The following is a 45,275-nucleotide window of genomic DNA, read 5'->3' on the forward strand; positions in this document are numbered from 1 at the left end:
ATGACCTCCCGGATGTGCGAAAATCGCACAGATATTCGTCGTTACGCACAGAGTGGCGAGCGGTGCGCTGCACTGTCAAGGGCGAAAAATGCTTGTATCGTGCGATGATCGCCCATATTGCGGCGCAACATGAGGATTGCTTTGTCGATGCGACCGGAATGAAAGAGAAAAAATATATTTATCAGATACTTGAATTGATGACTGATTTTGTGCGATTATAGAACATAACATCAAATATCGCACTTGACGGTTCGGTCCTCCCTCAGTACGGTGGACGGAACAGTCAATGACCGGAATAGCGAATTCCGGCGCCGGCATATGGTCACATGTGGGAGGGACGATGACGAGGACTCTGCGCAACGCGCTGTTGGGCAACGCGCTGCTGGGTGCGGCGTTCGGTCTGGCGCTGGCGGCCGGTCCGGCCGGTGCCGCCACCATCAAGGTCGGCGTCGTGGCCCCCTTCTCCGGGCCGTTCGGCGTGGTGGGCAAGAGCTTCAAGGAAGCCATCGAGGTCTATCAGGCCGAGCACGGCAAGACCGTCGGCAACGACACGGTGGAGTTCATCTACAAGGACCTCGACCAGGCGAACCCGGCGCAGAGCAAGGCGCTGTCGCAGGAGCTGATCGTCAAAGAGAAGGTGTCGTTCCTCGCCGGCTATTTCTTCACGCCGGATGCGCTGGCCGTCGCCCCGCTGATCGACGAGGCGAACATCCCCTGCGTGATCTTCAACGCCGCGACCTCCGCCATCACGGAGAAGTCGCCGCGCTATGTCCGCACCTCCTTCACGCTGTGGCAGAACACGGTGCCGCTGGCCGAACACATGGCCAAGCAGGGTATCAAGAAGGCGATCTCGGCGGTCAGCGACTATGGTCCCGGCATCGACGGCGAGGCCGCCTTCAAAACCACCTTCGAGAAGAACGGCGGCACGGTGGTGGACACCATCCGCATGCCGCTGAAGTCCACCGACTTCGCCCCCTTCATGCAGCGGATCAAGGATTCGGGCGCCGAGGCGGTTTATGCCTTCCTGCCCGCCGGCCCGACGACGCTGGCCTTCGCCAAGGCCTTCAACGACACCGGGCTGAAGGCGGCGGGCATCAAGTTCTTCGGCCCCGGCGACCTGACCCAGGAACCGGACCTGCCGGCGCTGGGCGACGCGGTGATGGGCATCACCACCACCTTCAACTACAGCCGGGCGCACGACTCGGCGATGAACAAGGCCTTCGTCGCCAAGCACAAGGAGATGTTCGGCTCCTACGACAGCGTCACCTTCACCTCGGTCGGCGCCTATGACGGCACGCATGTCATCTATCAGATGATCAAGAACAGCGGCGGCAAGATCGACGGCGCCAAGGCGGTGGAGTCGGTGAAGGGCATGAGCTGGGAAAGCCCGCGCGGTCCCCTGACCATCGATCCCGACAGCCGCCACGTCACCCAGACGATCTATCTGCGCACTGTCGAGATGGTCGACGGCCGATTGGAGAATGTCGAGAAGCAGTCGTTCCCGAAGCAGCCGGACTATGGGTACAAGCTGGCGAAGTGAGGGGGTGGTCTCCCTCTCCCGTCCCGGTAAGAATGCCCTCTCCCCCCTGCTTTCGCGCAAACTTCGTTTGCGCTGACGCGACAGGCGGACCAAAGGTCCGCCGAAAGCGGGGAGAGGGTTAGGGTGAGGGGGACGCGCGGCAGGATTTACGGGTAAGGCACGCAGTGCTTCCCCCTCACCCCGACCCTCTCCCCGGGGGGGAGAGGGGGAGGGGCGGGTGGAGAGACATCATGGAAACCATGTTCGGGATCGCCGTCGACGGGGTCGCCTACGGCATGATCCTCTTCATCATCTCCGTCGGGCTGTCGGTGACGCTGGGGCTGATGCGGGTGGTCAATCTGGCGCATGGCGCCTTCGCCATGGTCGGCGGCTATGTCGCCTCCTATGCAGCACAGAGCGCCGGGCTGCCCTATGGGCTGGCGCTGGTGGTGGCGGTGGCGCTGACCGTGCTGGCGACGCTGCCGCTGGAACGGCTGTTGTACCGGCGCATCTACGGCTCGGCCAACGAACTGGCGCAGGTGCTGCTGACCATCGGGCTGACCTTCGTCATCGTCGCCGGCATCAATTACCTGTTCGGTCCGACGCTGAAGCGCATCCCGCTGCCCGATCTGCTGACCGGCACGGTGCAGCTGGGGCCGAAATCGATCCCGACCCACCGCGCCTTCGTGATCGGCGCCGGGGCGGCCACCCTGCTGGGGCTGTGGTGGCTGTTGGAGCGCACCGATTTCGGCATCCGGCTGCGCGCGGCGGTGGATGACCCCGCCATGGCGGCGGCGCTGGGCATCCGGACCGAGCGGCTCTATCTGGCGACCTTCGCGCTCGGCACCGGGCTGGCGGCGCTGGGCGGCGTGCTGGGGGCGGAACTGCTGCCGCTGGAGCCCTATTACGCCATCCGCTACATCGTGCTGTTCCTGGCGGTGGTGGCGGTCGGCGGGGCGGGCAGCATCTTCGGCTCGGCGGCGGCGGCGCTGGCGCTCGGCATCGTCGACACCGCCGGCAAATATTTGATCCCCAATTTCGGCGAGTTCTTCTTCTACGCCGCCCTGATCCTGATCCTGTTCCGCTGGCCCCACGGCTTCTTCAAAGGGAGGACGGCATGACGAGCGTCGCCGAGCGCGACGGAAAGGCCGGCGCGGTGACCCGCCCCGCTCCGCTCGGGCGGCGCCGCGATCTCGGCTGGATCGGCATTCCGCTGGTCGCATTGGCCGGGCTGGCCGCCTATTGGCTGCTGCCGGACGATCTGGCGCTGCTGACCCGCATCGCCGCCTCGGCGCTGTTCGTGCTGTCGCTCGACCTCGTGCTCGGCTATGGCGGGATCGCCACGCTGGGGCAGGCGGCGATGTTCGGCACCGGCGCCTATGCCGCCGGCATCGTCGCGGTCAACTGGAACAACGACCCCTTCGTCATGCTGGCGGCCGGCGGGCTTGCCGGCGGACTGATCGCGCTGGCGACCGGTGCGCTGATCCTGCATGCGCGCGGGCTGACCCTGCTGATGCTGACCATCGCGGTCGGGCAGATCGTGCAGGAGGTCGCCAACAAGGCGCGCGACTGGACCGGCGGCAGCGACGGGCTGTCGGGCATCGACCCGGCTCCGGTGCTGGGGCTGTTCCGCTTCGACATGTTCGGCCGCACCTCCTACCTGTTCGCGCTGGCGGTGCTGGTGGCCGGGCTTTTGGTGGCGCGGCGGATCGTGCGCTCGCCCTTCGGGCTGGCCTGCCGTGGCGTGAAGGAGGATCCCTTGCGGATCTCCGCCATCGGCGGCTCGCCGAAATCCTATCTGGTGGCGCTCTATGGCGTGGCCGGGGTGTTCGCCGGGGTGGCCGGGGGGCTGACCGCGGTCACCAGCGGCATCGTCGGGCTGGACAGCGCCGGCTTCCCCTGGTCGGCGGAGGCGCTGGTGATGCTGGTGCTGGGCGGCACCGGGCGGCTCTATGGTGCCGTGATCGGCACGGCGGCCTTCATGGGCATCCACCACATCCTGGCCGCCAGCGATCCCTTCCACTGGATGGGCTTCATCGGCCTGTTCCTGATCGGCATCGTCCTGTTCCTGCCCGGCGGCATCGCCTCGGGTCTGGAGCGGCTGGGCGGGCTGTTGCGCCGGCCGGCTGGACAGGGGGAGGGTGGGGCATGACCAAGCTTCTTGAGGTCGAGGGGCTGTCCAAGAATTTCGGCGGTTTGCAGGTGTCGTCCGACATCACCATGACGCTGAGTGCCGGCGACCGCTGTGCCCTGATCGGGCCGAACGGGGCCGGCAAGACGACCTTCGTCAACCTCGTCACCGGGGTGATCCCGCCCAGCGCCGGCACCATCCGGCTGGACGGCCGCGATATCACGAGGCTGCCGGCGGCGGAACGGGTGCGGCTGGGGCTGATCCGCAGCTTCCAGGTGGCGCGGCTGTTCAAGTCGATGACGGTGCGCGAGCATCTGGAACTGGCCGTCCTCCAGCGCGACCGCCGCACCTTCCGCCCGTTCGCCAATGTCGCGAAGGTGGCCGGGCTGGCCGACGAGGTGGCGGGGCTGCTCGATGCCATGGGGTTGACCCATGCGGCGCACACGGCGGTCGGCTCGCTGGCCTACGGGCAGCAGCGGCTGCTGGAGATCGCGCTGGCGCTCGCCATGAAGCCGAAGGTGCTGATCCTCGACGAGCCGGCGGCCGGCGTGCCCCATTCGGAAAGCCAGCGCATCCTCGACGCCATCGACCGGCTGCCCAAGGATCTGGCGGTGCTGATGATCGAGCACGACATGGATCTGGTGTTCCGCTTCGCGAAGACCATCGTCGTGCTGGCGCAGGGGCGGTTGCTGTGCAGCGGCACCGCCAGGGAGATCGTCGCCGACCCGCGCGTGCGCGAGGTCTATCTGGGGAGCCGTGCCGATGCACACTGAGCCGCGTGGGGCTTTCGAGGTCGGGGATCTGCGCGCCGGCTACGGCAAGACGCTGATCCTCGACGGCGTGTCGCTGGCCGTGCCGGCGGGCGGGCGGCTGGCCCTGCTAGGCCGCAACGGGGTGGGCAAGACGACGATTCTGGCGACGCTGGTCGGCCAGACCACCCGCCATGGCGGCAGCATCCGGCTGGACGGGGTGGATCTCAGCGCGATGAGCAGTTCGGCACGGGCGGCGGCCGGGCTCGGCTATGTGCCGCAGACGCGCGACATCTTCAAATCGCTGACGGTGGAGGAGAACCTCGTCACCGGGCTGAAGGGGCGGCCGCGTTCGGCGCTGGAGGAGGCGTACGAGCTGTTCCCGCGGCTGGGCGAGCGGCGGCGCAACGGCGGCGGCGAACTGTCGGGCGGCGAGCAGCAGATGCTGTCGGTCGCCCGCGCCCTGCTGGGCAAGCCGACGGTGCTGCTGCTGGACGAGCCGCTGGAAGGGCTGGCGCCGGTGATCTGCGACACGCTGATGGCGGCGCTGTCCAGGCTCGACATGACCATCCTGCTGGTGGAGCAGCAGGTCGACCGCGCGCTGGACTTCGCCGACCGCGTGGTCTTCCTCGACCGCGGCCGGGTGGTGCATGCCGGGCCGGCGGCGCAGGCAAAGGCCGATCCGGCGCTGCTGGAGCGCCATCTGGGCGTGGCGCTGGCGGCGTAGGGGGGACTCCTACCGGAACGGCGGCGCGTAGAGCAGGCCGCCCTGGGTCCAGGGCTTGTTCAGGCCGCGGTCCATGCCGTAGGGGGTGCCGAGGTTGCGGTCGAAGATCTCGCCGTAGTTCCCCACCTGGGCCAGCACCTGCAAGGCCCAGTCGTCGGGCAGTCCGAGGGTGCGGGAGACGCTGCCGGCGTGGCCCAGCATGCGGTGCAGTTCGGGATCGTCGGGGATGCGGCCAGCCTGGACGTCGGCCGAGGTGACGCCCTTGGCGTCGGCCAGCACGATGGCGTGGAGCACCCAGCGGGTGATGTCGTACCAGTTGCGGTCGCCGCGCGCGATGTAGGGCGTCAGCGGCTCGCGCGAGATCACGTCGGGATAGATGTAGATGCCCATCCCCGCCTGGCGGTAGCCGGCCAGCGAAGTCACCAGCACCGTGCGGTCGGTGGTCAGCAGGTCGCATTCATGGGCGAGGAACGCCTGCAACGCCTCGTCCAGCGTCTGGAAGGTGCGGATCGTCCAGGGCAGGTCGGACTTGCGGATATGGTCCTCCAGATTGCGGACCGTGGTGGTGGCGGTCTTGACGCAGACGGTGCGCACACCCAGCCGGTCGAGCGGCGGCGGCGGGGTGCCGTCCGAGTGGATGGCGAAGCCCTGGCCGTCATGCAGAAGCGGCATCAGGAACTCGATGTCGTGCGACAGCTCGCGGCTGAAGGTCCAGGTCGTGGTGGTCAGCGCCACGTCGACCTCGTGCTTCTCCACCGCCTGGAATTCCTGCGGCTTCTCCGGCAGGCGGACGACGCGGATCGCCTGGGCGTTGCCGAGCGTCGCCGCGGCGAAGACCCGGCAGACATCGACCAGGAAACCGTCGAGATGCCCCTGCGGGTCGGAGAAGGAGATGCCGCTGACGCCGCTGCGCAGGCCGCAGATCAGGAAGCCGCGGCCGTGGATGCGCTCCAGCGTGTCGCCGTCCTCGGCCCAGGCCGGTAAGGCCGAAACCATCGCCAGCAGCACAAGCAACACCAGCCGCATTCCGACACCCATTCCCCTGACCCGCCTCTTCCACCGCGTGCCGGCGGCGGGCGGGGTCAGGCCGCCTGCCCGGCGCGCAGCGTGCCGAGCAGACTATGCAGCGAAGCCGCTTCCTCGGCCAGCGTGTTCGCCGTTTCGGTCAGCGAGGCGGCGATGTCGCCGGTGCGGGCGGCCTGGGCGCTGACGCCGTCGATCAGGCTCGCCACCTCGCCGGTGTTGCCGGCGATCACGCCGACGCGGCGGCGGATGTCGGTGGAGGAGTCGGTCTGGCGGGCCACGGCACCGCCGATCAGCTCCTGCACCTCGCTGATGCGCTCGACCGAGCCGGAGATGCGGGCGAAGGTGCCGACGGTGTTCTGGATGCTGCCGTTGATGGCGCTGACCGACGTGGCGATCTGCACGGTGGCGTTGGCAGTCTCCTCCGCCAGCTTCTTCACCTCCGCCGCCACCACGGCGAAGCCGCGGCCCGCCACGCCGGCCGCCGCCGCCTCGATGGTGGCGTTCAGCGCCAAGAGCTTGGTCTGGTGGGCGATGCCGGTGATGACGTCGACGATGCGGCGGATCTGCTCGGTGTTGTCGCCCAGCTGGCCGACCACCTCGCGGGCGGCGGTCAGCTCGCCCAGCGTTGCGCCGACCACGCCGGCCGCCTCGCTCGTCAGGCTGGAGACGGTGCCGATGGTGTCCATCAGCGTGCCGGCGCTGTCGTTGCAGGTGTTGGCGTTGCGGTTGCTCTCGGCGACGAAGCTGCCGGCGCTGACCGTGCTGTCGATGGTGCCGGAGGATTCACGGCGCAGCGCGTCGGCCAGCTCGCGCAGCTGGCCCGACTGGGTGGCGACGCCCGACGCCACCTGATGCACGTCCTCCATCAGCTGGCGGGCCAGCGCTGCCGAGCGCATCTGCTCGGTCACGTCGGTCCAGGACAGCGTCTTGCCCAGCACATTGCCCTGGTCGTCGAACACGGTGTCGACATGGGCCTCCACCGTCGTCTCGTCCACCGTCAGGGTGCGGCGCGGGATCTGCGGACGGGCGGGGTCGGTGCAGGCGGCGGTGAAGTCCGGCCCCTGGGCCAGCAGGTCGGGGCCGGCCGGGTCGATGCCGTGCGCCTCGCAGAAGGTCCGGGCGGCGGGATTGATGAAGCCGACCTGCCCTTCGCCATTTGGGCCGTCGGTGCGCAGGAGGGCGGTCGGCACCGGGCTGCTGTCGACCATCCGCTTCATCAGCAGCACCTGCTCGACGCTGCCGCGCAGGCGGCGCAGCGCGGCGGCCATCACCGCCAGCTCGTCGCGGCCGGTGCGGGGAACCTCGATGGACAGGTCGCCGGCGGCGATCTGCTCCATGGCGCGGGCGAACTTGCGCAGGTTGGCGATGACGGCGACGCGCAGGAGCAGGGCGGCGGCGATGGCGACGGCCAGCGCGAAGGCGGCGACCATCTTGAGGGCGTCGTTGCGCAGGGCCTCCGTCGCGCCGACGAATTCCGACACGTCGCGCGAGATCTCCGCCGTCGCCCAAGGCAGCCCGCCATCGCCGCCGAGCGCCACGGTGGTGGTGGAGAGCTGCGCATGGGCCGACGGCTCGCCGCCCTTCGCCTCGAACAGAACGCCGCCCTTGGCGTCGGTGATGCGGATGTCGGCGTCGAGCACGGCGCCCAGGTTGGACAGGGCGGGCAGGGGATCGGTCACCACCTCCAGGAAGCCCAGGACGCGGAAGCCGCCGATGGGGACGATCATGCTGAACAGCGGCCGACCCTGGCCGTCGCGCCACAGCAGGCTGGCCGGACGGCGCTTGTCGGCGATGTCGCGGGTCTTCAGCGCCTCGAACAGCGGGGCGACGGTGGCGACGCTGTCCTGCTCCCCGCCGGTGGCGGCGATGCGCGCCATGTCGGCGTCGAACACGGCGACCGAGACCAGCCGCACCTCGCGGTCGACCACCACGGGCCGCGCGTTGATGTTCTTCAGCGCCAGCATCGTCTTGGCCGGGTCCTTCTGGTTGATGCTGTCGACCAGGAAGGCGTCGCGGCTCCATTCGTTGGCATGGCCCTGGAGCCAGTCCGTGTAGTTCTTGCGGATGCGGTCGTTGGCGAGAACCCGCAGGGTGGCCGCGGCACTGCTGTTGAAGGTGGTCAGCGCGAAGTCGGTGTAACGCTGCGACACCCAGGCCTGGCTGGCGATCAGCGCCGCCACCAGCACGCCCACCACCGACACCATGGCGCGGCGCAGGGTCCAGAAGCGGTGGCGCGCACCGCCATCGTCCAGGGTGCTGCCCGCATTCGTCGAGATCGCCGTCATGCCCAAACCCCCGCCGCCAGTGAACGGTTTCAACGGATTGCTACACGCATATCGTCGCAGGGCCCTTTGAACGGTTTAGCGTTCATTTGTGAACAGTTCGTGTCTTTTCGTTTGCATTTGAGGCAAGCGGGGATGAAGGCGCCAAGGAAACAGGTGGTCTTTTGGGCGGATATGCGGTCTATGACTTTCCCAGGGGGGAATCCGACAAGAAGAAAAGCAACCGGATGTGGTGGATTGACTTCGGAGCAGGCTGTCTGCCCGCGTTAACGCATAAAAAATGGGCCACGGAAGCGCGCAAAAAATTTTCGCGATTTCCGTGGCCCAGGTTGCCGAGCGCGTGGCCGCCGCGAGACTGAAGCGACGGGGGAGTTTGCTCGGGGTTAGGTGGATGGGCGCCCTATACCCCCTCTCCCCCCTGGGGAGAGGGTCGGGGTGAGGGGGATGCAGGGAGTGGATTCGGTGGCGAATGGGGGAGTGTGCGACTCTATGAAGATCCTCGCCGCGCGACCCCCTCACCCTAACCCTCTCCCCGGGGGGAGAGGGGATTCCGGCCGGTTCGAAGAACTCCTTACCCATCCTGCGTGACGTCGCCGGCGAACAGGTAGCCTGTGCCGTGGACGGTGACGATCAGCCTCGGGTCCGCCGGATCGGTCTCGATCAGGCGGCGCAGGCGGCGGACCAGGCTGTCGATGGTGCGGTCGGTGGCGTCGGTCTTGCGCCGCGTCGTCGCCGTCAGCAGATAGTCGCGGTTCATCACCCGGCCGGGGTTGCAGACGAAGGTCGACAGCAGCTCGAACTCGGCACCGGTCAGCCGCACCGGGTTGCCCTGCGGGTCGGTCAGGCGCATGCGGTCGAGCCACAGCGTCCAGCCGGAGAAGCAGCGCCGGCGGTCGTCGCGCTGGTCGCCCGGCGCCTTCAGCCTGCGCAGCAGGTTCCGCACCCGGGCCAGGATCTCGCGCGGCTCGAAGGGCTTCGCGATGTAGTCGTCGGCCCCCATCTCCAGCCCGATGATGCGGTCCAGCTTCTCCGCCCGGCTGCTGACCAGGATGATGCCGATTTCCGACACCGCGCGAAGCTCGCGGGTCAGGGTCAGCCCATCCTGGCGCGGCAGCCGGATGTCGAGCAGCACCACGTCCACCGACGCCGCCGCCAGCAGATCCTTCAGCTCCTCGGCACTTCGGGCCAGCAGGACGTCGAAGCCCTCATCCGTCAGATAGGACTTCAGCGTCTCGCGCGTCACCGCGTCGTCGTCGGTGATGGCAATGGTCGCCGCCATGACCCTCTTGTCCGCCTCTCAGCGCGCCTTTTGCCTCAATGCTCCAGGATCTGGCCCAGGAACTGGCGGGTGCGCTCGCTTTTCGGGTTTTCGAAGAATTCGGCCGGCGACCCGCTCTCGATGATCGAGCCTTCGGCCATGAAGACAATAGAGTCGGCGACCTGCCGGGCGAAGCCCATTTCGTGGGTGACGCAGACCATGGTCATGCCCTCGCCCGCCAGCTCGGTCATGACGTCCAGCACCTCCTTGACCATTTCGGGGTCGAGTGCGGAGGTCGGCTCGTCGAACAGCATGATCTCGGGGCGCATGCACAGCGCGCGGGCGATGGCGACGCGCTGCTGCTGGCCGCCGGACAACTGGCCGGGGAACTTGTGCGCCTGGTCGGGGATGCGCACCCGCTTCAAGTACATCATGGCGATTTCCTCGATCTCGGACTTCGCCATGCCGCGGACCCAGATCGGGGCCAGCGTCAGGTTCTGGAGCACCGTCAGGTGCGGGAACAGGTTGAAGTTCTGGAACACCATGCCGACCTTGCGGCGGATCTTCTCCACCGCCTTGACGTCGTCGGTCAGCTCGATGCCGTCGACGATGATGTGGCCGGTCTGGTGCGCCTCGAGCCGGTTGATGCAGCGGATCATCGTCGACTTGCCCGACCCGGAGGGGCCGCAGACGACGACCTTCTCACCCTTGCCGATGGTGATGCTGACGTCGCGCAGCGCGTGGTAGCTGTTGTACCACTTGCCGACCTTGCGGAGTTCGATGATGGCGTTGGCGGTCATTGGTCGTTCTCCAGGGCCGGTCAGCGGCGGGTGTAGCGGTTGGCCAGACGCTCCAGCCACTGGCTGTAGCGCGACATGCTGAAGCAGAAGATCCAGAACATCAGCCCGGCGAAGACATAGACCTCGGCAAAGTAGGGGCGCCATTCGGGGTCGGTCGTCGCCACGGTGGCGGCGGTCAGCAGGTCGTACAGGCCGACGATGGTGACCAGCGAGGTGTCCTTGAAGGCGCTGATGAACTGGTTGACGATGGGCGGGATGACGATGCGCAGCGCCTGCGGCAGGACGATCAGCATCGTCTTCTGCCAGTAGCTGAGGCCAAGGGCGTCGGCGGCCTCGTACTGGCCCTTGGGGATCGCCTGCAGGCCACCGCGCACGGCCTCGGCCAGATAGGCGGCGGTGAAGAGCGTCATGCCGGCGAGTGCCCGCAGCAGCTTGTCGACCGTGACGCCTTCCGGCAGGAACAGCGGGAACATCACCGACGCCATGAACAGCACGCTGACCAGCGGCACGCCGCGCATCGTCTCGATGAAGCCGATGCAGAAGGTACGGATGGCGGGCAGCGAGGATTGGCGGCCCAGCGCCAGCAGGATCGACAGCGGGAAGGCGAGAGCGATGGAGAAGACCGACAGCATCAGCGTGATCGGCAGCCCGCCCCAGCGGTCGTTCGGCACATAGGTGAGGCCGGCGATGCCGCCCCACATCAGCACGCCCATGCCGACCAGGGTCAGCGCCCAGGCGACGGCCAGCCAGGGCCGCCAGAAGGCGCGGACGCCGCTGGCCCCCAGCATCGCCACGAACAGGGCGCAGGCCAGGAAGGGGCGCCACTGCTCGTCATAGGGGTAGGTGCCGAAGAAGATCAGCCGGTGCTTGACCACGATCACCGACCAGCAGGCGCCGGCCGCCTCGCGGCAGGCCTCCGACGACCCGGACCAGCTGGCGTTCAGCAGCAGCCAGTTCGCCATCGGCGGCACCACCAGCCACAGCAGGAACAGGCAGGCCAGCGTCAGCGCGGTGTTCAGCGGCGTGTTGAAGAGGTTGTCCTTCGCCCAGCCGAAGGGCTTCAGCGCCGTCATGCCGTTGGCCTGCGGCGGGGCGGAGGCCTGGGTCGGCTCCTCCTCGTAGGACGCGGCCCAATGGGCGGGGGGGACGGGAGCGGTGGGAATCGGGGCCGGATCGGCCGGGAACTGTTTGCTCATCGGGTCACCAGAGCCACGCGGCGGTTGTACCAGTTCATGAAGCCGGAGATCGCGAGGCTGATGATGAGATAGACGAGCATCATCATCGCCACTGCCTCCACCACCTGGCCGGTCTGGTTGGCCGAGGTGTTGGAGACGCTGACCAGGTCCGGATAGCCGATGGCGACGGCCAGCGAGCTGTTCTTGGTCAGGTTCAGATACTGGCTGGTCAGCGGCGGCACGATGACGCGCAGCGCCTGCGGCAGGATGACGAGGCGCAGGATCTTGCCCGGCGACAGGCCCAGCGCCAGCCCGGCCTCGGTCTGGCCGTGCGGCACGGCGAGGATGCCGGAGCGCACGATCTCGGCGATGAAGCCGGCGGTGTAGACCGACAGGCCGATCAGCAGTGCTGTGAATTCCGGGGTGACCGATCCGCCGCCCTCGAAATTGAAGCCGGCCAATGCCGGCACGTCGAAGGCCAGCGGGGCGCCGGTGACGATGAACGCGAGCGCCGGCGGCAGCAGCAGGGCGGCGATGACGGCCGGCAGGGTCGGGAAGGGCTTGCCGGTGGTCTCGCGCCGGCGGCGGCCGTAGCGGACGACGGCGATGGCGGCGGCGATGCCGGCGACCAGCGCCAGCAGGATCCAGCCATGGCCGGCATGTTCCACCAGGACCGGGAACTTCATGCCGCGGTTGCTGAGGAAGATGCCCGGCAGCACCTCCAGCGCCTCGCGCGGGCTGGGGAGCCGGTTCAGGATCGTGTACCAGACCACCAGCTGCAGCAGCAGCGGGACGTTGCGCACCGTCTCGACATACAGGGTGGCGAAGCGGTTGACCATCCAGTTGGACGACAGCCGCCCGATGCCGATCAGCACGCCCAGCACGGTCGCCAGCACGACACCGGCGGCCGACACCGCCAGCGTGTTCAGGAGGCCGACCACCAGCGCCGTCAGATAGGTGTCGGAGGCGGAATAGGGCAGCAGGCTCTCGCCGATCTCGAAGCCGGCCTCGCGGTGCAGGAAGCCGAAACCGGTGGCGACGCCGCGGGTGGCGAGGTTGGTCAGGGTGTTGGAGACGAGATACCAGGCGACGGCGAGGGCGCAGGCCAGGAACAGAGCCTGATACAGCCACCCCCGCACGCGCGCGGAATTCAGCGCCTGGACCGGGTTTGTCATGGTGTTGCTCCGTGCGGGGGTGAAAGGCCCTCCCTTCCCCCGGAAGGGGAAGGGAGGGAGGGCGCCCTTACTTCATCGGCGGGGCGTACATCAGGCCGCCTTCGGTGTAGAGGGCGTTCTGGCCGCGCGGCATCTTCAGCTTGGAGCCCGAGCCGACGTTGCGCTCATAGCTCTGGGCGTAGTTGCCGACCTGCTTGATGATGGCGTAGGCCCAGTTCTCCTCGACGCCCAGCGCCTTGCCGTTGCCGGCGGTGACGCCCAGCAGGCGCTTCACGTCCGGATCGGGCGAGGTCATGGCGGCGTCGACGGTCTCCGAGGTCAGGCCCTTCTCCTCGGCCTGGACCATGGCGTAGAAGGCCCAGGTGACCAGGTTCATCCACTCCTCGTCGCCCTGGCGCACGGCCGGGGACAGCGGCTCCTTGGAGATCAGCTCGGGCAGGATGACGTAGTCGTTGGGGTTCTGCACCTCGGCGGCGCGGATGGCGGCCAGCTGGGAGGCGTCGGAGGTCAGGGCGTCGCAGCGGCCGGCGAAGAAGGCCTTGTTCAGCTCCTCGTTCTTCTCGATGACGACCGGCTTGAAGGTCATCTTGTTGGCGCGGAAGTAGTCCGACACGTTCTGCTCGGTCGTGGTGCCGGGCAGGACGCAGACGGTGGCGCCGTTCAGCTGCTTGGCGCTCTTCAGCCCGAGCTTGGCCGACACCATGAAGCCCTGGCCGTCGAAATAGTTGGTCGGCGCGAAGTTCAGGCCGTTGGCGGTGTCGCGGGTCAGGGTGCGGGTGGTGTTGCGGGCCAGCAGGTCGATCTCGCCGGACTGGAGCGCCGGCAGGCGCTGCTGCGCCGACAGCGGGGTGTACTTCACCTTCTCGGCATCGCCGAACATGGCGGCGGCGACGGCGCGGCACATGTCGACGTCGAGGCCCGACCACTTGCCCTTGTCGTCGGGCGAGGAGAAGCCGTACAGGCCCAGGTTGACGCCGCACTGGACGTAGCCCTTCTGCTTCACGCCGTCGAAGGTGGCGCCGGCCTGGGCCGTGCCGGACAGGGCGAAAGCGGAGACCGACAGCGTGGCCGCGATGGCGAGCGCGCTCAGACGGGACTTCATGGCACGGGTCTTCACGGGGCGGGGCTCCTTCAGCCTTGGTGGTTCTTTGGGCGCCGGGGCAGGGGGCTCCGGCCGCCGCATGCCGCCACAATCGCTCCGTGGATTGAACAAAGTGCCCGCCCGTCATGAACGGATGTGGTGGAAATGTGAACAGCTTTGGACAGATGGGCCGCGCGCACGGCGAAGGCGATGGCCGGGCTTCTCCCGACGATGGTCACGGGGGCCGGCCGATAATTCACGTGCACGGGCTTGGCCTTGCCCTTACAAGCGATTGGTGCCGGCCATATGTTTTCGCCGGGAATCCTGGGGGTTTTGAGGGAATGGGGTCCGATCGGCCGGTCTGGCGGTGGTTTGCGCGCTTTTCGCTGCTGCGGCGCGGGCCGGTGCAGCGCTATGGCGCCGCCCTGCTGACTTTCGCTGTCGCGCTGGTGTTGCGTCTGGCCGCCGACGGCACCCTGCCCACCGGCTTTCCCTATCTCACCTTCTTTCCGGCGGTGATTTTGACCACCTTCATGGCCGGTCGGGGGCCGGGGGTGGCGGTTGCGGTGCTGTCGGGACTGGCGGCCTGGTATTTCTTCATTCCGCCCTATTACTCCCTCGGTCTGGATGCCTCCGTCGGGCTGGCGCTGGCCTTCTATGCCGTGATCGTCACCGTCGACATCGCGCTGATCCATGGCATGCAGGTGACGCTGGCGCGCCTGAACGAGGAGCGCGGCCGTACCGCCTCCCTGCTGGAGGCGCAGACCACCATGTTCCACGAGCTGCAGCACCGCGTCGCCAACAACATGCAGTTCGTCTCCGCCCTGCTTGCCTTGCAACGGCGGTCGATCAACCAGTCGCCGGAAGGGGCGCTGGCGGCGCTGGAGGAGGCTGGGAAGCGGCTCGACACCATGGCGCGGGTGCACCGGCGCCTGCACGACCCGCGATCCGGCGACGATTTCGGCAGCCACATCGACGGGCTGTGCCGGGACATGCTGGCGGCGGCCGGCATGTCCGGCGTCACCTGCCGCGTGACCGTGCAGGCGGCACCGCAGTCGCCAGAGCGGCTGCTGGCACTGGCCATGCTGATCGTGGAGGCGCTGACCAACAGCCTGAAGCACGCCTTCGCCGGCCGCGACGGCGGCACCGTCACCATCGAACTGGCCGAGCTGCCGGACCAGCCTGGCCAACTGCGTCTGCTGGTGGTGGACGATGGAGTCGGTCTGCCGGACGGCTTCGACGTGCAGCGGTTGCCCAGCCTGGGCTGGAAGATCATCCAGAGTCTGGCCGCCCAGCTGTCCGGCCGGCTAAGCCATGGCCCGGCAAATGGCCTTGCCGGCGGCACCGGCACGCGGATCGAATTGCATTTTCCGGCCTGATGCGGCATCTGCACCGACTCCGATCGCGGCTTTTCCGTCGCCATCGGACGAACTATCTGTGATCTTGCCGGTTGCTGCGGGGAACCGGCAGAGGAAAGCAGGAGAGGACTTATGGCGACGCTGAAGGAATTCGAGGACGCATTGAAGGCGTCGGGCAACACGGCCGCGCTGGAGATCCTGGAGTCCCTGCGGGCGCGCGACCGCTCCCAGCGTTCCGTCCGGCCGGCGCGCCGGCTGACCGGGCGCAAGATGACTCCGGAGCTGGCAACCGAGATCCTGCACCTGCACGAGACCACCAACATGACCCAGCAGGAGATCGCCTTCCAGCTGGGGGTGAATCAGGGCCGGGTGAACGAGGTCATCAAGCGCCGCAAATGGCTGAGCGAAGACCCCGCCGCCCCGGAGGCGCAGGCCCGCGACCAGGCCAAGCAGCGCGCCAAGGAGGGCGTCGGCATCCCGCCGCGCCCGCCGTCCCGGAAGAAGAAGGCCAAGCCCGCGGCCGAAGCGGCGCCGGAGGCGGCTCCCGCTCTGCCGCCCGAGGCGGTGGCGCCGGTGGAGCCGCAGGTCGAGCAAAAAGTCGAGCCGGCCGTGGCACCGCCCGTGGAGCCGCCCGTGCCGCCGGCTGAGCCGGAGGTCGTCGTGGCACCGGAGCCCGCGCCGCCGGTCGCCGCGGAACCGGCCGCCAAACCGCGTGCTGCCAAACCGCGCGCCGCCAAGCCGCCCACGGCGAAACCAACCGCTGCCGAACCGCCGAAGCCGGTGGCCGCACCCGAGTTGCCGTTGGAGCAGCCGGAAACGGCCAAGCCGAAGAAGGCGCGCAAGCGGGACAAGGCGGCGGAGATGCCGCTGTTCAAGGACCTGCTGTAAGGGTGCTTGAAAGCCCTCTCTCGCCTGGGGGAGAGGGCATAAGCCATGCCCGCCGGTCATTTCGCACCTGCGGAATTAACGGCCTGCGGCGGATTGCCTCAGCGGGGGGTAGGCAAATATCCTGACCCTGCCCCGGTTGCTTTCGATTTCCCTGCCGCCGGGCTTCGCCTTCCTTGACCCAGCGCGACAGCGGAGAAACGACAATGGCGTCTGCCGGCCATCACGGCGACCTGCGTGCCGAGGCACAGCTGGCCTCGGCCCATCCCGGTCTGGTGCTGCTGGCGCTCGCCATGGGTGGATTCGCCATCGGGACGACCGAATTCGCGACGATGAGCCTGCTGCCCTATTTCGCCCAGGGCTTGGGCATCGACGAGCCGACCGCCGGCCATGTCATCAGCGCCTATGCGCTGGGCGTGGTGGTGGGCGCGCCGGTGATCGCGGTGCTGGCGGCGCGGGTGGCGCGGCGGACCCTGCTGATCGGGCTGATGGCGGTCTTCGCCGCCGCCAACGTGGCCAGCGCCTTTTCGCCCTCCTATGGCTGGATGCTGGCCTTCCGCTTCATGAGCGGGCTGCCGCACGGTGCCTATTTCGGCGTCGCGGCGCTGGTCGCCGCCTCGCTGGTGCCGCCGCAGCGCCGGGCGCAGGCGGTGGCGCGGACCATGCTGGGGCTGACGGTGGCGACCGTCATCGGCGTGCCGATGGCGAACTGGATCGGTCAGGTGCTGGGCTGGCGCTGGGGCTTCGGCGTGGTCGGGCTGCTCGCCCTGCTGACCGTGGTGCTGGTCTGGATCTTCGCCCCCAACGACCGGCCGCACCCGGATGCCAGCCCGCTGCGCGAACTGGGCGCGCTCAAGCGGCGGCAGGTCTGGCTGACGCTGGGCATCGGCGCCATCGGCTTCGGCGGCATGTTCGCGGTCTACACCTATGTTGCCTCCACCCTGATGGAGGTGACGCAGGTGTCGCCGGCGATGGTGCCGGTCGTGCTGGCGGTGTTCGGATCTGGCATGACCGTCGGCACGCTGGTCAGCGCCTGGGCCGCCGACCGCGCCCTGATGCCGACCGTCGCCTTCACCCTGCTGTGGAGCGCCGGGTCGCTGGCGCTCTATCCCTTCGCCGCCGGCAATGTGTGGCTGGTGTCCATCGTCGTCTTCATGATCGGCTGCGGCGGCGGTCTCGGCACGCCCCTTCAGGCCCGGCTGATGGATGTGGCGGAGGATGCGCAGACGCTGGCCGCCGCGCTGAACCACAGCGCCTTCAATGCCGCCAACGCGCTCGGCCCCTGGCTGGGCGGCATGGCGATCGCCGCCGGCTGGGGCTGGACCTCCACCGGCTGGGTCGGCGCGGCGCTGGCGTTGGGCGGTCTGGCGGTGTGGGCGGTGGCGCTGCTGGACGACCGTGCGACGGCCAGCCGTGCCGCCAGCCGCGCGGCCGAGTCCCGGGAGTCCGAGTCCCGGGAGTCCGAGGCCCGGCTGGCCGAGGCCTGCGCCGGGGACTGAGCGGCCGGCATCGCCAGGAAGTCAGCGCCCCCCGGCCACGCTCCAGGCGATGCGCGCCGGATGTTCGCCGAGGTCGAGGGAGCCGATGACGATCTCGCCCCGGCCGGACAGCGGCGCCACGTCGCCCATCTTCAGCAGGCGCTGCTCGCCGGCCTGCGGCACCAGGCGGGTGCCGTTGCGGCTGAGATCTTCAAGCGTGAAGACCCCGTCGCGCAGCCGGATCAGCGCATGCCGGCGCGAGGCGGAGGCGTGGTCCAGCATGATGCCGCAGTCCGCCCCGCGTCCGATCACCAGATCGCCGCCAGCATCGGGCACCGCCACCGTCCGGCCCTGGTAGCTGAGCGTCAGGCGCAGCGCCGGCGCCGGCGGGGCCCGCATGTCGACCGTCATGTCCGTCGGCTGGGCATGCGGCGCGGCTCCGGTCCGCAGGCCCGTCACCACGCCGATGCCGGTCACCGACACGCGCTGGTCATCGGGGATGGCGGCGATCTTGGCGATCAGCCCGTCGGCCAGCGCCCGCGGGATGCCGGCGGCGCGCAGGCGGCGGCCCAGCCCTTCGCGCACCTCCTGGAGGGAGGCGCCGGGGGCGGCCAGCTCCGCCGCGGACTTCACCCGGTTGAATTCGTCGGCGACGCGCTGGATGACGGTGCTGATCTTCTTGTGGCCATAGGGGCTGGCGCCGAGGTCGAGCAGATAGCCGAGCCGCCCCGCTGCCGTGGTGAAGCGGCCGGCCAGCCGCATCATCGTCTCCTCGAAGGGCAGGTCGGTGCCGCCGGTGGCCCAGACGGTCTTGCCGCGGCGGGTCAGCGACTCGGCCATGGCCGGACCGCCCATATAGCCGTCGAAGGCGATCATGCCGTCGACGATGGCGGCAAAGGCGCGGGCGTCGCTGGCCGCCCCGCTGCGGGTCAGCGGGGTCAGCCCGTCCAGCCCGCCGCGGATGCGGTGCAGCAGAGCCTCGCGCGTGCGGGCGAAGCCGAAGCCGGTTCCGTCGGAGGCCAGCGCGTTCGACAGCGCCAGCAGCGGCTCGGTGTGGGGCAGCCGGTCGTCCAGATCGCCGCGCAGCGCCGCCAGCAGCGCCAGCAGGGCGGAGGCGAGATCGGGCGCATAGCCGATCAGGGCGCGGATCGGCTCCCGACCGTCGACGATCTCCGCGGAGAACTCATCGACCAAACGGGTGTTCTCGCCATCGCCCTCCTGGTGGAGGCGCAGGACGGCGGTCAGCTTGGCCCCCCACTCCCGATGCGGTTCCAGCAGGGTGGCGAAGGCATGGGTGACGATGCGGTCGCGCTCCTCCACCGGCCGGTCGACCGCGGCCAGCAGCAGGCCGGAAATCCCGCCGCGCATCAGGGCCTGGTCGTAGGGGGCCAGCGTGTCGGATTTCTGGGCAAGCTCCTTCAGCGCCGTGAACAGGCGGGTGATCTGGTCGTAGCGCTCATGCGGCTTCACCCCCAGCATCGGCGCCTGGAGGGTGGCGAGCCGGCTGACCGCGGGATTGAACAGCAGCGCCTCGCGCTCGAAGTAGCGCAACGGATAGTAGCGGTGAAGCTGCTCCGACGGAATGACGCCCTGGTCGTCCCAGTAACCGCGCAGCAACCGCAGCAGGGTCATCCGGCTGTCGAAGGAGAAAACCTGCAACACGTCGGTGCAGAGGTTGGCCGTTTCGATGGGCGAGATGGTGGTCAGCTTGGCGCCGCCGGAGGAGGTCTTCTGGAAGATGGTTTCTTCCCGGCCGGTGCCGGTGACCTTCACCACGCGCACCACCGGGAACTTGGCAAGGCGCAGCAGGAAGTTGGCGCGTTCCGTCGCCGACTTCTCGTCTTCAAAGACGCCGTCGATGTTGGGCTTGCCGCCCTGCTCGACCACCACCTCGAAGCGCGCTTCGCGCCGCTTGGACATCGCCATACCGTCCCCCTTTGGCTTGCCCCGGTCGGAGTGTCCTTTTCCGATTGGCGCCCGGCTACGTCCCTGTTCGCGATTCCCGGCGATTTTTTACCAAAATACTTTATGAAAGCTTCCATCAGAAGCGGAAAGACCCGAACCGTGACCGCAATCCGTCGCTCCGGTAGCCGACCCGATAACCGGCCCACTCTCGGCCGCCGGCCTTTCCTCGGTCTCTTGGGATCGCTGGGCCTGTCGGCGGCGCTGAGCCCGCTTCCTGCCCTGGCATCCACCACCAATGGTTTAGAAAGTTCCGCGGTCGGTTATCTCCTGTTCGAGCCGGACAGCGGCACCGTGCTGGAGTCGCGGGCGGCGGACACCCCCTTCATCCCGGCGTCGGTGGCGAAGCTGCCGACGGTGGCGGCGGCGCTGGCCCTGCTGGGGCCGGACCACCGCTTCGCCACCCGGCTGCTGGCGACCGGCCCGCTGACGGGCGGGGTGCTGCGCGGCGACCTGATCCTGCAAGGCGGCGGCGACCCGGCGCTGGCGACGGAGGGGCTGGTGCAGCTGCTGGGCGGGCTGGCCGCCGCCGGGCTGCGCCGGCTGGAGGGGCGGTTCCTGTACGACACCGCCCTGCTGCCCGATCTGGCCGAGATCGACGCCGGGCAGCCTTGGGCGGCCCCCTACAACACCGGGGTCGGGGCGCTGTCGCTGAACTACAATCGCGCCCTGCTGAACTGGAAGCGGGGTGCTGCCGGGCCGGAGGTGCTGACGGTCGCCGATGCCGGGCGCCTGCCGCTGGACAGCGTCGCCGTGCGGCCGATGGCCGGGAGCAAGGGCTTTCCTCTGCTGCCGGACGGGGCCGACCGCTGGCTGATGGCGCCGCCCGCCGCCGGGGAGGCGGCAGGCGCCTGGGTGCCGGTGGCGCGGCCGGGGCTGGCCGCCGCCACCCTGTTCCGCCGGCTGGCCGGCGATGGCGGCATCGATTTGCCGCTGCCGGGGGTCGGGCGTACGCCGGCCGGCGCGACGGTGTTGGCGGCGCTGGACAGCCTGCCGCTGTCGGAACTGGCGCGCGGGCTGCTGCGCCATTCCAACAATTTGTCGGCGGAGGTGATCGGGCTGGCGGCGTCGAGGCGGCTGGACCCGTCGGTCGCGACGCTGGACCGGTCTGCGGCGCTGTTGCAGGGCTGGCTGACGCGCCAGGGTGCCGGCTGGCGTGGGCTGCGGCTCGCCAACCATTCGGGGCTCGGCACCGGGTCGCGCGCCACGCCGCGGCAGATGGCGGCGCTGCTGCGGGCCGGCGGACCCGCCTTGTGGGAGCTTCTGCCGGGGGAGGAGGACGGCAAGGCGCTGCCCTCCGGCGTCCATGCCAAGACCGGCACGCTGGCCTATGTGAAGGGGCTGGCCGGGCTGCTGACGGCGGGCAGCGGCCGGCAGCTCGGCTTCGTCCTGTTCATCGCCGACCCGGCGCGCCGGGCAGCGCTGGACGCCGCGCTCGACCGCCGGGTCACCGCCATTCCGGCGGAGGCGCGCGGCTGGGCCGCCGCCGCCCGCAGGGTGCAGGACGAGACGCTGGGACGCTGGGTTCTCACCTATTGACTGAGATAGGTCATAGGACAGAAGATAGCCTGACCGGTAAAATGCAGATCAAAGTCGATTCGATGCGGAGTCGATTTGAGAAAGCCCTGCCTGCGTCGATTGATCGCGGGCCTATCCGGACCATATGCGTCGGCAACCAGCAGCGAGAGCCCGCGACCCGATGATGACAGACCGTTCCGCCACCTCACCCGCGCGCAAAATCCTGCGCCGCCGGCTGGAACGTCAGGATGTGGCCGCCAACCGCTATCACGACCAGCGGCTGGGGGCGGAGGTGGTCAACATCGTCGTCGGCGGCTGCGTCGTCACCGACGATCCGAACGTCGTCATCACCACCACGCTGGGCTCCTGCGTCGCCGCCTGCCTGTACGATCCGGTGGCGGAGATCGGCGGCATGAATCATTTCCTGCTGCCCGACGCCGGAACCGACACGCTGTCGCTGTCGTCGCGCTATGGCGCCACGGCGATGGAGCATCTGATCAACCGGCTGCTGGCCGTCACCGGCCGGCGCGACCGGCTGCGCGCCAAGCTGTTCGGCGGTGCCAACGTCAACCTGAACACGCTGCGCACCGCCAACATCGGCCAGCGCAACGTCGAGTTCGTCATGGAGTATCTGGCGACGGAGGGCATCCCCACCGTCAGCTGGGACGTCGGCGGCGCCACCCCGCGCGCCGTGCGCTTCTTCCCCACCACGGGCCGCAGCCAGCGCCGGCTGATCGGCGGAGAGACGCTGCACGAGATCGCCCGCAACGAGTCGTCCTACATGGAGCATCTGGGCCGGACGCGGATCGAAGGCGACGTCGAGCTGTTCTGATAAGCTCGACCGGGGGGCGCCGGTTCGCCGCGCGCTCCCACCCCGCCGTTTTTCCGCGGAGCCCGTCATGGCCGACACGCTGTTCCGGATCGCCACCTTCAACCTGGAAAACCTGGACGACGATGCCGACGAGCCGCCTTTCGAGGTGCGGATCGCCACGCTGCGCCCGCAGCTGGAACGGCTGGAGGCCGACATCCTCTGCCTTCAGGAAGTCGACGCCCAGCATCCGGTCAAGAGCGAGCCGCGCATCCTGCGGGCGCTGACCCGGCTGCTGGAGGACACGCGCTATGCCGGCTACCACGTCACCGCGGGCGACGCCGCGTCGCCGGCCGACCGCCACAACCCGGTGATCGTCAGCCGCTGGCCGATCCGGGCGGCACGGCTGCTGCGCCATCATCTGGTGCCGCCGGCCCGCGTGCGGCTCGCCACCGCCGATCCGGCGGCGGAGGGCGAGACGGAGGTCGGCTGGGACCGGCCGGTCCTGCATGCCGAAATCGAGATGCCGGACGGCCGCACCCTGCACGTGTTCGACCTGCATCTGCGCGCTCCCATCGCCGCCCCGGTGCCGGGGCAGAAGGCCGGCGCCCAGATCTGGAAGACGGCGGCCGGCTGGGCGGAGGGCTATTATCTCGCCTCGATCAAGCGGGCGGGGCAGGCGCTGGAGACGCGGATGGCGGTGGACCGGCTGTTCGACGCCGACCCCGACGCACTGATCCTGGTGGCCGGCGATTGCAACGCCGACCTGGAGCAGACCGCCGTCCGCATCATCCGCGCCGCGCCCGACTTCACCGGCAATGCCGAGCTGGCCAACCGCGTTCTGGAACCGCTGGAGCAGGCGATCCCGGAGGAGCGGCGCTACACCGTGCTGCATGGCGGAACGCCGGTGCTGCTCGACCATCTGCTGGCGTCGCCGCGGCTGGCCGAACGGCTGCGCGACGTGGCGATCCACAACGAGGATCTCACCGACGAGGTCGATCACGCCGACGAGCCGTCGCCGGTCAGCTACCATGCGCCGGTGGTGGCGGGGTTCAGCCTGCAGGGCGCACGCGGCTAGGGCATAGGTGGTTCACGCGGTGGGGACGGTGCCGCCGTCGATGACGTATTCCGTGCCGGTGATCGTCCCGGCACGGTCGGACGCCAGGAAGGCGATCAGGTTCGCAACGTCTTCCGGCTTGGCTGGCCGGCCGATCGGAATGCCGCCGAGCGAGTCCATGATGATCCGCTTGCCGCCTTCGTAATCGGTGCCGGCCTCCTTCGCGAGCCGCTCGGCCAGCCCTACCGCTGCCTCCGTCTCGATCCAGCCGGGGGACACGCGCACCACGCGCACGCCCTTGGGCGAGACCTCCTTGGAAAGGCTCTTGCTGTAGGTCGAGAGCGCGGCCTTCGCGGCGGCATAGGCCGTCGTCGCCTCCGGCAGCGGCAGCTGGCGCTGGATGGAGGTCACGTGGATGACCACGCCATGGCCCTGGGCCACCATCGCCGGCACAAGGTTGCGGTCGATCCTGACGGCGGGCATCAGGTTGAGATCGAGCTCCCTTGCCCAGTCCGCGTCGCCCAGCGCCGCATAGCCGCCCGCGGGGGAGGAAGAGCCGCCCAGCATGTGGACGATGACGTCGACTCCGCCGAGCCGCTCGCGCACCGCGGCGGCGAGCGTGGCGCAGCCCTCTGCGGTTGTGAGGTCCGCGCCGACGAACATCTCCTCGCCGAGCGTGTCGGGCCGGGACCGGGCGGCGGTCAGCACACGGGCACCGAGTTCGCGGAACAGGGCGACGGTGGCAGCACCGGCTCCGCGCGTGCCGGAGGTGATGAGCGCTCTTTTGCCTTCAAGGCTGATGAACCCGGTCATTGGCCGATCTCCAGTCCGGCAATCCGCCCGTTCTCGATCCGGAACGCGAAGACCAGCGTGGCGGGGCTGCCGGGAAACCGCCCGGACACCGTTGCAAGGACCTTGGCGACCCCGTCCGTCTCGGACAGTTCGAGCGGTTCGATCACATGGGCGTATTTGGCCTTCGCGGCGCGCCACCACGCATCGATGGCGTCGTGGCCGGCATGGGACCCGCCTTCGTCCCCGACGACGGCATCGGGCGCGAAGGCGGCGAGCAGGGCCGCGCCATCGCTCCTCCGGTCGGCATCGAAATAGGCCTGGATCGGTGAGGGGAATGTCATCGTGTATGTCTCCTGAGCGGGGTGTCTTCTGTCCTTTCCAAGATGAGCGTGGACATCGGTTTCGATAATCAGGATAAAACGGGATATGGAATTTCGGTTTGCGGGACAATGACGCGGGCAGACCTGAACGATCTCGACGCCGTCTTTGCCATTGCGCGCAGAGGCTCGTTCCGTGCCGCGGCACTCGACCTTGGCATGTCGACGACCGCGCTCAGCAACGCCGTCAGGACGCTCGAGGCGGAACTGGGCGTCCGTCTGTTCAACCGGACGACGCGGAGCGTGTCGCTCACCGATGCCGGCCGGCTGTTCGTCGAGCAGGTCGGCCCGGCGTTGCAGGACGTCCATGGCGCTTTGGAAGCCGTGCGGTCGCAGCAGACGACGCCGTCGGGCACGCTTCGCATCAATGCGTTCGCCATGGCGGCGCGGGAGATCCTCTCGCCGCTCGTTCTCGAGTTCCTCCGCCGACATCCGCAGGTGCATGTCGATCTCGTCACCGAAGGGCGGCTGGTGGACATCGTCGCCGAAGGATTCGATCTGGGTGTCCGGGTGGCCGACCTCGTGCCGACCGACATGATCGCGGTTTCCCTGGGCCGGCCGCAGCGATACGCCGTCGTCGGCTCGCCGGCCTATTTCGAGAAGCGCGAGAAACCCCGCGTCCCGCCCGACCTGCTCTACCACCCCTGCATCCGTGTCCGCCTGCCGAACGGCGCCCTGTACCGGTGGCAGTTCGAGAAGGACGGGCAGGCGACGCAGATCGACGTGCGCGGACCGATCACCCTGGACGAGTCCAGCCTCGCGCGGACCGCCGTCCTGGAAGACATCGGGCTCGGCTTCTTCATGGAGCAGGACGTGTGCCGCGACATCGAGGCGGGCCGTCTCGTCCGCGTGCTCGAAGACTGGACCCCGGTGCGTGCCGGGCTCTGCCTCTACTATCCCGGACGGCGCAATCCCTCGGCCGCCCTCAGGGCTTTCATCGGCCTCGCCCGCGAACTCGGTGCGAAGCCGGGTGTTTCTCCTTGAACCCATCGCCGTGTTCGGCCAGTCGGCGGGACATGGCGCTGGATTCAGGAACGCAACTGGTGGACAACAGCGTCTTCGGGAATTTTGCGGCGCTGCGCTCCGGTCGAGAGGGCGGGCGCCTTTCAGCAGGTGCCATTTGGGAGACAGCATGTTCACTGCCGCCAGCTTCCGCGTCGGCGACCGCGTGACCATCCGCAGCGGCCAGTCCATTCCGCAGTCCATCGCCACGGTGGAGCGCTACACCGAAGGGGGGCGCTGCATGGTGCTGTCCGACGGCAGCGAATGGCGCGCCGACGGCCGCCGCCAGTGGAGCTTCCGCGGCGGCTACTACAAGGGCCCGGTGGTCGAGCCGTTCGAGCAGGGCGACGACGAGTTCGTCGCGCGCCGCCGCGTCATCGGTGCGCTGCGCAAGTTCGGCGACAGCCTGACGATGGAGTCGGCGCTGAGCACCGAGGCGTTGCAGCGAATCCTGGATGCGGTGGACAAGGAAAAGGCGGCGGTGAAGAAGTAGAGGCTTCACATTTCGAACAACAAAAAGCCGGCGGCCCCCTGCGGGACCGCCGGCTTTTTTCATCCCGGACCGGTCACTCCGCCGCGATGGACTCGCGGGCGGGCTCCTCGGCCGGCACGGTGCGGATCAGGTGGTCGAAGGCGGCCAGCCCGGCCTTGGCACCCTCGCCCATGGCGATGACGATCTGCTTGAACGGCACCGTCGTCGCGTCGCCGGCGGCGAAGACGCCGGGCAGCGAGGTCTGGCCGCGGTTGTCCACCTCGATCTCGCCGCGCGGGGTCAGGGCCAGCGTGCCCTTCAGCCACTCGGTGTTCGGCACCAGGCCGATCTGCACGAAGATGCCTTCCAGATCGACCCGCTTCAGCTCGCCGCCGGTGCGCTCCTTGTAGGACAGGCCGACCACCTTGTTGCCGTCGCCATGCACCTCGGTGGTCTGGGCCGACAGCAGGACGGTGACATTGGACAGGCTGTGCAGCTTGCGCTGCAACACCGCGTCGGCGCGCAGCTGGCTGTCGAACTCGATCAGCGTGACGTGCGAGACGATGCCGGCGAGGTCGATGGCCGCCTCGACACCGGAGTTGCCGCCGCCGATCACCGCCACGCGCTTGCCCTTGAACAGCGGACCGTCGCAGTGCGGGCAGTAGGCCACACCCTTGTTGCGGTATTCCGCCTCGCCCGGGACGTTCATCGAGCGCCAGCGGGCGCCGGTCGACAGCACCACGGTGCGGGACTTCAGCGAGGCGCCGCTGGCCAGCTTCACCTCGATCAGGCCGCCTTCCTGGGTGGCCGGGACCAGCGCGGTGGCGGTCTGCAGGTTCATCACGTCGACCTCATAGTCCTTGACGTGCTGTTCCAGCGCCGCGGCCAGCTTCGGCCCCTCGGTGTGGGAGACCGAGATGAAGTTCTCGATCGCCATGGTGTCGAGCACCTGACCGCCGAACCGCTCGGCCGCCACGCCGGTGCGGATGCCCTTGCGGGCGGCGTAGATGGCGGCAGCGGCGCCGGCCGGGCCGCCGCCGATCACCAGCACCTCGAACGGAGCCTTGGCCTTGATCTTCTCGGCGGCGCGGGCGACGGCGCCGGTGTCGAGCTTGGCGACGATCTGCGCCACGTCCATCCGGCCCTGGGCGAAGGGCTCGCCGTTCAGGAAGACGGTGGGGACGGCCATCACCTGACGCTGCTCGACCTCCTGCTGGAACAGGGCGCCGTCGATGGCGACATGCTTGATCCGCGGGTTCAGCGCGCTCATCAGGTTCAGGGCCTGGACCACGTCCGGGCAGTTCTGGCAGGACAGCGAGAAATAGGTCTCGAAGCTGAAATCGCCGTCGAGGGTGCGGATCTGCTCCAGCAGCTCCTCGGACTCCTTCGACGGGTGGCCGCCGACCTGGAGCAGGGCCAGCACCAGCGAGTTGAACTCGTGCCCCATCGGCAGGCCGGCGAAGGTGACGCCGATGTCGGTGCCGTCGCGCTTGATGGCGAAGGAGGGCCGGCGGGCGTCGGCGCCGCTGCGGTCCAGCGTGATCTTGCCGGACAGCGAGGCGATGTCCTCCAGCAGGCCCAGCATCTCCTGCGACTTCGCACCCTCGTCCAGCGACGCCACCAGCGTGATCGGGTGGGTGATGCGCTCCAGATAGGCCTTCAACTGCGTCTTCAGATTGGCGTCCAGCATGGCTTTCGTTCCCAACGTCTCGTGTCCGGGGCGGATCGCCTGCGTCACATTCGCGGCGGTCCGGGCGGAGAAAATGGTGGCCCGAGCAGGAAGAGCCGGTCGGGCGGGCGGTCTGGTTTTGAAACAGTGGAGAGTTTGAAACGTCATCGTCCTCCCCGCGCAGGCGGGGATCCAGATTTTGAAAGGACTGCGACAAAACGCGCCTGGATGCCCGCCTTCGCGGGGATGGGGAAACCGGTGACGGAACCCGAATGGGGAGGCTTTTGAAAGCCGGCCCGTAAAAACCTGCCTTGCGGCCGGCTGCGGCGGCAAGGGTACCCGTTAAATCCCGCCATCCAAGCCTGTCGGCGGCGGGGGTGGGGGCCGGCTGGAGCCGGCCCCCGATCCGTGGTTTTCCCTTTAAGGGAAAGCCTTAGATCTTGCCGACGAGGTCGAGCGACGGGGCGAGGGTCTTCTCGCCTTCCTGCCACTTGGCCGGGCAGACCTCGCCCGGGTGGGCGGCGACGTACTGCACGGCCTTGATCTTGCGCAGCAGTTCCTTGGCGTCGCGGCCGACGCCGCCGGCGGTGATCTCGACGATCTGGATCTTGCCGTCCGGATCGACGACGAAGGTGCCGCGGTCGGCCAGGCCGACTTCCTCGATCAGAACCTCGAAGTTGCGGCTGATCGCCAGCGTCGGGTCGCCGATCATGGTGTAGCCGATCTTGCCGATGGCCGGCGAGGTGTCGTGCCAGGCCTTGTGGCAGAAGTGGGTGTCGGTCGAGACGCTGTAGACCTCGACGCCCAGCTTCTGGAATTCGTCGTAGTTGTCGGCCAGGTCTTCCAGCTCCGTCGGGCAGACGAAGGTGAAGTCGGCCGGGTAGAAGAACACGACCGACCACTTGCCCTTCAGGTCGGCGTCGGTCACGTCGATGAACTTGCCGTTCTTGTACGCGGTCGCCTTGAAGGGCTTAATCTCGCTGTTGATCAAGGACATTTGTGTTCTCCGATAGGTGCGATGATTTGGTTGTCGCCTCAATCCCTGGCCGCTGGCCTCGGCCGGTGGCCGTGACATGCCCGACTTAGTGCGGCGCACCGGGTCGAACAAGGGGGCCTGCCGTGTGGCCAGGGGATGGGGCGATGTTCCCTGTGTCCCGTTGACCCGTGGAGGAATACGGGAAATCTGTGATCAAGAGAAGTAGAAAATACCAATTGAACTGATCGATAAATCCGATTACATAACCGGGCATGAAACCGCTCCCCACCCTGCGCCAGCTCCGCTATCTCGTCGCCGTCGTCGACCGCTGCCATTTCGGACAGGCGGCCGAGGCCTGCCTCGTCAGCCAGTCGACCTTGAGCGCCGGCTTGCAGGAGCTTGAGGATCTGCTGGGCGCCACACTGGTGGAGCGCACGCGCCGCTCCGTGCTGCCGACCCCGCTCGGGCGCGAGATCGCGGAGCGGGCGCGGCAATTGTTGAAAGGGGCGGAGGAGCTGGTGGACATCACCCGCTCCGCCGCCGACCCGATGTCGGGGGCCCTGCATCTGGGGGTGATCCCGACCATCGGCCCCTTCCTGATCCCCCGCGTGATGCCGGCCCTGCGCGAGAGCTTCCCGCGGCTGCGGCTCTATCTGCGCGAGGACCAGACGGCGCGGCTGCTGGAGCAGCTGAACGCCGGCAAGCTGGACGCGGCCCTGCTGGCCTTGCCCTACCCGATGGGCGATCTGGAGACGGAGGACATCGCCGAGGACCGTTTCTCCTTCGTCTGTCCGTCCGGCCACCGGCTGAACGGCGGCGACCCGGCGCAGCCGGTGACGGTCCCGTCGGAGGATCTGCTGCTGCTGGAGGACGGGCACTGCCTGCGCGACCACGCCATGGCGGCCTGCGCGCTGGACAGCACGCCGCACAACACCGCTTTCCAGGGCACCAGCCTGCACACGCTTGTGCAGATGGTGGCGAACGGGCTGGGGGTGACGCTGCTGCCGCAGATGGCGGTCGATTCCGGCATCCTGCGCGGGCTCGATTTGGCGGTGCGCCCGCTGGCCGGCGACCGGCCGGGGCGGCGGATTGCGCTGGCCTGGCGCCGCACCTCGGGACGGAAGGAAACCTTCCAGCGGCTGGCCGAAGCGCTGAGGGCGGAGATGACGGCGAAGGACGGCTGACGGGGCGGCGGCGAAAGATTCGCTTGGTCCCGCGGGTGCGAGGTGGTTTAAACGGGACGGTTTTTCGCCCGTTCACTCCGCTTTGGGGACACCCAGCGTCATGTCCACCACCGCCACCGCTTCCGTTTCCGCCCCTGGCCCCCTGTTCGACCGCGTCGCCATCGTCGGCATCGGTCTGATCGGCTCCTCCCTGGCGCGGGCGCTGGCGGAGTATGGGATCGCGCGGCAGGTGGTCTGCACCGACCGCAGCGCCGAGGTGTGCGCCAAGGCGCTGGAGCTGGGCATCGTGGCGGAGGCCTCGACCGATCCGGCCGCGGCGCTGGCCGGCGCCGATCTGGTGGTGCTGTCGACCCCGGTCGGCAGCTATGCCGCGGTGGCCGAGGCCATCGGGCCGCTTCTGCAACGCGGGACCATCGTCACCGACGTCGGCTCGGTCAAGCAGGCGACCCTGCGCGACGTCGGGCCGCATCTGCCCGACGGCGTCCATCTGATCCCCGGCCATCCGGTGGCAGGCACCGAGCATTCGGGACCGGAGGCCGGATTCGCCACGCTGTTCCAGGGCCGCTGGTGCATCCTGACCCCGCCGCCCGGCGCCGACAGCGCGGCGTTGGAGCGGGTGACGGAGCTGTGGCGCCGCGTCGGCTCCACCGTCGAGATCATGGAGGCCAGCCACCACGACCGCGTGCTGGCCATCACCTCGCACCTGCCGCACCTGATCGCCTACACCATCGTCGGCACCGCGTCGGACCTGGAGGAGGACACCAAGTCCGAGGTCATCAAATTCTCGGCCGGCGGTTTCCGCGACTTCACCCGCATCGCCGCCAGCGACCCGGTGATGTGGCGCGACGTGTTCCTGAACAACCGCGAGGCGGTGCTGGAAATCCTCCAGCGCTTCACCGAGGATTTGACGGCCTTGCAGCGCGCCATCCGCTGGGGCGAGGGGGAGCAGTTGCAGGACCATTTCACCAAGACCCGCGCGGTGCGCCGGGGGATCATCGACGCCAAGCAGGCGTGAGCACCCTCTCCCTGGAGGGGAGAGGGGAAACGCACCCCGGCGGCTCCGGTCCTGTCTGTTACGACGCCCGCAACGCCCCCAGGAAGCCGTCGACCTCCCGGCGCATCCGCCCGGCGTCGTCCTGCACCGTGTCCACCGAGCGCACCATCACGCCGCTGGCCTGTTCGGCGGACGCGGCGGCGGCGGTGACGGCGGCGATGTTGTCGGAGACGCTGCGGGTGCCGTCGGCGGCGTCCTGGATGTTGGCGGCGATCTCGCCCACCGCGGCGGTCTGCTGTTCGACTGCGGCGGCGACCTCGGACGATATCTCGTTCAGCCGGGCGATGGTGCGGGTGACGGCGCCGATGGTGTCGACCGCGGTGCCCGACGCGCTCTGGATTTCGGCGATGCGCGCCTGGATTTCGGCGGTCGCCTTGGCCGTCTGGCCGGCGAGTTGCTTCACCTCGCTCGCCACCACGGCGAAGCCCTTGCCGGCCTCCCCGGCGCGGGCGGCTTCGATGGTGGCGTTCAGCGCCAGCAGGTTGGTCTGGCCGGCGATGCCGGAAATCATCTCCACCACCTTGCCGATCTCCTCCGCCGCCTCGGCGAGGCTGCCCATCACGGTGGTGCTGCGTTCGGCGTCGCGGGTGGCGTCGGCGGCGATGCCGGCGGAATCGGCGACCAGACGGGCGATGCCGGCGAAGCTGGCCGACAGTTCGGCGGTGGCGGCGGCGACGCTGTCGACATTGGCCGAGGCGCGGCCGGCGGCCGACGACACCGCGTCGGAATGGCGCGCCGTCTCGGCGGCCCCCTCGGCCATCGCGGACGAGGCCGCGGCCATTTCGGCGGTGGAGGCCGACAACGCCTCGACCAGCCGCTTCACCGTCGCCTCGAAGCCGTCGGCGAGCGTGCGCAGCTCGCGGCGGCGTTCCTCGGCGGCGGCGGTCTTCAGCCGCTCCTGTTCCTGCTGGAGGCGTTCGGTGTCGAGCATGGTGTCGCGGAAGACGCGGGCGGCGGTCGCCATGCGGCCGATCTCGTCGCGGCGGCCTTCTTCAAAACTGGCGGTGAAATCGCGGGCGGCCAGACGCTCCAGCGAACCGGCGACGTCGAGAATCGGGCGGGAGATGCCGCGCACCAGCACGGCGCCGAAGCCCAGCGCCAGCAGGGTGCACAGCGTCACCCCGCCCAGCACCATGCCGTGGGCGCTGCTGTAGACCGCCGCCCCCTGGTCGGCGACGGCGCCGGCGTCGGCCATCGTGCCGTCCACCAGCGCGTCGAGCGCCTCCTGCACGCGGGCGAAGGCGACGGCGCTGGGGCGCTTGAAGACGCTGACGGCGGATTGGGCGTTGCCGTCGCGGGCCTGGCCGCGCACGCGGTCGGCAGCGGCGGCATAGGCGGTCCAGGCCTCGTCGAAGGCGGCCAGACGGGCGGCACCCTCGCCGCCGGCGAAGCGGGCTCCGGCGGCCTGACGGCGGGCGGTCACCTCGGCAACGGCCTCGGTCCAGCCCTTTTCCGCCTGGTTCACCTGCATCTCGTTGGTGGCGAGCGCATAGGCGGCTTCGGCGATGCGGTGGCTCTGCGCGGCGGAGGTCAGTTGACCGGCCAGCTGGGTCGCCGGCAGCGAACGGCTGCGCATTGTTTCGGCAGCATTGTTTAGGATTTCCAGCCGGCTGAGCGTGAAAATCCCGAAGGCGCCGGCCATCACCACAGTGCCCAACACCGCGACGATGATCTTGGCGCGGATGGTCAACTGTCCGAATGCTCGAATTTTAGCCATGTTGCCTGCATCCCCGCCAAGCCTTCGGCAAGAATTCCATCCATCCGAAGGTATTGTCCGACCCTCAACCTTACTAATCCGAATGTTTAAAATTATCAACGCGGAAGGTGAGTGAATTCGTCGGAAATCCGGTGTGCCGGGCAATGGTCACAGGCTGCTGGTCGAATGGGGCGTGAAGGAAGCCCGAAAACGAAATGGCCGAGGATGGAGATCAGGCGGCCCTGCGAACGGACCCCAGCTCGGTGAACAGCTCCACCACGGCTTCGACGAGCTCGTTCAGCTGGTCCTGGCCCGGCGCCGAGACCGTGAAGAGCCCGCCGGGAGGCCCAGCGCAGCAGGGGAGGCGGTCGGGAAACGGTCACCGTCGCGCCCTTGGTCTCCTCGAAACTCTTACCATCCACCGCAGGTCTGTCGATCCGGGTGAACTGGCATCCGCATCGCCGGCACAGCCAACGCTACTTACCCCGGCCATGACCAGGCTTCACCACCCGCATACAGGCTACGGCGATAAAAATATCTTCCGCTCTTTCCATGTGTACCGATCAGAAAGAGCGCTGGAGACGATTAGCGATAAGAATGCATCAACGGCACAATGTCGACATGTATCACGCTGTCCATTCTCTCGAACGTTAATTGATGGAATATCTCTGCTTGAATTTCAGCCCATCGGAGTGGGTATTTTGATACCGTTCCATCGCTAAATTGCATTCCCAAGATATCCTGTGGGTGTCTTGAAGGATTTTCTTTAAGTAAATCCATTTTTTCGTCAAGCGTTTTATTCACTCTTTTGAACCACTCCGTTGTAAAACTGCTTCTTTTCTTGAACAGGAAAGCTGCATTCCCGATCAATTTCTTATATGCTGCCCTCAGCGCGGGGCCATCGGATGAGGGATGAACGGCAACGCATCCTGGACCAAGCTCAGTGTATCCAGCTCCATCTGCGTCACTGTTCTCCAGTGCAGAAAATGCATGAAGCCAGTTGTAGCCAGTCAATTTTATATCTGAATAACCACCTCCGAAATGATGCATTAGATAACACCTGAGATAGTCACTCCTATGAGTCTCGCTTAGGTATTCGTAAGCGGGATGCAATGGCGAGTCCGGCAATATCCAATTGGGAAGTGTGCTGCTCTTTAAAAGTATTACTGGGCAGCAAGGATTCTGCATGAGAGAAAATAGACAGTTAAGTCTTTGTTGGCTAAGCGGGCTTTTTCCAGTCCATGCGCAAAATATCGTTCTGCTGGACAAGCCATTGAATCCAGACATATCTACGCTCATCTTTCAATATACTCCACTATTGATAGATCATACACTGTCACAAGAGCACACCGCAGGGCAATCGGGTAAATTGGGACGCGACACCGCGTAAGACCCCATTTCGACAGTCCTCGTTTCGACAGACCATGGAGCGGTTTGGATGTCGTCGGTTGGGATGGCCGAGCCGGTGGATCATCATGCGGATGGCGGCGACGCTGTATCATTATCAACGCGGAAGGTGAGTGAATCCGTCGGAAATCCGGGCTGTCGGGCAATGGTCACAGGGCGCGATTCGACTGGGGCGCGAAGGAGGGCCGAAAACGAAACGGCCGCCGCACCCGGATGGTGCGGCGGCCGTTTCGGGGCCGTCCGAGGATGGAGATCAGGCGGCCTTGCGAACGGAACCCAGCTCGGTGAACAGCTTCACCACGGCTTCGACGAACTCGTTGAGCTGGTCCTGGCCCAGCGCCGAAACCGTGATGTCGTCGACGACCAGAGCCTCGTCGCTGATCTTGCCGCCGGCGGCGGTCAGGTCGGCGCGGTAGGCTTCCGGAGCGGCCAGCAGGCGGCCGCGCAGCTTGCCGGGGATCGCCAGCAGCTGGATGCCCTGGTCGATGGCGGCGATCGGCTTGCCGGCATCGAGGAAGTGGCCGACGATGCGGCGGGTGTGGGCCGACTGCTGCAGCTTCGCCACGCTGCGCTCACCGCCCGGCAGCAGCAGCATGTCGAAGTCGGCGCCGAGCGCCTCGCTCAGATGCTTGTCCACCGGGAAGTAATGGCCCCAGGACTTGCCGTGCCAGCCGTTGACCAGACCCGTCTCGGTCGAGATGGTACGCAGCGTGGCGCCGGTCTTGATCAGGGCGCGTTGCGGCTCGGTCATCTCCGCTTCTTCGAAGCCGTTGGAGACGAGGATGGCGATGGACTTTCCTGCGAGCGATTGATCCATACTGTCTTGTCCTTTCATCGTTTCACCAATAGAACGCCGGGGCATCCCCGATGGCATGTCGGCCAGGGGAGAACCCGCCGGGGGGCCCCACCGGAGCAGGGGAGGCGGTCGGGAAACGGTCATCGCCGCGCATGGGGATGCGCGGCGGCCAGTTCCGCCCGCCGGGACCCCGAGGTCGGGTGCCGGCGTGTGGGACCTTTACGTCCCGGATCGGTTTGTTTTCAGCATGCGGACTTAATTGGTCCCGATGAGGCCCCAAGTCAACAAGGGATTCCGCGGCGCACCCAAGGATGCGGCGTGCCGGATTCCGTTGGAACCGGTGGATTCGGCTGCATTTTCCAGCCCAGTTCAAGACTTTCGGGCCAACCGGCCCATACCACCGGTTGATGCGGCGCAGGTCAGCCATACCACAGGGGCGTGGCTTCCCCGAAGGATTATTCCGAATGAACCGGGTGTCGACTGCATGACGCAAAAAAAAGCGGCCGGGGGGAAGGCCCCCGGCCGTCGGCAAGTCAAAGCATCAGCCGTTCGAAAAGATCCAGCTCGCACACTGGATCACGGACCACTCCCGTTGATCGGAACCTGCGATCAATGGAACTGGTCAGCCTCGGTGGAGTCCTTGTACGCGGTGGTCGAGGAGGTGCCGCCGGAGATCGCCGTGGCGACCGCGTCGAAGTAGCCGGTGCCGACTTCGCGCTGGTGCTTGGTGGCGGTATAGCCGTCCTTCTCGGCCGCGAACTCGGCCTGCTGCAGTTCGGAGTAGGCGGCCATGCCGCGCTCGGCGTAACCCTTGGCGAGCGTGAAGGCCGAGTAGTTCAGGCTGTGGAAGCCGGCCAGCGTGACGAACTGGAACTTGTAGCCCATGGCGCCCAGCTCGCGCTGGAACTTGGCGATGGTCGCCTCGTCCAGGTTGGCGCGCCAGTTGAAGGAGGGCGAGCAGTTGTAGGCCAGCATCTTGCCGGGGAACTGCTTGTGCACGGCCTCGGCGAAGCGGCGCGCCTCGTCCAGGTTCGGCTTGGAGGTCTCCCACCACATCAGGTCCGAGTACGGCGCGTAGGACAGGCCGCGGGCGATGCAGTGCTCGACACCGACGCCCTTCTTCAGGCGGAAGAAGCCCTCGGCGGTGCGGCCGGCGTCGAAGTCGATGAAGGGATGGTCGCGCTCGTCGACGTCGGAGGTGATGAGCTGCGCCGATTCGGCGTCGGTGCGGCAGATCACCAGGGTCGAGGTGCCGCAGGTGTCGGCGGCCAGACGGGCGGCGTTCAGCGTGCGGATGTGCTGCTGCGTCGGGATCAGAACCTTGCCGCCGAGATGGCCGCACTTCTTTTCCGAAGCCAGCTGGTCTTCCCAGTGCACGCCGGCGGCGCCGGCCTTGATCATCGCCTTCATCAGCTCGAAGGCGTTCAGCGGGCCGCCGAAGCCGGCCTCGGCGTCGGCGATGATCGGCGCGAACCAGTAGGTGTCGCCCTTGCCCTCGGAGGTCTGGATCTCATCGGCGCGCTTGAAGGTGTTGTTGATGCGCTCGACGACCGCCGGGACCGAGTTCACCGGATACAGGCTCTGGTCCGGGTACATCTGGCCGGCGGTGTTGGCGTCGCCGGCGACCTGCCAGCCCGACAGGTAGATGGCCTTCAGGCCGGCCTTGACCGCCTGCATCGCCTGGTTGCCGGTCAAAGCACCCAGCGTGTTGATGTAGGGCTCGGTGTTCAGCAGCTCCCACAGGCGGCGCGCACCCAGCTCGGCCAGCGTGTACTCGATCTTGACCGAGCCGCTCAGACGCTTGACGTCGTCCATGGTGTAGTCGCGGCGGATGCCCTCGTAACGGGCGGCGTGGATGGCGGTCTTGGTCTTTTCATCGAGCGACATGGGTCAGGTTCCTTTTGTCCGGTGCGCCCGGTCGATCGGGGCGGAACTGGGGTCTCGGGGCGGGCCTTTTGTCGGTCCCGGCATCCGGTTGCGGACAGTGGCGTTTCCTCCCGCCTTGCTCTGCCGTCCGGTGTCTTCGGGGCCGCTTGCGCTTTACAGCGCGGCCGTGAACCAAGACTTAAACCCGGCCCGAGTGCGTTGCAATAAGCCCTTGTTTGTAAAAAGGTCCGTTTGTAAACTGCCGTCTTCACAAAGCTGTAAATCGGTAAATCTTGTAAAGCGGAGAGGCGCGGTGGCGACCATGGAAAAGAAGGCGATGCTGGGACCGAAGGTCCGCCGCCTGCGCCGCGACCAGGGGCTGACCCAGGCGCAGATGGCCGACCAGCTCGGCATCTCCCCCAGCTATCTGAACCTGATCGAGCACAACCAGCGCCCGGTCACGGTGCCGCTGCTGCTGAAGCTGGGCCAGCAGTTCGGCGTCGATCTCCAGGCCTTCGCCGAGGATGAGGAAAGTCGGCTGGTGGCCGGCCTGCGCGAGGTGTTCTCCGACCAGCTGTTCGACGGCTCCGACATCAAGAACCAGGATTTCCGCGAACTGGCGGCGGTGGCGCCGACGCTGGGGCAGGCGGTGGTGGCGCTCTATCGCGGCTTCCGCGGGGCGCGCGACGATCTCCAGGCCCTGGCGGAGCGGGTCGCCGACCGCGAGAAGCTGCATCTGGTGCAGGCCACCGGCTTCCCGCAGGACGAGGTGCGCGACCTGTTCCAGACCCATTCCAACCATTTCCCCGAGTTGGAGGCGGCGGCGGAAAGCCTGTGGCAGGACGGCAAGCTGGAACGCGGCGACCTCTATCGCGGGCTGGTCGACTGGCTGAACACCCAGCACAGCGTCCGTGTCCGCCTGCTGCCGTCGGAGGTGATGGGCTATGCGGTGCGCCGCTTCGACCGCCACAGCCGGCGCATCCTGCTGTCGGAGATGCTGGCGCCGTCGGGCCGCACCTTCCAGCTCGCCTGCCAGATCGCGCTGCTGCGCCACCGCGACCTGCTGAACGGCATCGTCGATGCCGCCAATTTGTCGGACGACGAGGCGCGGCGGCTGACCCGGATCGGGCTGGCGAACTATTTCGCCGCGGCGGTGCTGATGCCCTATGGCCGCTTCCACGAGGCGGCGACCCAGCTGCGCTACGACATCGAGATCCTGCGGCGGCGCTTCGATGCGTCGTTCGAGCAGGTCTGCCACCGGCTGACCACCCTGCACCGGTCGGGGGCGAAGGGCGTGCCCTTCTTCTTCATGCGGGTGGACAGCGCCGGCAACGTGTCGAAGCGTTTTTCGGGTGCGGGCTTCCATTTCGCCCGCTTCGGCGGCGGCTGCCCGCGCTGGATCGTTTATGAGGCCTTCCGCACGCCCGGCAAGATCCACAGCCAGATGGCGGAGATGCCGGACGGCACCGCCTACTTCTCCATCGCCCGCACGGTGGTGAAGGCCGGCGGCGGTCACCGCAGCCCGCCGCAGCAATTCGCCGTGGCGCTGGGCTGCGATGTCCAGCATGCGGCTCAGGTCACCTATGCGGACGGGTTCGACCTGTCCAACACCGATGCGGCGACGCCGATCGGGGTGAATTGCCGGCTCTGCCCGCGGCTGGACTGTTCGCAGCGGGCGTTTCCGCCGCTGAATCATCGGCTTATCGTCGACGAGAATCTGCGCGGCCTGTCGCCCTACCTGTTCGCGCCGCCCAGCGCGGAGTAGAGCGCGAATTGACCGGGATCAATGTTGTACGGAAAAATTCGTGTTGTTTGCCGGAAAGCCCGTCATTTGACTGGTATAAATCCGTGGCCTTCGACCGGGTTTGTTGATAGGTTTCGGCCGTTGCGTCGCGGCAGCTCCGCTCGTGTCATCGCGCCGGCCACCTGAACGCAGCGTCCCGGACTTCTGTATTGAACATTGCCAACAGAGCTTGGCCTCGACAGGTTTTGGAACGCCCCCATGAGCAACTTGATCAAAGAGCGCGTGCTGACCGTTCACCACTGGACCGACACGCTGTTCAGCTTCACCACCACGCGCGATCCGTCCTTCCGCTTCCTGCCGGGGCAGTTCACCATGATCGGGCTGGAGGTCGAAGGCCGGCCCCTGCTGCGTGCCTACAGCCTCGTCAGCGCGCATTACGAGGAGACGCTGGAGTTCTTCAGCATCAAGGTGCAGGACGGCCCGCTGACCTCGCGGCTCCAGCATCTGAAGGAAGGCGACACGCTGCTGGTGAACCGCAAGGCGACCGGCACGCTGATCACCGACAACCTGCTTCCCGGGCGGAACCTGTATCTGCTGAGCACCGGCACCGGCCTGGCGCCGTTCCTCAGCATCATCAAGGACCCGGAGATGTACGAGAAGTTCGACCGGGTGATCCTGACCCACGGCACCCGCACGGTGGCGGAGCTGGCCTATGACGACCTGATCCACCACAGCCTGCCGGAGAACGAGTTCTTCGGCGAGCAGGTGAAGGAAAAGCTGCTCTATTACCCGACCGTGACGCGCGAGCCCTTCCGCAACCAGGGCCGCCTGACCACGCTGATGGAGACCGGCAAGATTTACGAAGACCTGGGCCTGCCGGAGCTGGACGCCGAGAAGGACCGCGTGATGATCTGCGGCAGCCCGGCCATGCTGGCCGAGACCACCGCGATGATGGAAAAACGCGGCTTCGTCATGGGCACCAACGGCGAACCGGGCGGCTTCGTCATCGAAAAGGCGTTCGTGGAGCGCTGAGGGTATCGGCTTTCGGGCCGCGCCAGAGTTTCATGCGGTTTACCGGAGTCCATCAGGTGTTCACGGAAGTGACTGATGGACTCCGGGCTTCCGGTTTTCCCAGCGTCCCTCCGCTCTTCCCGGGTTGATTGGATTCGATGACTGGGAGGCCTGGTTGCAGCCCGGACGCGTCGTTATGGTGGTGCGATGACGGACGCGGCCGATCAGATCATCGAGATTTACCGAAAGCATGGCCTTGCGTGGGAGTCCAGCCGCGGCCGTAGCCTTTTCGAGAAGGTCTGGCTCGATCGTTTCCAGGAGCTTCTGCCGTCCGGGGGTGCTGTCCTGGATCTGGGCTGTGGGGGCGCCGACCCCGTGGCGCGCTATTTCATCGAGCGCGGGTTCGCGGTGACGGGGATCGATACGTCTCCGCCTCTTCTCGGACTGGCGCAGGAGCGGTTTCCCGAGCATCGTTGGCTCTTGTCGGACATGCGCGGACTGTCCTTGCCCAGGCGTTTTGACGGCATCCTGGCCTGGAACAGCTTCTTTCATCTGCGCTGGGATGACCAACAGCGGATGTTCGAGGTTTTTCAACGCCATGCGGCGCCGGCGGCCGCTCTCATGTTCACCAGTGGCCCCGCGCATGGAGAGGCGATCGGTGCTCTCCAGGGTGAACCCCTGTTCCATGCCAGCCTGGACGGGGATGAATACCGTGCGCTGCTGGATGCGCACGGGTTCGATGTCGTCGCGCATGTACGAGAGGATCCTGAGTGCAACGGTCACACGGTTTGGCTGGCGCGTGCCCGAGCGGGCTGATGAGGCCGGTTACGGCGTCTTGCGTTTCATCCTGAGCGCACGAAGGCCATTGACCTGCATAAATTGTCGCCCCGGCGGAATAAACCTCCCCTCCCGCCGGTTTACCGAATTGTGACGAAGGCACGTCACTCAATCCTTGACCGACTGGGCGCGCCTCCTTTGGGGGGCGCGCCCATTTTCTGTCCGCATCCGTGAATAAAATCGGCGTCCGGCCTGTTGGTGCGACGGTCGCCGTTCAAACCGTCAAGCCTTTGGTGTAGACATCCCGCCCATGCGCCTGATCCTCATCCTCGCCGCGCTGCTCGTCGCCGGCCTCGCCAATCTCGCCGTCTGGTCCCTGCCGAACCTGCCGGTGCCGCTCGACCCGCCGCCCGGCGGCAAGCTGCGCAGCGTGTCCTTCGCGCCCTTCCGCGACGGGCAGAGCCCGCTGACCGGCGTGCTGCCCTCCACCGCCCAGATCGAGGAGGACCTCGTCGCACTGGCGCCGCAGGTGGCCGGCATCCGCACCTACACCTCGCTGGAAGGCCTGCAGGTGGTGCCGGAACTGGCGCGCAAGCACGGCATGCAGGTCACCATGGGGGCTTGGCTGTCCTCGCGGACCGACAAGAACGAGGCGGAGATCGCCTCGCTGATCGACCTCGCCAACCGCTATCCCGACGTCATCACCCGCGTCATCGTCGGCAACGAGGTGCTGCTGCGCCGCGAGCTGACGCCGGAGCAGGTCGCCGGCTACATCGACCGCGTCAAGGCGGCGGTGAAGCAGCCGGTGTCCTATGCCGACGTGTGGGAATGGTGGCTGAAATACCCGCAGATCGCCGACCACGTCGATTACCTGACCATCCACCTGCTGCCCTATTGGGAGGATGTGCCGGCCGGCGTCGAGGCGGCGACCGAGCGCATCCGCCAGAGCTACCGCACCATCGCCCACCGCTTTCCCGGCAAACCGATCCTGGTCGGCGAGACCGGCTGGCCGACTCAAGGCCGCTCGCGCGGGGCCGCCGTGCCGGGGCTGGTCAACAAGGCGAAGTTCGTCAATGCCTTCGTCCGCATGGCCGAGCAGGAGGGCTTCGACTACAACGTGATCGAAGCCTTCGATCAGGAGTGGAAGGCCAAGCTGGAGGGCACGGTCGGCGGCCATTGGGGCCTGTACAACGCCGACCGCACGCCGAAATTCTCGCTGGCCGGGCCGGTTGTCGGCAATGTCGCGTGGCCCTGGCTGTTCGCGGCGTCGAGCGGGCTGGCGCTGGTGCTGCTGGGCGGGCTGTCGCTGCTGCGCCGCCATGTGCCGGGCACCGGCTGGGTCGTGCTGATCCTGCTGGCGCAGGCGCTGTCCACCCTCTATGTCCGCGCCGCCTTCCTGGCGGAGCATGGCAAGCATTACTGGCAGGACACCACGCTGGCGGTGGCGATGCTGGCGCTGACCGCGGCGCTGGCGCTGGCGGTTCTGCTGACCGCCCACCGCACGCTGGCGAGCGGCGGTCTGGCGAGCGAGCCGCTGGCCGGCCTGCGCCATGCCCGCCCGGCCCTGACCCGCACCGAGCGGGTGGGGCGGTGGAGCGCCGTGGCGCTGGGCGTCGCGGCGCTGGTCTGGTCGCTGCTGATCGTCTTCGACGGCCGCTACCGCGACTTCCCCAACCCGTACCTGCTGATCCCGGCGGTGGCGCTGCCGGCGCTGGGCCTGATCCGCGCCGCCCGCCGGCCGGTGGGGACGGAGACGCAGGGCGCGCTGGGCATCGCCAGCCTGTTCCGTCCGGCGATTCCCGTCGCCGACGGCGAGCCGCGCGGCCTGTGCGGCGCCGTCCGCCGCCTGCCGGTCGAGTCGGTGCTTGGCTTCGGACTGCTGCTGGCGGCACTGCTGACCGTGGTGGCGGAGGGCTTCGTGCCGCTCGAATCGCTGATCTACGGCCAGCTGCCCTTCATGGAGGCGCTGCACGAGGTCGAGTGGACCCGGCCGAACTGGGAAGCGCTGGGTTGGGCAGCCTTGCAGGTCCTGCTGGCGCTGCCCTTCCTGGCCGGGGTGTGGAGCGCCCGGCGTCCGCTTCGGCGAATTTGAAGAAAGTCAGGTCCGGATCAGCCCGTCCTGCTTCGTCGGTTCCGGAGCAGGGGCCGGGCCGGGCGCCGGAGCGGCGGGCGGCGTCAGCTGCCAGTTGTCCAGGGCCCGTTTCAGCGCGTCGAGCCCGGCGCCGGCCGAGTTTTTCGCCTCGTCCGCCGCGCGGGTGATGGCGGCGCAGAGGTCGGCGCGGCGCTTGGGATCGTTGCGGCTTTCCTCCAGCGCGCGGCCGACATCGTCGGTCGTGCCGCCGCCCTTGGCGTCGGGCGGCACCGCCTTCGGGTCGATCCCCAGCAGCGGCAGCAGATACTCCCGCCCCTTCTCGCGCGCCACCGCCGCGGCCTTGTCGCCGAAACGCTCCGCCGCCGCGACCCCGGTGTCCCAGGTGCTGAGCGCCGCCGAGACGGTCGGGCTGCACCGGCCGGCCGGGTCGCCGGGTGGAACCGTCTGGGCATGCAGCGGGGCGGCGCTCAGCAGCAGGACGGCGAGCGCCGGCATGGCAAGGCGGAGAGCGGGGGATGGGCACGTCATGGGCGGAACCCTGCGGTCGGGGGAGGGGCTTCGTGAGATTTGGGAAGGCGGCCGGCGGCTTTCCATGGTCCCTGGTTATGGGGCCGGCCCAACCGGTTTGCCGGATTGGTTGGAAGGGTGAAAAGCGGCGATGTGCCGCGACCTGTGGCGATTTTGCTACCAAATGACTGTTTCATGACCTTTACATGACATGCCGCCGCTGCACCGCACCGCGAAGCGTGCTAAGAGCAGCGCCAAACCATTCCAGTCTACGCGAGTCACCGTCCCATGCTGCTGCGCGCATTCCGTTCGCTGATGCCGAAGGAGGAACGCTTCGTCGACCAGTTCGTCGAGCAGGCCCGCCACATCGTGGCAGCATCCATCGCACTGGAAGCGGTGATGGATTCCGGACCGGACGACCGCGCGCAGAAGGTCGCAGCGCTGAAGCGGGTGGAGAAGGACGCCGACCGCATCGCCAAGGATGCCGGGCGCGACCTGCACCGTGCCTTCATCACCCCCTTCGACCGCTCGGACATCCTGTCGCTGATCAACGCGCTGGACGACGCCATCGACCTGATGGACGAGGTGCCGCGCCATGCCGGCCTCTACGGCATCGAGGCGTTCGACGAGCCGATGCGCCGCTTCGTCGCCCTGATCCGCCAGCAGGCCGACGTGCTGGTCGAGCTGATGCCGCTCCTGGGCGCCATCGCCCGCAACGCCGAGCGGATCGACCATCTCTGCGGCCGGCTGTCCGACATCGAGGACGAGGCCGACGATATCCTGCGCAGCGCGCTCCAGTCGCTGATCGCGGAAAAGCCGGACATGATCGCCTTCCTCGGCCGGCGCGAGCTGTACGAGATGCTGGAGGCGGTGACCGACCGGTGCGACGACGTCGGCGACCTGGTCGCGGGCATCACGCTCGATCAGGTCTGAGGCGGTCCCGGTCATGGAGGCCCTGCAGCTCGGCCTGCCGGCGATCGCCGTCATCGTTCTGGTGGCGCTCGCCTTCGACTTCATCAACGGCCTGCACGACGCGGCGAACTCCATCGCCACCGTGGTGTCGACCCGCGTGCTGTCGCCCAAGCTGGCCGTCCTGTGGGCGGCCTTCTTCAACTTCATCGCCTTCCTGTTCTTCGGCCTGCATGTCGCCACCACCATCGGCACCGGGCTGGTCGATCCGCTGGTGATGGACCCGGCGGTGATCCTGGCGGCGCTGATCGGCGCCATCGGCTGGAACCTGATCACCTGGTATCTCGGGCTGCCGTCCTCGTCGTCGCATGCGCTGGTCGGCGGCATCGCCGGGGCGGGCATCGCCAAGGCCGGCTTCGGCGCCATCATCGCCAGCGGCTTCACCAAGACGGCGGTCGCCATCGTGCTGTCGCCGGGCATCGGCCTCTTGCTGGCGCTGCTCCTGATGCTGGTGCTGTCCTGGGCGCTGCGCCGGGCCGCCCCCTTCGCGGTCGACCGCCAGTTCCGGCACTGGCAGCTGGTTTCGGCGGCGCTGTACAGCCTGGGCCATGGCGGCAACGACGCGCAGAAGACGATGGGCATCATCGCCGTCCTGCTGTTCAGCCAGGGCATGCTGGGCGACACCTTCCACGTGCCCTTCTGGGTGATCATCGCCTGCCAGCTGGCGATGGGGCTGGGCACCATGATGGGCGGCTGGCGCATCGTCCGCACCATGGGGTCGCGCATCACCGACCTGAAGCCCTACCAGGGCTTCTGCGCCGAGACGGCGGGCGCCATAACCCTGTTCGGCGCGACGTGGCTGGGCATCCCGGTTTCTACCACCCACACCATCACCGGCGCCATCGTCGGCGTCGGCTCCGCCCGCCGCACCTCGGCGGTGCGCTGGGGGCTGGCGGGCCGAATCGTCTGGGCCTGGGTGCTGACGATTCCCGCCTCCGGCATCGTCGCCTGGCTGTCCTACCTGCTGGTGGCGAGCGTCCTGCACCCGTAAGGGCCTCGATTTGGGGGGAGAACACCCTGTGAACGAGGGGGCGGATACCAGTACGATCGGATAAGCCCTTCGTGACGCAGCCCGCCCTTGACCCGCAAGGGCGGGAACGGCAGGATCGGTCCGGTGGAGACAGGATACCGGTCATGCCGCATATCGAACGCACCGACCAAGGTGAGCAGTATGTGCTTCCCGGCACCGAACGCCGGACGGTCCCAGGCTTGCCTTATGCGGCGGAAGCCGACGGCCAGCTGACCCTGCATTTCTACGCCCCACCCGAGAAGACCGAGCGCCGTCCACGCCCGGCCTCGGCGCGCGCGCTCTCCGCCACGCCCCTGCCCATGGCGCCGCTGCCCGCCAGCCAGGCGGAGCCGGTCGTGACCGACGCCACGCCGCAAAGCCTGTTCGGCCGGCGTCTCGCCCATTTCCCCAGGGTGTTCGAGCAGCCCTGACCCGGCTTCAGGCGGGCCTTCAGGCGGCGCCGGTGCGGCTGCGCCCGGCGGCCAGCGTGCGGGCGACCTGACGCAGCAGCAGGTCGCGCTCATAGGGCTTGCCGATGTGCCCGTTCATGCCGGCCTCGTAGCAGTCGCGCCGCTCCTCGTCCGACGAACCGGCGGTCAGCGCCAGGATCGGCAGGTCGCCCAGCGGCGGCGGCATGGCGCGGATGATCCGGCTCGCCTCCAGCCCGTCCATCTCCGGCATCTGCACGTCCATCAGCACGAGGTCGTAATCGCCGGCCTTCACCGCTTCCACCGCCGCGGCGCCATCGGCCACCAGATCGATGCGGTAGCCGCTGTCCTTGAACAGCGCCGCCAGCAGTTCGCGGTTGATCGACAGATCCTCGGCGATCAGCAGGCGCGGCGGTCCGGCGGGATGGGGCAGGGGGGTGGGGTGGGGTGGGGTAAGC

At 67.9% G+C, this 45,275-nt stretch carries 41 protein-coding genes; 23 read left to right on the top strand and 18 right to left on the bottom strand.

What is annotated here, in order from left to right; all coding sequences use genetic code 11:
• The 6 genes from TSH64_RS36105 to TSH64_RS14905 form a co-directional block, all read left to right on the top strand.
• The coding region (locus tag TSH64_RS36105) for a hypothetical protein (RefSeq protein ID WP_211099163.1) at positions 1 to 221 on the top strand (221 nt) is incomplete at its 5' end.
• A gap of 119 nt (positions 222 to 340) precedes the next feature.
• The gene (locus tag TSH64_RS14885; RefSeq protein WP_109445991.1) at positions 341 to 1,540 is read left to right on the top strand and encodes an ABC transporter substrate-binding protein; all 1,200 of its coding nucleotides are present in this window, start codon (positions 341 to 343) and stop codon (positions 1,538 to 1,540) included.
• A 230-nt stretch (positions 1,541 to 1,770) separates the two neighbouring features.
• A complete protein-coding gene (locus TSH64_RS14890; protein WP_109048582.1) occupies positions 1,771 to 2,640 on the top strand; it encodes a branched-chain amino acid ABC transporter permease in 870 nt (289 codons plus the stop codon).
• Positions 2,637 to 3,671 (top strand): branched-chain amino acid ABC transporter permease, encoded by a 1,035-nt coding sequence (locus TSH64_RS14895; protein WP_109445993.1) that lies wholly within the window; start codon positions 2,637 to 2,639, stop codon positions 3,669 to 3,671. Before TSH64_RS14890 ends, TSH64_RS14895 begins: the two co-directional genes overlap by 4 nt.
• Entirely contained in the window at positions 3,668 to 4,423 is a 756-nt protein-coding gene (locus tag TSH64_RS14900; RefSeq protein WP_109445995.1) for an ABC transporter ATP-binding protein, read from the top strand. The genes TSH64_RS14895 and TSH64_RS14900 overlap by 4 nt, the downstream gene beginning before the upstream one ends.
• Positions 4,413 to 5,126, top strand: coding sequence for an ABC transporter ATP-binding protein (locus TSH64_RS14905; protein WP_109445997.1), 714 nt, complete (start codon positions 4,413 to 4,415; stop codon positions 5,124 to 5,126). The genes TSH64_RS14900 and TSH64_RS14905 overlap by 11 nt, the downstream gene beginning before the upstream one ends.
• Before the next feature lie 9 nt (positions 5,127 to 5,135).
• Here TSH64_RS14905 and TSH64_RS14910 read toward each other — a convergent pair whose 3' ends face one another.
• The 7 genes from TSH64_RS14910 to TSH64_RS14945 form a co-directional block, all read right to left on the bottom strand.
• Positions 5,136 to 6,152 (bottom strand): amino acid ABC transporter substrate-binding protein, encoded by a 1,017-nt coding sequence (locus TSH64_RS14910; protein WP_247872945.1) that lies wholly within the window; start codon positions 6,150 to 6,152, stop codon positions 5,136 to 5,138.
• A gap of 56 nt (positions 6,153 to 6,208) precedes the next feature.
• Positions 6,209 to 8,437, bottom strand: a complete 2,229-nt coding sequence (locus tag TSH64_RS14915; protein ID WP_109446001.1) for a HAMP domain-containing methyl-accepting chemotaxis protein — start codon at positions 8,435 to 8,437, stop codon at positions 6,209 to 6,211.
• A 568-nt stretch (positions 8,438 to 9,005) separates the two neighbouring features.
• Positions 9,006 to 9,713, bottom strand: coding sequence for a response regulator (locus TSH64_RS14925; RefSeq protein ID WP_098735879.1), 708 nt, complete (start codon positions 9,711 to 9,713; stop codon positions 9,006 to 9,008).
• 35 nt (positions 9,714 to 9,748) lie between these two features.
• Positions 9,749 to 10,492: an amino acid ABC transporter ATP-binding protein gene (locus TSH64_RS14930; RefSeq protein ID WP_109446005.1), complete on the bottom strand. Its 744-nt coding sequence runs from the start codon at positions 10,490 to 10,492 to the stop codon at positions 9,749 to 9,751.
• Positions 10,493 to 10,512: 20 nt separating this feature from the next.
• Positions 10,513 to 11,688, bottom strand: coding sequence for an amino acid ABC transporter permease (locus TSH64_RS14935; protein ID WP_109446008.1), 1,176 nt, complete (start codon positions 11,686 to 11,688; stop codon positions 10,513 to 10,515).
• Entirely contained in the window at positions 11,685 to 12,842 is a 1,158-nt protein-coding gene (locus tag TSH64_RS14940; protein WP_109446009.1) for an amino acid ABC transporter permease, read from the bottom strand. The genes TSH64_RS14935 and TSH64_RS14940 overlap by 4 nt, the downstream gene beginning before the upstream one ends.
• A gap of 67 nt (positions 12,843 to 12,909) precedes the next feature.
• Positions 12,910 to 13,944 carry an amino acid ABC transporter substrate-binding protein gene (locus TSH64_RS14945; protein WP_109446010.1) on the bottom strand — a complete coding sequence of 345 codons (1,035 nt, stop codon included), beginning with the start codon at positions 13,942 to 13,944 and terminating at the stop codon, positions 12,910 to 12,912.
• Positions 13,945 to 14,264: 320 nt separating this feature from the next.
• Here TSH64_RS14945 and TSH64_RS14950 point away from each other — a divergent pair, with 320 nt between their 5' ends.
• The 3 genes from TSH64_RS14950 to TSH64_RS14960 all read left to right on the top strand — a co-directional run bounded on the left by TSH64_RS14950 (position 14,265) and on the right by TSH64_RS14960 (position 17,665).
• Entirely contained in the window at positions 14,265 to 15,302 is a 1,038-nt protein-coding gene (locus TSH64_RS14950; RefSeq protein ID WP_109446011.1) for a DUF4118 domain-containing protein, read from the top strand.
• Between the two features lie 111 nt (positions 15,303 to 15,413).
• Complete coding sequence (locus tag TSH64_RS14955; RefSeq protein WP_109446012.1) at positions 15,414 to 16,169, top strand: hypothetical protein; 756 nt, start codon at positions 15,414 to 15,416, stop codon at positions 16,167 to 16,169.
• A 203-nt stretch (positions 16,170 to 16,372) separates the two neighbouring features.
• On the top strand, positions 16,373 to 17,665 hold the full coding sequence (locus TSH64_RS14960; RefSeq protein WP_109446013.1) for an MFS transporter: 1,293 nt from the start codon (positions 16,373 to 16,375) through the stop codon (positions 17,663 to 17,665).
• A 21-nt stretch (positions 17,666 to 17,686) separates the two neighbouring features.
• Here the strand turns inward: TSH64_RS14960 and TSH64_RS14965 are convergent, their stop codons facing one another.
• A complete protein-coding gene (locus TSH64_RS14965) occupies positions 17,687 to 19,570 on the bottom strand; it encodes an FHA domain-containing protein (protein ID WP_109446014.1) in 1,884 nt (627 codons plus the stop codon).
• A 138-nt stretch (positions 19,571 to 19,708) separates the two neighbouring features.
• Between TSH64_RS14965 and TSH64_RS14970 the strand changes: the two genes are divergently transcribed.
• The 3 genes from TSH64_RS14970 to TSH64_RS14980 all read left to right on the top strand — a co-directional run bounded on the left by TSH64_RS14970 (position 19,709) and on the right by TSH64_RS14980 (position 23,010).
• Positions 19,709 to 21,145, top strand: a complete 1,437-nt coding sequence (locus tag TSH64_RS14970) for a D-alanyl-D-alanine carboxypeptidase (protein ID WP_247872946.1) — start codon at positions 19,709 to 19,711, stop codon at positions 21,143 to 21,145.
• 160 nt (positions 21,146 to 21,305) lie between these two features.
• The gene (locus TSH64_RS14975) at positions 21,306 to 21,956 is read left to right on the top strand and encodes a chemotaxis protein (RefSeq protein WP_109446018.1); all 651 of its coding nucleotides are present in this window, start codon (positions 21,306 to 21,308) and stop codon (positions 21,954 to 21,956) included.
• Between the two features lie 67 nt (positions 21,957 to 22,023).
• Positions 22,024 to 23,010: an endonuclease/exonuclease/phosphatase family protein gene (locus TSH64_RS14980; RefSeq protein WP_109446020.1), complete on the top strand. Its 987-nt coding sequence runs from the start codon at positions 22,024 to 22,026 to the stop codon at positions 23,008 to 23,010.
• Between the two features lie 12 nt (positions 23,011 to 23,022).
• On the opposite strand, the gene TSH64_RS14985 is transcribed toward TSH64_RS14980, so the two are convergent.
• Together TSH64_RS14985 and TSH64_RS14990 are read right to left on the bottom strand one after the other, a co-directional pair.
• Positions 23,023 to 23,802 carry an SDR family oxidoreductase gene (locus TSH64_RS14985; protein WP_109446022.1) on the bottom strand — a complete coding sequence of 260 codons (780 nt, stop codon included), beginning with the start codon at positions 23,800 to 23,802 and terminating at the stop codon, positions 23,023 to 23,025.
• Complete coding sequence (locus TSH64_RS14990) at positions 23,799 to 24,122, bottom strand: nuclear transport factor 2 family protein (protein ID WP_109446024.1); 324 nt, start codon at positions 24,120 to 24,122, stop codon at positions 23,799 to 23,801. The genes TSH64_RS14985 and TSH64_RS14990 overlap by 4 nt, the downstream gene beginning before the upstream one ends.
• Before the next feature lie 48 nt (positions 24,123 to 24,170).
• Between TSH64_RS14990 and TSH64_RS14995 the strand changes: the two genes are divergently transcribed.
• Entirely contained in the window at positions 24,171 to 25,142 is a 972-nt protein-coding gene (locus TSH64_RS14995; RefSeq protein WP_247872947.1) for a LysR family transcriptional regulator, read from the top strand.
• A gap of 148 nt (positions 25,143 to 25,290) precedes the next feature.
• Positions 25,291 to 25,653 carry a hypothetical protein gene (locus tag TSH64_RS15000; RefSeq protein ID WP_109048545.1) on the top strand — a complete coding sequence of 121 codons (363 nt, stop codon included), beginning with the start codon at positions 25,291 to 25,293 and terminating at the stop codon, positions 25,651 to 25,653.
• Positions 25,654 to 25,726: 73 nt separating this feature from the next.
• On the opposite strand, the gene ahpF is transcribed toward TSH64_RS15000, so the two are convergent.
• Together ahpF and ahpC are read right to left on the bottom strand one after the other, a co-directional pair.
• Positions 25,727 to 27,322, bottom strand: coding sequence for an alkyl hydroperoxide reductase subunit F (gene ahpF, locus TSH64_RS15005; RefSeq protein ID WP_109446028.1), 1,596 nt, complete (start codon positions 27,320 to 27,322; stop codon positions 25,727 to 25,729).
• A gap of 412 nt (positions 27,323 to 27,734) precedes the next feature.
• On the bottom strand, positions 27,735 to 28,298 hold the full coding sequence (ahpC, locus tag TSH64_RS15010) for an alkyl hydroperoxide reductase subunit C (RefSeq protein ID WP_109446030.1): 564 nt from the start codon (positions 28,296 to 28,298) through the stop codon (positions 27,735 to 27,737).
• A 251-nt stretch (positions 28,299 to 28,549) separates the two neighbouring features.
• On the opposite strand from ahpC, the gene TSH64_RS15015 reads away from it, so the two are divergent.
• The gene (locus TSH64_RS15015) at positions 28,550 to 29,461 is read left to right on the top strand and encodes a hydrogen peroxide-inducible genes activator (RefSeq protein WP_109446032.1); all 912 of its coding nucleotides are present in this window, start codon (positions 28,550 to 28,552) and stop codon (positions 29,459 to 29,461) included.
• Between the two features lie 100 nt (positions 29,462 to 29,561).
• A complete protein-coding gene (locus TSH64_RS15020) occupies positions 29,562 to 30,476 on the top strand; it encodes a prephenate/arogenate dehydrogenase family protein (protein WP_109446034.1) in 915 nt (304 codons plus the stop codon).
• Positions 30,477 to 30,534: 58 nt separating this feature from the next.
• Here TSH64_RS15020 and TSH64_RS15025 read toward each other — a convergent pair whose 3' ends face one another.
• The 4 genes from TSH64_RS15025 to aceA all read right to left on the bottom strand — a co-directional run bounded on the left by TSH64_RS15025 (position 30,535) and on the right by aceA (position 36,301).
• Positions 30,535 to 32,232, bottom strand: a complete 1,698-nt coding sequence (locus tag TSH64_RS15025) for a methyl-accepting chemotaxis protein (protein ID WP_109446036.1) — start codon at positions 32,230 to 32,232, stop codon at positions 30,535 to 30,537.
• A 564-nt stretch (positions 32,233 to 32,796) separates the two neighbouring features.
• A complete protein-coding gene (locus TSH64_RS35340; RefSeq protein ID WP_146208031.1) occupies positions 32,797 to 33,261 on the bottom strand; it encodes a hypothetical protein in 465 nt (154 codons plus the stop codon).
• A 610-nt stretch (positions 33,262 to 33,871) separates the two neighbouring features.
• Entirely contained in the window at positions 33,872 to 34,435 is a 564-nt protein-coding gene (locus tag TSH64_RS15035; protein ID WP_109048549.1) for a DJ-1/PfpI family protein, read from the bottom strand.
• Positions 34,436 to 35,023: 588 nt separating this feature from the next.
• Positions 35,024 to 36,301: an isocitrate lyase gene (gene aceA / locus TSH64_RS15040; protein WP_109446038.1), complete on the bottom strand. Its 1,278-nt coding sequence runs from the start codon at positions 36,299 to 36,301 to the stop codon at positions 35,024 to 35,026.
• A gap of 301 nt (positions 36,302 to 36,602) precedes the next feature.
• Between aceA and TSH64_RS15045 the strand changes: the two genes are divergently transcribed.
• The 4 genes from TSH64_RS15045 (at position 36,603) to TSH64_RS15060 (ending at position 41,904) form a co-directional block, all read left to right on the top strand.
• Complete coding sequence (locus tag TSH64_RS15045) at positions 36,603 to 38,045, top strand: short-chain fatty acyl-CoA regulator family protein (RefSeq protein ID WP_109452680.1); 1,443 nt, start codon at positions 36,603 to 36,605, stop codon at positions 38,043 to 38,045.
• Positions 38,046 to 38,282: 237 nt separating this feature from the next.
• Entirely contained in the window at positions 38,283 to 39,056 is a 774-nt protein-coding gene (locus TSH64_RS15050; protein ID WP_098735899.1) for a ferredoxin--NADP reductase, read from the top strand.
• 186 nt (positions 39,057 to 39,242) lie between these two features.
• Positions 39,243 to 39,851, top strand: coding sequence for a class I SAM-dependent methyltransferase (locus tag TSH64_RS15055; protein ID WP_109446040.1), 609 nt, complete (start codon positions 39,243 to 39,245; stop codon positions 39,849 to 39,851).
• A gap of 271 nt (positions 39,852 to 40,122) precedes the next feature.
• Positions 40,123 to 41,904 carry a glycosyl hydrolase family 17 protein gene (locus TSH64_RS15060; RefSeq protein ID WP_109446042.1) on the top strand — a complete coding sequence of 594 codons (1,782 nt, stop codon included), beginning with the start codon at positions 40,123 to 40,125 and terminating at the stop codon, positions 41,902 to 41,904.
• A gap of 6 nt (positions 41,905 to 41,910) precedes the next feature.
• Here the strand turns inward: TSH64_RS15060 and TSH64_RS15065 are convergent, their stop codons facing one another.
• Complete coding sequence (locus TSH64_RS15065; protein WP_109446043.1) at positions 41,911 to 42,432, bottom strand: hypothetical protein; 522 nt, start codon at positions 42,430 to 42,432, stop codon at positions 41,911 to 41,913.
• Positions 42,433 to 42,699: 267 nt separating this feature from the next.
• On the opposite strand from TSH64_RS15065, the gene TSH64_RS15070 reads away from it, so the two are divergent.
• The 3 genes from TSH64_RS15070 (at position 42,700) to TSH64_RS15080 (ending at position 44,820) form a co-directional block, all read left to right on the top strand.
• Complete coding sequence (locus tag TSH64_RS15070; protein ID WP_109446044.1) at positions 42,700 to 43,344, top strand: DUF47 family protein; 645 nt, start codon at positions 42,700 to 42,702, stop codon at positions 43,342 to 43,344.
• Between the two features lie 13 nt (positions 43,345 to 43,357).
• Positions 43,358 to 44,371: an inorganic phosphate transporter gene (locus TSH64_RS15075; RefSeq protein ID WP_109446045.1), complete on the top strand. Its 1,014-nt coding sequence runs from the start codon at positions 43,358 to 43,360 to the stop codon at positions 44,369 to 44,371.
• 143 nt (positions 44,372 to 44,514) lie between these two features.
• Positions 44,515 to 44,820 (top strand): hypothetical protein, encoded by a 306-nt coding sequence (locus tag TSH64_RS15080; RefSeq protein ID WP_109446046.1) that lies wholly within the window; start codon positions 44,515 to 44,517, stop codon positions 44,818 to 44,820.
• 19 nt (positions 44,821 to 44,839) lie between these two features.
• Here the strand turns inward: TSH64_RS15080 and TSH64_RS15085 are convergent.
• A partial coding sequence (locus TSH64_RS15085) for a response regulator (RefSeq protein ID WP_146208120.1) occupies positions 44,840 to 45,275 on the bottom strand: 436 nt, incomplete at its 5' end.

The sequence above is a fragment of the Azospirillum sp. TSH64 genome, assembly GCF_003116035.1.
Lineage (GTDB): Bacteria > Pseudomonadota > Alphaproteobacteria > Azospirillales > Azospirillaceae > Azospirillum.

Bases quoted from the DNA above. Each gene is read 5' to 3' on its own strand.
- TSH64_RS14885 (WP_109445991.1), top strand. From the start codon at position 341: ATGACGAGGACTCTGCGCAACGCGCTGTTGGGCAACGCGCTGCTGGGT.
- TSH64_RS14890 (WP_109048582.1), top strand. From the start codon at position 1,771: ATGGAAACCATGTTCGGGATCGCCGTCGACGGGGTCGCCTACGGCATG.
- TSH64_RS14895 (WP_109445993.1), top strand. From the start codon at position 2,637: ATGACGAGCGTCGCCGAGCGCGACGGAAAGGCCGGCGCGGTGACCCGC.
- TSH64_RS14900 (WP_109445995.1), top strand. From the start codon at position 3,668: ATGACCAAGCTTCTTGAGGTCGAGGGGCTGTCCAAGAATTTCGGCGGT.
- TSH64_RS14905 (WP_109445997.1), top strand. From the start codon at position 4,413: ATGCACACTGAGCCGCGTGGGGCTTTCGAGGTCGGGGATCTGCGCGCC.
- TSH64_RS14910 (WP_247872945.1), bottom strand. From the start codon at position 6,152: ATGCGGCTGGTGTTGCTTGTGCTGCTGGCGATGGTTTCGGCCTTACCG.
- TSH64_RS14915 (WP_109446001.1), bottom strand. From the start codon at position 8,437: ATGACGGCGATCTCGACGAATGCGGGCAGCACCCTGGACGATGGCGGT.
- TSH64_RS14925 (WP_098735879.1), bottom strand. From the start codon at position 9,713: ATGGCGGCGACCATTGCCATCACCGACGACGACGCGGTGACGCGCGAG.
- TSH64_RS14930 (WP_109446005.1), bottom strand. From the start codon at position 10,492: ATGACCGCCAACGCCATCATCGAACTCCGCAAGGTCGGCAAGTGGTAC.
- TSH64_RS14935 (WP_109446008.1), bottom strand. From the start codon at position 11,688: ATGAGCAAACAGTTCCCGGCCGATCCGGCCCCGATTCCCACCGCTCCC.
- TSH64_RS14940 (WP_109446009.1), bottom strand. From the start codon at position 12,842: ATGACAAACCCGGTCCAGGCGCTGAATTCCGCGCGCGTGCGGGGGTGG.
- TSH64_RS14945 (WP_109446010.1), bottom strand. From the start codon at position 13,944: ATGAAGTCCCGTCTGAGCGCGCTCGCCATCGCGGCCACGCTGTCGGTC.
- TSH64_RS14950 (WP_109446011.1), top strand. From the start codon at position 14,265: ATGGGGTCCGATCGGCCGGTCTGGCGGTGGTTTGCGCGCTTTTCGCTG.
- TSH64_RS14955 (WP_109446012.1), top strand. From the start codon at position 15,414: ATGGCGACGCTGAAGGAATTCGAGGACGCATTGAAGGCGTCGGGCAAC.
- TSH64_RS14960 (WP_109446013.1), top strand. From the start codon at position 16,373: ATGGCGTCTGCCGGCCATCACGGCGACCTGCGTGCCGAGGCACAGCTG.
- TSH64_RS14965 (WP_109446014.1), bottom strand. From the start codon at position 19,570: ATGGCGATGTCCAAGCGGCGCGAAGCGCGCTTCGAGGTGGTGGTCGAG.
- TSH64_RS14975 (WP_109446018.1), top strand. From the start codon at position 21,306: ATGATGACAGACCGTTCCGCCACCTCACCCGCGCGCAAAATCCTGCGC.
- TSH64_RS14980 (WP_109446020.1), top strand. From the start codon at position 22,024: ATGGCCGACACGCTGTTCCGGATCGCCACCTTCAACCTGGAAAACCTG.
- TSH64_RS14985 (WP_109446022.1), bottom strand. From the start codon at position 23,802: ATGACCGGGTTCATCAGCCTTGAAGGCAAAAGAGCGCTCATCACCTCC.
- TSH64_RS14990 (WP_109446024.1), bottom strand. From the start codon at position 24,122: ATGACATTCCCCTCACCGATCCAGGCCTATTTCGATGCCGACCGGAGG.
- TSH64_RS15000 (WP_109048545.1), top strand. From the start codon at position 25,291: ATGTTCACTGCCGCCAGCTTCCGCGTCGGCGACCGCGTGACCATCCGC.
- ahpF (WP_109446028.1), bottom strand. From the start codon at position 27,322: ATGCTGGACGCCAATCTGAAGACGCAGTTGAAGGCCTATCTGGAGCGC.
- ahpC (WP_109446030.1), bottom strand. From the start codon at position 28,298: ATGTCCTTGATCAACAGCGAGATTAAGCCCTTCAAGGCGACCGCGTAC.
- TSH64_RS15015 (WP_109446032.1), top strand. From the start codon at position 28,550: ATGAAACCGCTCCCCACCCTGCGCCAGCTCCGCTATCTCGTCGCCGTC.
- TSH64_RS15020 (WP_109446034.1), top strand. From the start codon at position 29,562: ATGTCCACCACCGCCACCGCTTCCGTTTCCGCCCCTGGCCCCCTGTTC.
- TSH64_RS15025 (WP_109446036.1), bottom strand. From the start codon at position 32,232: ATGGCTAAAATTCGAGCATTCGGACAGTTGACCATCCGCGCCAAGATC.
- TSH64_RS35340 (WP_146208031.1), bottom strand. From the start codon at position 33,261: ATGCATCATTTCGGAGGTGGTTATTCAGATATAAAATTGACTGGCTAC.
- TSH64_RS15035 (WP_109048549.1), bottom strand. From the start codon at position 34,435: ATGGATCAATCGCTCGCAGGAAAGTCCATCGCCATCCTCGTCTCCAAC.
- aceA (WP_109446038.1), bottom strand. From the start codon at position 36,301: ATGTCGCTCGATGAAAAGACCAAGACCGCCATCCACGCCGCCCGTTAC.
- TSH64_RS15045 (WP_109452680.1), top strand. From the start codon at position 36,603: ATGGAAAAGAAGGCGATGCTGGGACCGAAGGTCCGCCGCCTGCGCCGC.
- TSH64_RS15050 (WP_098735899.1), top strand. From the start codon at position 38,283: ATGAGCAACTTGATCAAAGAGCGCGTGCTGACCGTTCACCACTGGACC.
- TSH64_RS15055 (WP_109446040.1), top strand. From the start codon at position 39,243: ATGACGGACGCGGCCGATCAGATCATCGAGATTTACCGAAAGCATGGC.
- TSH64_RS15060 (WP_109446042.1), top strand. From the start codon at position 40,123: ATGCGCCTGATCCTCATCCTCGCCGCGCTGCTCGTCGCCGGCCTCGCC.
- TSH64_RS15065 (WP_109446043.1), bottom strand. From the start codon at position 42,432: ATGACGTGCCCATCCCCCGCTCTCCGCCTTGCCATGCCGGCGCTCGCC.
- TSH64_RS15070 (WP_109446044.1), top strand. From the start codon at position 42,700: ATGCTGCTGCGCGCATTCCGTTCGCTGATGCCGAAGGAGGAACGCTTC.
- TSH64_RS15075 (WP_109446045.1), top strand. From the start codon at position 43,358: ATGGAGGCCCTGCAGCTCGGCCTGCCGGCGATCGCCGTCATCGTTCTG.
- TSH64_RS15080 (WP_109446046.1), top strand. From the start codon at position 44,515: ATGCCGCATATCGAACGCACCGACCAAGGTGAGCAGTATGTGCTTCCC.